Here is a 57,671-nt window from a genome sequence, read left to right on the forward strand (position 1 = left end):
CGTGTGTTGCGGGGTCGGTGCCGATGCGATCGCCTTGGCACGCACCGGGTTGACGGTGGACGCGGTGGATCTTGACCCGTTACGGGTTGCCATGTGCGTGGCCAACGCCGCCGCGCTCGGAGTGACCGACCGCGTGCGCGGGGTTACGGGCGATGCGATTGCGGTTCCGCTCCCGGACGCGAAGAGCGCATTCGCGGACCCGGCTCGCCGGGCGAGCGGTCGGCGGTTTCTCGATCCCGAAGACTACGCACCTTCCCTGGGCGCAATTCGCGGACGGTTCGGAGCGGACTTCCCGCTCGGGGTGAAAATCGCACCAGGAGTGGCGAAGTCCGACATCCCGGGCGCCGCAGAGGCCGAGTTCGTGTCACTGAGCGGCGAATTGAAAGAGTGTGTACTGTGGTTCGGACCGCTGCGCTGGGTGGCCCGCCGCGCGACCGTACTTCCCTCCGGCGAAACGCTGACCGGCGAAGGAGAATCGGCTTTGCCGCCGCTCGCGGAACGGGTGGGGAGCGTGCTGTATGACCCCGATCCGGCGGTCACGCGGGCCGGGCTGGTTGCTCAACTTGCGGAACGCCTCAGCGCTGAAGTAACCGACTTCGAGGTCCAACTACTCACCGCCGGCACGCACACCCCCACCGCCTTCGCGACCGCGTACCGGGTCGAGCACACGGCCCCCTTCCACCCAAAACATCTGCGCGACTACCTGCGCGAGCGGCAAGTCGGGCGGGTCACGATCATCAACCGCGGATCGCCCGCCGACCCGACAGAGGTGTTGAAGAAGTTGAAGCTCGCCGGCCCCGGTCATCGAGGGGTGTTGCTCACGCGAGTTAGGGGGTCGCACACTGCGGTCGTGTGTGAACGGCTCGGTTGAGATTGACGTGACCGACCGGCCCGGCCATATGCCCGATAAACCGGACTGGAACCCGCGGGGGTGTGCGATGGTTCGTGTAGGAGTCCTGATGAGCGCGCTGACGTTCGCGACCGTGGTGCTCGCCAACCCACCGGCGCCCGCGCCGGCCAACGACCTCGACAAGGTGCAGGGCTACTGGAAGCCGCTCCAGTGTGAGACCGAAGGCAAAGCCATGATGCCCACGGACATCATGAAGCAGGTGACTGCGGTGTTCGATAAGAGCGAGTATTTCCTGTACTTTAAGGACTCGAAGCTGGACAAAGACGGGAAGCCGATCATCTTCCGTCTAGCGCTGGCGAACATCACCCTCGACGCAGCTACCGCACCAAAGGCGATCACGTTCGAGTTCGCCGACGGGCCGCAAAAGGGCAAGAAGTGCCACGGCATCTACGAACTGGCTGGGAACCAGCTGAAAATGTGCTACGGACCGGTTGATAAGCCCAAACCGACCAAGTTCGAATCGCCCACCGGCAGCGGCTACTTCCTCGAAACCTGGGCGCGACAGGCGAAATGATCGCACAGCGAAGCAGTGTGCGAACCCCGAGGAATGCACCACCGGTCGGTGAAAGGTTCCTCGCGGGAGGCACGCCCCCGCTCGCCGGCCGCGTACAATCCACCTATCCGAACCCGCCGCGCTACGGGCGTGTCACGGGTATCATGATTACCCTCGAAGCAACACAGGCTGCCGCAGCCCTCATGGACGCTCACACGCTCGATCTCCTCGGCTTCGAGAAGGTTCGCGAACTGCTCGCCGGATACGCCGCATCCACACTCGGTCGCGACCTCGCGCGCCAGACCGAGCCGTCACTCGACCCCGGCACGATCCGCAAGGAAATCCAACTCACGACGGAGATGGTTGAGGCGCTCGGGCTGAATCAGGCGCCGCCCTTTGCGGGCCTGCACGATGTCCGATTGGTCGCGCGCCGGGCGCAAATCGGCACCATGCTCACCGCCGAGCAACTCATTGAGGTGGCCGAAGCACTCAACTGCACCGGCGCTATGTACCGTTACCGGATGCGCTTGGCGGAGCACCTTACGGGAATCATCGACCACCTCTCCGGGATCGAAGACCTCGGCACCGTCGGCAAGTCCATCGGGGGGTGCATCGACGGGCGCGGGCATGTTCTTGACATGGCCAGCCGCGACTTGGCCGCGGTGCGCCAGAAGCTCTTCGATCTCGACGAGAAGGTGAAGGCCGAGGTCCGGCGCCTGCTGCGCGACCCCGAGTTACGCAAGATCCTGAGCTACCCGAACGCGACCGTTCACGGGGACCACTACGTGCTACCGGTGTCGGTGAACCACCGGCACAAGGTCAACGGGGTGGTCCACCGCGTCAGCGGGACCGGCGAAACGGTCTTCATCGAGCCCGCCAGCATCGCCAACCTGAGCGCCGAGCGGGTGCAACTGAAGGCCGACGAGGACCGCGAGGTGAAGCGGGTGCTGCGGCGGCTCAGCAGCGAGGTCGGGAAGGTCTCGAAGCCGCTGATCTACTCGCTGGAAGTGATCGCGAAGCTGGACCTCATCACCGCAAGGGCTCGTTACGCTCGCGACTTCAACATGTGGCCGCCGGACGTGAACACAGAAGGAAAGCTGTGGCTCCGCCAAGCCCGTCACCCGCTGCTCGAAGCGATGTTCCGCAACGACCCGGTCGCTGAAGCACCGCCGCCCGGTTCCGGCAGTTCCGCACCGAGCCCCAAGCCCAAAACGCGCTCGGTGGTTCCGATCGATATCCGGCTCGGGATCGGGTTTAACCTGCTGGTGATTACCGGACCCAACACCGGCGGCAAAACGGTAACGCTGAAAACGACCGGGCTCTTGTGTCTGATGGCCCAGTGCGGGATGCACATCCCCGCGGGCGAAGGGAGTTTAGTCCCCGTCTTCCGCCACATCCTCGCAGACATCGGCGACGAGCAAAGTCTGGAACAGTCACTCAGCACGTTCTCTTCACACATCACGCGCATCAGCTCTATATTCCAGGTCGCAGACGAACACAGCCTTATCCTGCTGGACGAATTGGGCGCGGGTACGGACCCGACCGAAGGCGCGGCGCTCGGGCGCGCGATCCTCGACCAACTCGATTCGGTGCGGTGTCGCGCCATCGTGACGACGCACCTCGGCGACCTGAAGACCTACGCGTTTAACAACGACCGGGCCGAGAACGGGGCCGTCGAGTTCGACATTGAAACCATGCGCCCGACCTACCGGTTGCACATCGGGCAGTTCGGGATGAGTAACGCACTCAAGATCGCCCGGCGCCTCAAGTTGCCGAAGGATCTGTTGCGCAAGGCGCACAAGTACCTTAAGAAGCGCAAGGGGAAGGGCGGCGAACTGGCCCGGCTTCAAGAATTGCGGTTGGAGGCCGAGCAAGCGAAGGTCGACGCGCTGGCCGCCCGGCACGAGGCCGACCGGGAGAAAGAGCAACTGGCTCGCGAGCGTGCGGCGCTCGACAATCAGGCCGCCGAGCGGGCGGCTCTCAACGAGCTTCGTGCGACGCTGAAAACGGGAACCTTGGTGACGGTGCAGCGGTTCGGCTCGACTGGAAAGGTCGTGAAGGTGGACGCCAAGAAGCAAACGGTCACCGTGAGTGTGGGCATCGGGCAGTGGGAAGTCCCTTTTGAAGAAATCTTTCCGGCATAGCGCTTGCCACGCGGGCCGGTCGTGCTGACCCGCGTGACAAAGCACTTACTACGGAGCGTCTTCTGGCTGATTCGCCGGTTCTTGCGGGACGGGAACGGAGCCGAGCATCTCCGGCTTCACCTTTTCCAGATAGCTCACCAGTACGCCGAGCATCGCCCCTTCCACGACCACAACAGGCAAGTGGGCGAGCAACACGAGTTGAGCGAGCCGCTCCCACTCGTACTTTCCGCCCAGAAGCAGCGCCACGAAATTCAGCAGGACGGCGGCCGCAACGGCACCGCCCCCGAGCAGCACGCCGCGAGCGAACGCCGGCACACCCAACCGGCGTAGCGCCGGGTACAGGAGCCCCGCCGCAAGAGCGGGCACACCCACGATGCACGTGTTCAGCCCTAGCGTGGACCAACCGCCGTGCTGGAGTAACGCGAACTGCAAGCCCAGTCCGATCGATACCGCCAGCGGAGCGCGGCGCCCCAGCACCACACCCACCAGACCGTTTAAGATCAGGTGAACGCTCGTCGGCAGCACCGCGAGCTTGATGTGAACGCTCGACGCCACAAAGAACGCGGCCGTCAGCACCCCGATGCGTGGGATCTCGTCCTCACGCACCCGGTACAGCGCGATCGCTAGCAGAACCGCCATCCCGGCGAACCCGGACGCCAACCACACGTCGGAAAGCGCCCCATCGCCCAAGTGAACCGCGAACAGTGCTGTATACATGCGTGCGTTTCTGGAGCGCGGACCTCTGGTCCGCAAATGCGATCGTGTTCAGTTCGCGTGACCGAACCGCCGAGCGCACTCGGCACTCGAACGGTCAGCGGACCCGCGCCCCAGTGTGAGCTACTTCCCGCCCACCACCGCGACGCGGGCCGGCGACTTCTCCACGTCGTCCAGTTCGATACGCACGTCTTCGGTGCGCTTCGAGCGGTCGATCAGGACCGTCACCGTCTGTACGCCGGTCTTGAGATCGAGCACCGTCTCCGGCTTCGGTTCGACCGGGACGTTGCCGACGTAGACCGTCAGCCCGGCTACCGAGTTGAACTTGAGCTTCGCCGCGCCCGCAGTAGTCACGTCCAACTGGAACCGGACCACGCTCTGCGGCGCGGTGTCGGCCCACACGGTAAACTTCGGCAGTTCTGCGAGCGGTAAATCGCCCGACGTTTTCGAGTACCCCTGCGACCATGTGAACGGCGCGTCCGGCTCGGCCGCGGCGCTCACGCGGGCGCGACGGAACGCGTTCAGGTTCGTCGGGCTCGGGTCGATCACCTGCCACCGGCGTACCAGCCGCGCCTTGCTCGGTGCGTAGCTCCCGCCCACCTTTCCGAGTTCCGACAGGTACTTCACGAGGTCCGCGAAGTCCTGCTTCGTAAGCGGGTCCGTTAGCCCTTCGGGCATGAGCGACTTCGTGGACTTGCTTTGCTCCGCGACGTCCTTCACCGGGACCGTGATTTCCTTATCCTCCGCGGTGCGAAGAACGAGGAGCCCGTTCGCCTCGCGGATCTTGATCCCCTGAAGCACCTTGTCCTCGACGGTGACAACGCGGGTCACGTCGAACCCTTCCTTGATCGCCTTATGTGGCAGCAGGAGCGAGTCGACAAGGTAGTCGGGCTGCGCGCTGGCGCCGATCGACGTGAGGTCCGGACCGACCTGCCCGCCGGCGCCACCGTAAGCGTGGCACGCGACGCACTGAAGCTCCTTGCGCCGGAACACCACTTCGCCCCGCGCCGCGTCGCCGGTTTTGAGTGCTTCGGCGGTGAGCGCTTTCACCTCGGCATCGGTAGGCGGCTTGCGAGGTGCATCGAGCCCCCCGGCCTTCGTGAGCGCCGCAACGAGATCGTCCGCGGGCTGACCGTTGGCGCGAACGGCCTTCAGTCCGATCTTCGCGACATCGGCAGCGAACGTCTTCCCTGTGAGCGCCTTCGCCAGAGTGGCCGCTCCCCCCTTTCGGTTGACGAACGCCGCGAACAGGTCGGTCAACTCTTCGTCGGGTTGGGCGCCCGTGAGAAATTCGGCCGCTTTGGTGGCCGCGTCGTCGGGTTTGGTGGCGGTGTAAACGATGATCGCGTCGCGCCGGAACGCCGGCGGCGACTTCGGCGACATCAGCGCGTCAAGCGTGCTCTGGGCGAGCGACCCACCCATCGCGGCCAGCCCTTCGAGCGCGGCCCGACGGTCCTCGGTGGTGCCCTGCGCGTCGCTCGCCACCTTCGACAGTACCAGAGCGTGCTCTTCAGACTTCCACAATCCGGCGATACGCATCGCCGAGCGTCGTGCGGCTCCGGTGCCTTTCAGAAGGGGGTTCAGGGCGGCCGCCCCCTTCGGCGCGGTGATCTTGCGCGTGCGGATCGCGTCTTCAACCGCCTGGGTGAGTTCGGCCCGCTGGGCCTCGGGGGTGTCGGTTTCTCCGGCATGCGTGAGAACCTTTGTGATCTCACCAGCGCCACCGATCTGCGCGAGTAACAGGTACAGCCCGCGAACGTTCTCTTTCGGCACCTTTCCGCCGTCGATCAGCGCGAGAACGGGCTTCACGGTGTCCTTGTTGCCGATCGCGTTGAGAGCGAACGCGAGCTTCTTCGCGTCGCCGCCGAACGTGAGCTTGCCCGCCTGGAACTCGGGGAGCCAGTACGGTTCGAGTTCGCGCACCGTCAGCCAGAGGGCGTAGTCGAGAACGCGGTCCATTGGCTTATCAAGAACCGTCAGCGCGATGGGCGCAGACGCGAGGTGTCGGATGCCGGCGAGTGCGCGGACGGCCTCCATGCGGACTCGCGGATGGGGGTGGCTACACCCCGCAGCTATTATTGACACCTTCCGATCATCGCGGACGCCGGACTCTGCCAGTAGTCTTGTCGCGAGTCCCGCAACCTCCGGCTGCGGGCAGTGCAGCAGTCCGGTCAGCAAATCAAACGTGGCGTGAGTTGCCTCTCGCGCGTCGGGCGGCAGCGTGGCGACGGTCCCGAATGCTTCGTGGAGTCGGAGCACTTCGAGCAGGGGGCGGTAGTCGGTCGGATCAGGGTCGGCGGCCTTCTTTGCCCACTTCTCCAATTCCGGCAGTACCTTTTCGGCGCCGCGCTCCTTGAGCACGCGCTTCGCCTGCTGGCGGGTCCACTGCTCCGGCGCCTTCAACTGCTCCAGCAGTTCGGGAACAGTGGCGTCCACCAACTTCGGCGGCTTCACGAGATCGCGGCCCTTCGCGGTGACACGCCAGATGCGGCCGTGCGTCTTGTCGCGGCGCGGGTCGCGGAAGTCCACCTCGCCGTGCTGGATGATCGGGTTGTACCAGTCCGCGATGTATAGCGCGCCGTCCGGCCCCATCTTCACGTCGATCGGCCGGAACGCCGGATGGTTGCTCTTGATCACCTCCGTCATCTCGCGGCTGGCGAACGTGCTGCCGTCGTCCTGGAGCTTGAACCGGCAGACGCGGTGCCCGCGGAAGTCGTTCGTGATGAGGTCGCCCTGCCAGTCGTCCGGAAAGTGCCGCCCGCTGATGATCTCGAGCCCGCAGTGTTTGGGCGAGCCGGGGTTCAGCCCGTGCAGTACCCGTTGCGCGTGCGGCCCCTGCGAAGTGAGATAGTACCCGCCGGGAACGACGTGGTTGATGCCCTCACCGCCGGCCCCGTCGGTCGCGAACGACTGGCCGTATTTGTCGAACGCATGACCCCACGTGTTCACCCACCCGCGGGCGAACACGTCGAGTTCGGTTTTGTCGGGGTTGAACCGCCAGATCCCGCCGGCGTTGAGCCGCTTCACCCCCGTAGGGGTTTCGACGTGCGAGTGAATGTAGATCGACTGGTTGAAGTAGAGCCGGCAGTCCGGTCCCCACCGGAACGTGTGAATGATATGGTGCGTGTCCTCGGTGCCGAACCCGCTCAGCAGCACCCGCTTCTTGTCCGCTTGACCGCCCGGCTTGCTCGCACTCAGGTGAACGAGTTCGGTGCTGTTAGCGACATACACGCCGCCGTCACCGGGTTCGAGTCCCGTGGGGATGAGCAACCCGTCGGCGAACACGGTGGTCTTGTCCGCTCGGCCGGTGCCCTTCGTGTCTTCGAGCACGATGATCTTGTCGTTGGCCTTCTCGCCCGGCTTGATCTGCGGGTAGTGCTCGCTACTGGCGACCCAGAGCCGGCCCTGCGGGTCGAAGTTCATCTGAATCGGCTTGGCGAGCAGCGGGTCGGCCGCCCAGAGCGTCACCTCGAACCCCGGCGCGACGATGAACGTCTTGCGCTCCAGTTCGGGGTCCGGGTCAGGCACCGTGGCGTTGGTCTGCGCGAGCGCGACCGACGGCACAAGCGCGAGTAGCAGGCTGAGCGTGTATGTGCGCATAGTGGGAGGGGGTTGGTGTGCGATTCGGGAGCGGGCGCACCGAGCGTTTCGCCCGGGCGGTTGGGGCGGGTTCGTTACTTTAGCCCCTTGCGGAGCCGGGCGATTTCGTCCTCGGCCTTCTGGATGAAGGGATCGAACTCGGCCATCTCCTTCGCGTTCTTACCTTGCTCGTGCTTGCGGAACCCGAACAGGTAGGTCTCGTTCTGCGGGCGCCACTTGTTGAAGAACTGCTCGTTCTTCGCGACGATCGCCTGGCGAAGCAGCTCAAGCTCTTTCTCGCGCTCGCCGGTAGGGCCGGCGGCAGAATACCCTAGGCTCGCAATGAACGCTGTGGCGGTCATTCGATATCCGTCCTGGGTCAAATGCACGCCGTTCGTCGTGAGTGGTGGGTGCTGGCTTCGGAGCTTTTGATCGTCTTTGAGAAACCTTTCTTGGGTGAAAAAGATGACCTTCACAAATTCATTCAAGTCGGCGAACTGGTGCCCGTGCTTTTGCGCCAGGGTTTGGATGCTCTTGCCGTACAGGTCAATCATCTCGTTGCGCTTTTGCGGATTGGGCGCGCCCGCTTGCGTTTCAAGAGCGTTAACCGGAATGGGCGTGAACAGGACGATTCGCGCGTTGGCGGGTTTCAGCGCGTCGAGGAGCTTTTCCAGTCCCTTCTCGAACTTCGGCAGCCCCTCTTTACCCTCGAACGCTTCGTTCGAGCCGTAGCTCACGAAGATCACGGTGGGCTTCAGTGCCAGCGTTTGGTCAACGATTTGTTTGAAACACGCGTCCGGGTTGTTGAAGTCGAACCGCCCGCGGGACTCGCCGTGGACCGTGTCGCCGCTCCAGCCGAGGTTGCGGACGGTGATGTTCTTGTCGGCGTTCGCGGCAACGAGCGCCGCTTCCCAGTAGCCGTACCGCTGTTCGCGCTCGACGAGCGTGCCGCCGAGCCACACGATTCGGTCGCCGTCTTTTAACTTGAGCGCCTGTGCCGGCTGGGCGGCGGGTGCGGTGCCGAGAAGCACCGCGAACGCGGCGGAGAGGAGCATGAGGGGTTCCTCGCGGGTGGGATGTTACGTTAGCGTACACGAACCGGTCGCGGTTGACACGTCCGGCGGGTTGTGTATTAGTGTCGCCCTTACTTCCTTCAGCAGTGGGCACCGATGCGCAACGGGTTGCGGTGGGTACTGGGGTGCGTCGCCGCGGCACTCGTTCTGGGCGCCCCGGCGGCGGCGTACCGCGCCCAGTACATCCACGCCAAACGGTTCCGGGAGGTCGAACCCGGCCGGCTCTACCGCTCGGGGCAGATGACCGCCGCCGGGTTCCGGGAAGCCGTCGACCGGTACGGCATCAAAACGGTCGTCAACCTCCAGCACGAGGAACCGGACCCGCTGCTCCCCGACCACTGGCTCGGGAAGGGCCAAGTGCGCGAGAGCGAGCTGTGCGCGCAACTCGGTGTACGGTACCGGTTGCTCACGCCGGACATTCTGCCGCCGGGGAACCAGCTCGACTGGGAGCCGCCCGCCGTGAAGCAGTGGCGCGACCTGCTGGACGACGAGAGCAACTACCCCGTGCTGCTGCACTGCAAGGCCGGGCTGCACCGCACCGGCCGGCTCACCGCCATCTACCGCATGGAGTACCGCGGGTGGTCCCCGGGCGAGGCCCTGCGCGAGCTGCGCGCGAACGGGTACGGGTACGTGGCGGCCAGCGAGGGGGACGAGTTCGTGATCCAGTTCGTGCAGAACTACAAGCCCCGCTCGAAGGCCGAACGGCTCGCCTCCGGCGGCGCCGCCGGGGTGGCAGAAGGGGCCGTCGGGGGGCCGCGCCCGTGATGACCGCCATCGACCGGATGTTCCTCTGGACCTTCTTCCGGTCCTACATCATCGTGCTGATCAGCCTGGTCGGGCTGTTCATCGTGATCGACCTGTTCACCCACCTGGACGCCTTCGTCAACAAGCCGGGCGGGTTCGTCGCGTCGGCGCGGCACATTACCTACTACTACGGCAACCGCGTCCCCGAGTATTTCGACTTGTTCGGCAACTTCGTCACGCTGATCGCCGGCGCGTTCACCGTGGCCTGGATGCAGCGCAACAACGAACTGCTGCCGCTGCTCTCCGCGGGCGTGCCCACGCGGCGGGCGATCCGGCCGGTGCTCCTCGGGGCCGCAGTTACCCTGGCGCTGGGACCGCTGAACCAGGAGTTCCTGATCCCCGAAGTGGCGGACGCACTGACCACCCAGCGCGACGACCCCGACCAAGCGAAGGCCCAGGCCCTGATGGGCGCGTACGACAGCAGCGGCATTCACTTCGAGGGGCTGTCCGGGTTCCGCAAGGACAAGCGCGTCAAGAAGATGTGCGTCACGTTCCCGGAGCACTCGCGCAGCGGCATGGTGCATCTGACCGCGCAGGACGCGGTGTTCTTGCCCAAACAGGGCGACGACCCGCTGACCGGCGGGTGGCTGCTGACCGACGCCACGCCCGACACGTTCACGAGCGAGATCCCGTTGAACCTCACCGTTCTGGGGACCGGGCGGTTCTTCGTGAAAGTGCAAGACGCGGACTACGACGCCGTGTGCCGCGGCGGGGCCTGGTACATTTACGCCGCCACCAGTGATCTGCAAACGATGCTGGTCGATCCCGAACCGCGGCGCCGGGGAAAGCTCGCGGTGCTGTTCCACACGCGCGTCACCCGGCCCCTCATCGGCATGGTTATGGTCGTGTTCGGGCTGTCGGTGGTCCTGGGGAACCCGAACCGCCACGTCATCATTAGCTCGGGTTTGTGTCTGATCGTATCCGCGGCAACCTTCTTGTTCGTGATCGCGTGTAAGTACCTTGGGGACCAGGACGTGCTGCCGCCGCCGCTGGCGGCGTGGCTCCCGGTGATCCTGTTCGGCCCCCCGGCGCTGGTTGCGTTCGATGCCGTTCACACCTGACCGCGGACTTGTCGGCCCGCGCTGAGGGCGAAGGCAACCGTGCCGAGGCCCCCACCGCGGCCCCGCCAGACCAGTCCCCGCTTCTTCGTTTCGTGTTTGTCGCGCCGGCACCCGCGGGCTTCGCGCCAAGCGGGAAGCGGCGTCCCCTCGCGCGCTTCCGTTTGACAACAGCGCTAACACTTCGCGCCCGAAAAGTTGACACGCGGGAAATGGAAATAAGCTGCGTTTCATTTGATATCCCGCAATTTCGGTTCTAATTTTCGCCTTTTCCCGACTCCGCTCGGTTTCGGAACGCAAATCGCTTTTCCCGGTCACTCACCCCCTAAACAGACGCACCCGCTGCTCACGCGGCCGGGGCGTCACCGTCGGACACGTGTCCGACGGCTCACCCGTTCCGTTGACGGAGACTCGGCCCGTGAAGTTTGTGACTCGCCCCGCCCGCCCGAACCGGTTCGCTCCGAAGCTCGAACAGCTCCAACAGCGCGATGTCCCGGCCCTTCTGGTCCCCTCCTCGCTCAGCGGTTTCGTTTACGTCGATACCGACTGCGACGGCCGCTTCGACGCGGGCGAACAGCCGATCGCGAACGTCACCGTCACTCTGAGCGGCACGGAAGCCGAAACCGGCCTCGCGGTCAGCGCGACCACAAAGACCGGTTCCGACGGCAAGTACACGTTCGCGGACCTCAACCCCGGCACGTACACCATCCGCGAGACCCAGCCGAGCGGGTACGCCGATGGCGCGGACACCCAGGGCACGCCGGGCACCGGTACCACCACGAACGACGCGTTCAACAACATCGTTCTGAACTCCGGCGTCGACGGCACCGACAACAACTTCGGGGAGAAACTCGCCGCGCCGCCCGCGACCGGTTCGCTGTCCGGCACCGTGTACTGCGACGCCAACAAGAACGGCCGGTTGGACGCGGGCGAGGGCGGGATCGCCGGCGTGAAGGTCACCCTGAGCGGCCCGGCCGGCACCCGGACCGCGGTGACCGACGCGAGCGGCCGGTACGGGTTCGGCGACCTGATCGCGGGCACGTACACGGTCACCGAGTCGCAACCCGCCGGCTACAGCCAGGGCCAGAACACCCCCGGTACCCCCGCCAACGGGTCCGTGACCGGCGACGTGATCGGCGGCATCGCGGTCACCGGCACGGCCCTCACCGGGTACAACTTCGGCGAAATCAAGGTGCCCTCGTGCGACGACCACGGCGGCAACGATTGCGGTTCCGGCCATGACAAATGGTGCGATCACGACAAAGGCCCCAAGGACGACAAGGACTGCGACGACAAGAAGTTCGTGATCTGCGGCGTCGGGACGATCAAGTGGGACGTGAAGTGGGACGTGTGCCCGCCCCCCACCAAGCCCGTCACGCCGACCTGCCCGACACCGGTGAAGAACCACGACAAGTTCCTGTGTGACGACAAGTTCACGCTCCCCTGCCCGACGCCGGTGAAGCCGGCCCCGGTACCGGTCGCGTGCCCCGCGCCGTCCAAGCCGGTGACGTGCCCGACCCCGCCGACGAAGCCGACCACCCCGCCGGTGGTGTGCCCGGCCCCGGTGAAAGTCACCCCCATTTTCTCCGTCTGCCAGCCGACCTTCGGTATCAAGCCGATCCGCTGCTAAGCCCCTTGGGCCGGTCGCAGAGCCGAAGTCACCGCCGGACCGCGCCCGGGTAACACGCCCGTCGCGCGGCCGTTGCTCGGAACAGCCGCCGGCCCTCCCGTTCACCGAAACCGTCGGCCGGGTGGCCGGCGCATCAGTTGTTGCACCGTATTTTTCCCGCTCCGCACTTCCAAAAGTCCGAAACGCCCGTTGCGAAGGGGCCGGGACCCGCAGATTGCTCCGCCGAGCGAATTCGCATGAGCAAGCTGATCGCGGCTTAAGTTTCATTTTGGCAATGGTTTACGTTCTTGCACCGGCTTGAAGCGGGGACCGGTGCCCTCTCCTCTGATGACCTCGTTCGCGACTTCCAGCGTGGGATTCGTGGGTAGCGGCGGACCAGCGAATCGCCAGTCCATGACCCGTTCCGGTACCAGCGGGCGTCTCGTCGCTGTCCCATCGCTTCCCCACCGGCACACGCCCCGCCTTCGCACCGCGAGCAAGGAACGGCCGAGCTTCACGGCTGATTTCTGGCCCGGCGGACCGTGCCCGCTTCTTGCGGCCCGTGCTCCCTTGCCCGTGCATCCGCGCCCGCCGTTACGGCAGAACCGTCAGCGCCGCAAAGGTCACGTCCAAACGTGACGCGGCAGCGGAACCGCGAACAAAGAGACGCGGCCGACGGCCGAAGCAAGCCGCACATTAAACTGATGGCACCGCGCTCGCGCCGCCACTCGGCCGGAATTCGTGCTGTGGGTGCGCCTGTGATCCTGTGTTGTTGACGGGCCGTGACCGCCCGGGAGCGGTGTAACGTCTCCCACCCCCCGGTGGTCGCGGCTCGTCAAGAAAGCGGCCGTATTACCGGATGCGTGTACGAGTACGGCCTGCTCGCGCCGCGAGCCTCGTCGCTAGCCGGTTGTGCCGGTCGCCCGGGAGCGCTGATGCGAGCTGCGGACGGGAACAGCTGCGGTTCAATAGACCGATGGAACGCGCCCGCGGCGCGGCTCGCCGACCCGACTCCGGTGCCGCTCATGAAACCCAACACGCACTGCGGCTTTTGCGGGGCCGCGTTCGCCCCCGACCAGCCGTGGCCGCGGACCTGCGCCGGCTGCGCCCACACCTCTTACCGGAACCCGATCCCGGTCGCGGTGTGCCTGCTGCCGATCGACGACGGCCTCTTGTGCGTCCGCCGGGCGATCCCGCCGGAGGTGGGCGGGCTCGCGCTGCCCGGCGGGTACATCGACTTTGCGGAGACGTGGCAGCAGGCCGCCGCACGCGAGCTGTTCGAGGAGACCGGGGTGCGGGTCGATCCGGCCGAGATCGAGCACGTCCGCACGCTCAGTTCCGATCGCGGCGACGGGGTGCTGCTCGTGTTCGGCCGCGCCCAGCCCCGGCCAGCGGGCGCGCTGAAGGGCTTCACGCCGACGCCCGAAACTTCCGAGTTGGTCGTAATCCGTGAGGCCACGGACCTGGCGTTCCCGCTCCACACTCAGGTGGTGGCCGAGTTCTTCACCCGCTGAGAGCGGTTCGGCTGTGCTACGGTTGAGTGAACCGAACACGCACCCGCTACGGCACCGCTCTCATGGCAACTGCTCCGCCCGCCGAACCGCAACCGGCCGCCCCGCCCGCTGAGGCGCAACCGGATACCGCCCCACCGGCCGCCCCGACCCCACCGGAGCAGCCCCCGACAGCGACGCTGACCACACTTCAGTGGCTCCTGCTCGCGCTCCCGCTCGGACCGCTCGTGCTGCTGTTCCTGGTGTTGGATGCGTTCTACCCGGCTCGTACCGCCCTGCTGTGGACGGACCCGCTCGGCCAGAAGTTGCTGGGCGCGGAGTTCGCCCTGCTGCTGTTCGGCGCGCTCGTCTGCGTCGGCGGGTTCGCCGTCTCGAACCGGTTCGTCCCCGGGCCGCTGGGGCTCGCGGCGCGGGGGGCGATCGTGGCGCTGTGGTGCGTGGGGTTCTGTGTCCCCGCCGGGTTCCTGCTCGTACTCGGGCCGAGCGCCGTTGAGATCCAGCGGAACGTGATCCTGGTCCGGCATTGAACTTCGTGTGATCGGCTCAACGCGGGATGCACCGGCGCTCGATGGGAGGTAAAGTAATCCCCACCCCACGAGGCCGGAGTATGGGCAAAAAGAAGAAAGCCGTTGAGCCCTCATCCCTGTTCGATGAAGACCAACCGCAGCCGCCCGCACCCGAACCGGCGGCCGAAGAGTTACCCCCGCTCCCGCCCGGCGTGCCCGGACTGCCCGCCGACCTCGACCCGTCCTGGCACAAGGCCCTCGATCCCGAAACGCGGAAGCCGTACTGGGCCGATCTTGTTCGGTTCATCATCGAAGAACGCAAAACGCAGACCGTGTTTCCCCCGGCCCCGGACGTGTTCAACGCCTTCCGGTTCACCCCGCTCGATAAGGTGAAGGTTCTGATCCTCGGACAGGACCCCTACCACGGCCCGGGGCAAGCGCACGGACTGTGCTTCTCGGTCAAGCCCGGCGTCGCGACGCCGCCCTCGCTCCGCAACATCTACAAGGAACTGGAAACCGACCTCGGCATCCCGCCGGTCAAGCACGGCTATTTGGCCGAGTGGGCGCGGCGCGGCGTCCTGATGCTCAACGCCTGCATGACCGTGCGGAAGGGACAAGCCAACTCGCACAAGGACAAGGGGTGGGAGAAGTTCACCGACGCCGCAATTTCCGCCGTGAGTGCCCAGTCACGCCGGGTCGTGTTCGTGCTGTGGGGCTCATACGCACAGAAGAAAATCCCCCTCATCGACCAGAAGAAGCACGTGGTTGTGAAGTCGGCGCACCCCTCGCCGTTTTCGGAGCACCTGTTCTTCGGGACCAAACCGTTCTCGAAGGTCAATGAGGCGCTCGAGGCCGCGGGCGAGGAGCCGATCGACTGGCGGCTGCCGGAAAAGGCAGAAGAGTAAGAGTGTTCACCGCAGAGGGCACGAGAGGGCGCCGAGAGAAGACCCAGAGAGGTAAGATTTTGAGCCCGACTCTCCCGAATTTTGGTTTTCTCCGCGCTCTCTCGTGCCCTCTGCGGTGAACACTCTTACTCTTCTCACTCCGCGACCAGCGGGAAACGCACGCGGAAGGTGGTGCCGCGCAGCGGGGCCGATTCGATCTCCAGGTCCCCGCCGTGGTGCTCCAGGACCATCGCCACGAACGACAACCCGAGCCCCATGCCGGCGCTGTACCCCTCGTAGAGCGCGTTGTCGCGCTTGGTGCTGAAGTGCGTCTTCAGGCAGTTGCGGCGCACCTCGTCCGTCATCCCGATGCCGTTGTCGCGTACTTCGAGCACCGCGTGGTCCCCGTCCCGGCGTGCGGTCAGGTGGACCTCGCCCTTCCAGCCGGCCGCCGCCATGAGCTTCTGCCGGCGGGCCGCCGGGTCCGTCTCGCGCTTGGCCTCGTCGCGGAGGTAGTTCCGCATCTCGAACGTGGCGTCGCGGGCGTTGAACACCAGGTTCTCGACCGCCTGCTGGAGGTGCGAGAGGTCGCCGGTCACGAGCGCGGAACCCGGCGGCACGTCGGCCGCCACCGTGAGCTTCCACTTGTCGCGGCCCATCTCCGCCCAGGTGCGCTGCGTGTCGCGAAACAGGCTGAACGCGTCCACCTGGGTCACCTCCGCGTTGGCCGGGTCGCGCCGCACCGTGCGCAGGATCTGCTGCAACCGCTCTGTCACCGTCCCCAGGGTGGATTTCACCTCGTCGAGCATCTCGTGCTGCGGCCCGTCGGCCGCTTCCATGCACCGCGCGATCAGGTCGTTCGGCCGCACCAGCAGGTTTTTGATGTTGTGCGCGTAGCTGCCCGCCATGATGCCGATGCTGGCGTAGAGCTGCGACTTCATCTCCAGCGCCTCGCGCTCGGCCTCGGCGGCGCGGGTCTTGTGCTGGGCGGCGTTCAGCTCCTGCTCGAGCAGCTTGCGGCCCAGTTCCTCGCTCGCGCGCTCGAGCTCCTGCTGCCGGACGCGGACCTCCAGCAGGTTGCGCTCGATCAGCTCGCGCTCCACCTGCGCGGCGAGCAGCTCGCGCTCCCGGTGCTCGGCCTCGGCGGCCACGCGCCACTTTTCGAGCTCCCGGGCCTGCTCCCGTCGGACCGCGCGCACCACCAGGAACACCGCCAGCAGGGTGGTCGGCACGATCACCCCGGCGGCGATCGTCTGCCAGTGCCGGAACTCGTCCTGCTGCTGCTGCATCCGGTTGAACGAGTGCAGTTGGTACACGCACCGCACCGTCGCGCGGGCGCCGGGGCGGTCAAGCGGCGGCTCCACCTCGAGGGTGCGCAGTTGCGCCTTCGCGGACCCGCCGGGCCGCGGCTTCGGGGAGGTCCACGTGAGGGGTTCCGCTGGCGCGCCGTCGGCGTCGCTGACCCCCGCGAACTCGACTTCCAGCGCGTACACGTTGGGGAACAGCGGGAGCTGTGCCGTGTACATCCGGGTCGGCTCGACCATCGCCTCGAGGTGCTGCCGGATCTCGGCCCGCTTGTCGTGGACGCGGTCGGCGCGGTTGGGCAGGTCCGGGGAGTGGAGCAGATCGACGTACTCCTTCACCAGTTCGGCGAGTGTTTTGCGGAACACGCGGGTGTTATCGACCCACTCGCGCACGTCGGCGCGGTCGGACTCCTCGTTCCAGTTGGCGCGGGTCGCCAGCAGCCACGCCAGCAGCCCGACCAGCACCGCCCACAGCACCGCGAGCGGGGCCAGCCGGCCGGCGTAGCGCCACGGGGAAAACCGCGGCGCGTCGGCCGACTCCGGGTAAGGGGGGATCGCGCCCGTGCTCATTCGCTGCCCCCCAGGTCGCTCGGCCGCACGGTCTGCACGACGGGCCGCCTGCGGATGCGGTCCCAGCCCGTCCCGCGCCTGCGGGTCCACACCTCCAGTTCCGCGTCGGGGTACGCCACAACCCCTTCAACTCGCGGCGCCGGGCGGAGCACCACGATGTGCTCCCCGGACCCGCTGATCCGGTTCCCGGACGGGTCGAAGAACGCCGGCGAGAACCCGCGCAGCCGCTCGGCGAGTTGGTCGGCCCCGTCCACGATGCGGCCGGCGCCGTCCGGGTAGGCCCCGGCCGCGAACACGCGAATGAGGACCGAGAACAATCGGATGTCTTCAGTGGTGTGCTTCCCCACGCCCGGGCGCGGCGGCGGGGTGAGTTCGTAGCCCGCGGGCGGGGCCGGGCCGCCGGGCTCGTCGAAGTCGAGCGGGTCGGTGTGCGTGAACAGCACCAGCGGGATCGGCAGCGCCCGCACCGGCCACGCAAACTCCCCGTCCCGGAACAGCGCGTTCACCGGGATGCCGTCGCCGGTGACGGCCACCAGCCGGCGGGCCACGCCCGGGTTGCCCTGCGCCAGCGCGCTCAGCACCCGCCGGGCCGGGGCGGTGACCGTCGGCAGCACCAGCACCGAGCGCTCGCCCCGTTTGGGGAACCCGGGGTGGGCGAGGATGTCATCGACGATGCGCGCCTCGTACGGGTTAGGGCGGGCGAACCGCCCGGTGCTGAAGGGCACGAAGCTGGCCTCGACGCTCAGCCGCACCCGCCGCGAGGCCGCGCCGCGCTCCGCGATGGCCTCGCGGAACTGCTGGGCCAAGTCGAGCGAGTAGGGGTCGTCCTTCCACGCCACCGCGAACGCCTGCACCCGCTGCGGCCCGGCCGCCCGCTCCGCGAGCCACGGGAACGCCCACGTGTCGCCGGCCGCCGCCGCGAGCGCCCGCAACTCGGGCCACACCGCCGGCCCCGGGCGCAGGGTCGGGTCGGCGAACACGAAGTCCGTGACCGCGCCGGCCATCTGCTTGTTCGTGAAGCAGAACCGAAACGACCGGTCGTACAGGTCGATGAGCTTGGGCGGCTGATAATCGACCGCGTAGTTGTCTTCGTCCGGGTACACCGCGTCGGCGGTCGCGGTGGCGAGCAGGAGCAGCGGTTTCTGCCCGGGCCACGGGGCGCCGTTAAGGGCCTCGGCGAGTTCGCGCGCCCGGTCACTCGACCACCCGCCAATAACCGCCACCGGCGCCGGCGCCCGCGCGGCCAGCGCCTGCGCCCACGTCGTGTAGGGGGCGTCGTTGGTGATCTTGTACCAGCGGACGTAGACCTTGCCCGCGAACCCGTCGCGGGAGAGCACAATCTCGGGCACCGCGGTGGTGCGGGTCGGGAACGCCTGCCGGTCGTCCACCTTCAGCCCGGTCGGCAGCGTGCTCATTTCCGCACGCTTCATGCCCCAAACGAAGTTCTCCCACGTGTCGGTGGACGTGGGGACGTGGAGCCAGGCGATCTCGAGATCCCCGTCGGGCACCGGGCGCGGCTCCGCGGCCGAAACGCCGAACCACCCGGACCGCGCCAGCGCCCACGCACCGACCGCCCCGAGCACCAGCGCGCCCGCGACCAGCGGCCACCGTCGCATCGTACACCCTCCTGGCCCCGTTCCTCGAGCGCGGTTCCGCCCGAACTCCCTGCGCGTGCGCGAGTTCCTCCGGCCCGCCGGGGTTGAGCCCGCGGCGCCTGCGCCGAACACCGGCCGGATTCACGCCATGCACGGAACTTATCTTACGCAGGGTACCGCCCCACGCCCCCCGATCCAACGCCAACCGCCGTCCGGCGGGAATGGTGTTGGATCGGGGGGGGCGGCTCGGATGTCGCCGGTGCGGTGAGATTGGGACTCCCGCGCTCACTCTTTAAGGCACCGAGGGCACGCAACCCGAACCCTTCGTCGCTTCAGACGTGGCCAGAAAGCAATAGGATTTAGGCGAGTAATTGAGGTATCATCAGGCGCACTGATGCGATCCGGTTTCCTTCGGTTCAAAGACAATCGAGGAAACCTCACGCCGCAGACTACTTTCACCCGTCCGTTTGCAAATGATCCGCAATCGCGTTGCCATGTCAGATGAGAACGCAATCAGTTCTCTTGCCGGCCCGTACTCTCAGGGCGCGTCACGGGCGACCCTCATTCGTCTACTGCCTTAACGCGAAACGCTATCGCGCCGCACCCGGTTGCTGTGGGTGCGGCGTGATAGCGTGTGGGGAGAAAGAAACCAGATGCGCAGTGGAGTACTTGATTCGCGATTCGTGAGAAACCGTTCCTGCGCTCAGCAGCGATCGGCTTTGGCCCGCGTCGTCACTTTCGGGAGTTCCTTTCGCACCTCAGAAACTGCTTGTTTTCCCACAGAACCTTGGGGTTTTTCTCGCTTGAAGGAGCGGACCGACTCATCAGTTCGAGGCTGGTCACCCTCATTGTGCTTATGCGCCACGTCAACGCTCCTGCTACGGTGAAGAAATGCACCTGAAGCATAAGTGCATTTCATGTGCCGATTTAGCACATTTGGTCCGCTGCGCACGCGGGTGACCAACTGCTATTGATTTCGTAATTTTTGTTAATTTTCTTGTTGCGGCCGAAGATGGGCCGCTTACTATCTCGACTTTGTGAACTGAGCGGCAAAGTAGGTGGACACTCCTCCTGCCCGGTCGTAATTCACAGGTACCGCGGCGGACAAGTGGGCACTTCCTCCTTTTCCGCCAGGCGCCCTGGACGCGAACGCGAGTTCCCGTCCCCGACTCGCTAGCCCGATGCGCAGGCGCAACGCCCCGTTCGGTGTCCGCTCCCCGCGGGCGCCGCTTGCCGGTTGTTTGCGCCACATGCGGCGATGAGCCGTTTATTGCTCGGCACAAGTCCCCAGGTCGGAGGTCGATTGTGGATCACCCCCCGGCAGCACAGGCGGCCGTCACCGGCAAACGGTCACCGAACGATTCGTACATCGCCCGCGGCCTCGCCGGCGCGTCGGTCGGCCTCGGGTTCTTCTCGGCGTGCATCTTCTTTTGGACGCCGATGACCTCGATTCTCTCGTCGGTCGGGCTCACCCTCGGCCTGATCTCGCTCGCCCGCGGGGTGAGGGGCGGTCTCCGCGGTGAAAACTACGCGATGGTCGGCACACTTTTGTGCGCGACCAGCCTCAGTATCACGGTGACGCTCAACCAGGTTCTGCGGTATGTACAGTGGGACCAGCTCCCGCTGCTGCCGTGGTGAAGCGGGTCCCGGCCCGCGGTGTGTGGTGACGGTTCCCTTGGTCCGTGAAGGCCAGTACGCGGAAGGCGGTTCGCAATGCCCCAGATCTTTCCCAAGGCGCTGAACCCGATCGCCAAGATGCTCGTCCTGGGCCTGCCCCTGCTGGCCGGCGGCACGGGCGTCGGCGGGGCCGCGTTCTACCGGTCCCAGTACGCGACCGGGGTCGAAGAGATCCGGCCCCAGCCGGTCGCGTTCAGCCACGCGCACCACGTCGGCCAGCTCGGCATCCACTGCGTGTACTGTCACACGTCGGTCGAGAAGGCCGGGTTCGCCAACGTGCCGCCCACCAAGACCTGCATGAACTGCCACCAGCAGATCTGGCAGGGGGCGGACCTGCTCGCCCCGGTCCGCAACAGCTACAAGGAAGACAAGCCGATCGAGTGGCTGCGGGTCCACAACCTGCCGCACTACGCCTACTTCAACCACTCGATCCACGTCGCGAAGGGCGTCGGGTGCCAGTCGTGCCACGGCCGGCTGGACCAGCAGAACCTGACCAAGCAGGAGAGCACCCTGCTGATGGAGTGGTGCATCGCGTGCCACCGGACCCCGGAGAAGAACCTGCGGCCCAAGTCCGAAGTGTTCGCCATGACCTACGACGTGTCGAAGCCGGCGGTGTGGACCGCCGAGGACTTCCCGCCCAACAGCCCGGCGGCGGCCGAGCACGTCGGCAAGCCGCGTCCCACCACGCAGAAGGAAATGGGCCTGTTCCTGAAGGAGCAGTACCACGTGCGGGACGCCGTGACGCTCACCAACTGCTCGATGTGTCACCGCTAGGCGGTCGCGGGGCCGGCGCCCGCGACCGGCCGGCCGTGGTGGTGTGGACGCCGGGACCGGGGAGCCCCCGCCCGACGAGACGAGAACGGCGGCAACGCGCAAGACTCGACCTGAGGGTAGCATGAAACCCGACAGCACGGAAACGTCCGCCGGCCGCCCGGCCGCGCCGACGATGTGGCGCGGCCTGGACGAACTCGCGGCCTCGCCGGAGTTCCTGGCCGCGGCGATGAACGAGTTCCCCGAGGGGGCGACCGAACTCGCCGACGAGCCGAGCCGGCGCCGGTTCATGGCGCTGATGGGCGCGTCCGTGGCCCTCGCCACCGGCGCCGGGTGCAACCTGCGCCCGGCGGCCCAGCGCAAGATCCTGCCGTACACCACGCAGCCGGACGAACTCACCCCCGGGCTGCCGCTGTACTTCGCCAGCGCGGCGCCGCTGGGCGGGTACGGCCAGGGCGTGCTGGTCCGCAGCAACGAAGGGCGGCCCACCAAGGTCGAAGGGAACCCGGAGCACCCGTCGAGCCTCGGCGGCGCGAGCATCCATGCGATCGCCTCGGTGCTCGACCTATACGACCCGGACCGCTCCCGCGGGGTCACCCGCCGCGGCGCACCTGCCGGATACGATGAGGCGCTCGCCGCGGTTCGCGCGAAGCTGTACCCGAACGGGACCGCGAACGCCGGCCTCCGGCTCCGCATCCTTACCGAAACGGTCACGTCGCCGACCCTGGGCCGGCTCGTTACCAGTCTGCTGAACACGTTCCCGGCGGCCCGCTGGGTCCAGTACGACGCGATCGGCAGCGAGAACGCCAAGGCCGGCAGCGTGAAGGCGTTCGGCACCCCGAACAGCACCGCCCTGGCCGCGACCTACGACTTCGTCAAGGCCGATGTCGTCCTGTCGCTCGACTGCGACTTCCTGTCCGACGGCCCCGGGCACGTCCGGTACAGCCGCGACTTCGCGGACCGCCGCAAGGTCCGCCAGGACGGGAAGAGCCTGAAGGATACCGCCGCCGGCAAGCGCACCCCTGAAGGTGTGCAGCCCGACGCCCTGAACCGGCTGTACGTCGTCGAGAGCATGCCGACCAACGCCGGGGCCGTGGCCGACCACCGGCTGCCCCTCAAGGCGTCGCAGCTCGAAGCGTTCGCCCGCGAGCTGGCGAAGGAACTCGGACTCGGCGCTCCCGCGGGTGCGCTGCCGGCCGACGCGAAGCTCGCGAAGGACTGGATCAAGCCGCTGGCCGCCGACCTGAAGGCCAAGGCCGGGAAGAGCGTGGTGCTGGTCGGCGAGCACGCGCCGGCCTCGGTCCACGCCCTGGTGTTCGCGATCAACCAGCACCTCGGCAACATCGGCCAGACGGTGAAGCTGGCCCCGACGCCGGCGGTGACCGTCGCGGGCAAAATGAGCGACTTGAAGACGCTCACCAAGGAGCTGGCCGATAAGGCGTTCGACGCCCTGATCGTCATCGGCGACGTGAACCCGGCCCACACGGCCCCGGCGGACATCGAGTTCGCCGCCGCGCTCAAGGCGGCCGGCGAAGACGCGGCGAAGCTGACCCTGCACCTCGGCCAGCGCCAGGACGAAACCGGCGTGCTGTGCCAGTGGCACATCAACGAGGCTCACTACCTCGAAGCCTGGGGCGACATCCGCGGCCACGACGGCACCGCCGCGATCCAGCAGCCGCTGATCGCCCCGCTGCACGGCGGCAAGAGCGCGATCGAGTTCTTCGGCGCGCTCGTCCCGAGCCCCTCCGACGGGGACGCGAAACTCGGCGCCCGCGTGTCGGCCGCGACGCAGGACCCGTATGAGGTGGTGCGGGCCACCTGGCGGGCGTGGTACGACGAGAAGAACAAGGGGGCCGCGCCGGGCGGCTTCGAAATCTTCTGGCAGCAGTCGGTGCGGTCCGGGGTGGTCGCGGGCTCGGCGCCCGCCCCCGTCACCGCCGCGCTGGCGGCCAACTGGGCGGCCGGGGCCGCTGCTCCTGCGGCGCCGGCCGGCGACTTCGAGCTGAACATCCGGGCGTGCCCGTCGCTGCACGACGGCCGGTTCGCCAACAACGGCTGGCTCCAAGAGTTGCCGAAGCCGCTCACGAAGATCTCGTGGGACAACGCCGCGTTCCTGAGCCCGAAGACCGCCGACAAGCTGGGCGTCTCGACCTCGTTCCGCTGGACCGCCGGTGAACACGGCCGGGCCGAGGTGAACGTCGTCGAGATCGAGGTGGGCGGGAAGAAGATCAAGGCCCCGGTGTGGGTCCTCCCCGGGCACGTGGACGACTCGGTCACAATCCACCTCGGGCACGGCCGCGACGGCGCCCGGGCGGGCAGCGTCGCCGGCGTCTACACCGACGCCGCGATCATGGGCTGGGGCAAAGAGGTGAACGTCGACGGCAAGCCCGTCGCCGGCTTCGACGCCTACCCGGTCCGCACCTCGGGCGCCCTCTGGACCGCCGCCGCCAAGGTCACGAAGACCGCCGCCACGTACCTCCTGGCCTGCACCCAGGGCCACTGGTCGATGGCGGAGAAGGACCCGGTCTCCGGCAAGGTGCTCGACCGCAAGCCGGTCCGCAAGGGCACGGTCGAGGAGTACAAGAAGAACCCGGCGTTCGCCAAGATCCCGCCGATGGCGGCCGGCGAGACCGAAGAGATCAACCTGAACCTGCCGCTCCCCAAGGCGAAGGCCCCCTCCAAGGACCCGGTGAAGGCGCACCACCCGCACGACGGGCGGCTGCACCCGCTGAACATGTACAAGCCGGCCGAGGGGTTGGCCCCGGACCTGAAGGACGCCCAGCGCCGCCGCTGGGGCATGGCGATCGACCTGAGCGCCTGCACCGGGTGCAGCGCGTGCGTGGTCGCGTGCGTCAGCGAGAACAACATCCCGGTGGTCGGCAAGAACCAGGTCACCAAGGGCCGGGAGATGCACTGGATCCGCATCGACCGGTACTACGAGACCACCAGCACGCCGGACATGAAGGACGCGTCCGCCAAGGACGCCGCGGCCATCCGCACGTACTTCCAGCCGGTCATGTGCGTGCAGTGCGAGAACGCCCCGTGCGAGATCGTGTGCCCGGTCGGCGCCACGGTCCACAGCAGCGACGGGCTCAACGACATGGCGTACAACCGCTGCGTCGGCACCCGGTACTGCTCGAACAACTGCCCGTACAAGGTGCGGCGGTTCAACTTCCTCACGTTCCAGGACTGGGCGACGGACACCCTGAAGCTCGGCCGCAACCCGGACGTGTCGGTGCGGAGCCGCGGGGTGATGGAGAAGTGCACGTTCTGCGTGCAGCGGATCCGCGGGGCCGAGATCGTCGCGGAGCGCGAGTTCCGGCAGATCCGGGACGGCGAGATCCTGACCGCGTGCCAGTCGGCGTGCCCGTCCGGGGCGATCGTGTTCGGCGACCTCAACGACGCCGACAGCGCCGTCTCGAAGTGGAAGAATGAGCCCGCCAACTACGGGCTGCTGGCCGAGATCAACACCCGTCCGCGGCTCACGCACATGGCCGCGATCCGTAACCCGAACCCCGCAATGCCGAAGGGGAACTGACGTGGCGACAGCGGAACATCCTCCCGCGCGCTCGACCGAGTTGCCGCTCGAGCCCGAGATGCACGCGCTCGTCAAGAGCGTGTACGACCAGAAGCCGCACGGGCTGGTCTCGGTCGGCAACGCGATCGGCAGCGTGGTCCTCGACGGCCAGCACCCGCGGGGCTGGTGGATCGGGTTCCTGGCCGGCTTCGCGCTGCTCCAGATCCTGGGCGTCGCGGTGGCGTGGCTCTTTTACTGGGGCACCGGGGTCTGGGGCCTGAACGTCCCGACCGCCTGGGGCTTCGCGATCGTCAACTTCGTGTGGTGGATCGGCATCGGCCACGCCGGCACGCTGATCTCCGCCGTGCTGCTCCTGCTGCACCAGAAGTGGCGCACGAGCATCAACCGGTTCTCCGAGGCGATGACCATCTTCGCGGTCATGTGCGCGGGCGTGTTCCCGCTGATCCACATGGGCCGCCCGTGGTTCGCCTACTGGATGTACCCGTTCCCGAACGTGGCCGGCGTGTACCCGCAGTTCCGCAGCCCGCTGGCGTGGGACGTGTACGCGGTCACCACGTACTTCACCGTGTCGCTGGTGTTCTGGTACCTGGGGCTGGTGCCGGACCTCGCGGCGCTCCGCGACGACGCCAAGAAGCGGTGGCAGCGGGTCGTGTACGGCCTCCTGGCCCTCGGCTGGCGCGGCTCGGCGATCCACTGGCGGCGGTACGAGAAGGTCTACCTGATCCTCGGCGGCATCAGCACGCCGCTGGTGCTCTCGGTGCATACGGTGGTGTCCTTCGACTTCGCCGTGTCGATCGTGCCGCTGTGGCACGCCACGATCTTCCCGCCGTTCTTCGTCGCCGGGGCCATCTACTCGGGCTTCGCGATGGTGGTGGCGATCGCCATCCCGGTCCGCAAGTGGTACAAGCTCGAGGACTTCTTCACCGACCACCACCTGGACATCTGCGGCAAGGTGATGCTGGCGACCGGGTTCCTGGTCACCTACGGCTACTTCGCCGAGATCTGGATGGCCTGGTACGGCCACAGCCTCTACGAGTGGGGCACGACGCTCGAGCGCGTGTTCGGCCGGTACGGCTGGTCGTACTGGTGCCTGATCGGGTTCAACTGCGTGATCCCGCTGACGCTGCTGTGGTCCAAGCGGGTCCGCCGCAGCGCGTTCTGGCTCGAGGTCAACTGCGTCTGCGTGCTCATCGGGATGTGGTTCGAGCGGTACGTGATCGTCATCACGCTGACCCGCGAGTACCTGCCGAGCGCGTGGGGCCAGTACGCCCCGACGGTCTGGGACTACGCGACCATGATCGGCTCCGTGGGCCTGTTCCTGTTCCTGTTCTTCTTGTTCCTCCGATACCTGCCGATGATCTCGATCACCGAGATGCGCGAGCTCCTGCCCAAGAAGCAGGGCGGCGGCGGCGGCCACTCGATCATGGAGAACGCGCCATGAGTACGACCGTCACCCCGGGCGCGGCCCACGACGCGGGTCACGCGCATCACCACCCGGACCCCACCGTGCCCGTGCTGTGGGGCGTCCTGGCCGAGTTCGAGACCGCCGACCAGATGTCGCACGCCACGGCGGCGGCGACCAAGGCGGGCTACACCCACGTGGACGCCTACAGCCCGTACCCGGTGGGCGAGGCCGCGGACGCGCTCAACTTCCCCAAGAGCGAGATGGGGCCGATCATGTTCATCGGTGGGCTCACCGGTGCGTGCGCGGGCTTCATCATGCAGTACTGGGCGAACACGTACGGCTACTCGCTGAACATCGCGGGCCGGCCCTACTTCTCGTGGCCGTCGTTCGTGCCGGTCACGTTCGAGATGATGGTGCTGACCACCGCGCTGTCGGGCTTCTTCGGCCTGATGGCGCTGTGCGGGCTGCCGCGGTTCAACCACCCGCTGTTCAACAGCGCGAAGTTCGACCGGGCCTCGCGGGACCGGTTCTTCGTGTGCATCGAGGCGACGGACCCGCAGTTCGACGCCGCCAAGGCCCGCGAGCTCTTTAACGGCCTCCACCCGCTGTCGGTCGAGGAGGTGATGGAATGAGCACCGTGCAACGCGGAACACGCGCCCGGCTGCTGGCCCTGGCCCTCCTGTCCGCCCTCCCGCTCGCGGGCGGGTGCCGGCAGAAGATGTCCGACCAGCCGTACTACCGGCCGCTGGAAGAGACCGAGTTCTTCCCGGACAAGCGGGCCAGCCGGCCCATCGAACGCAACACGATCCACCGCGGGCAGTACCTGGAGAGCGACCCGCTCGTGACCGGGCTGACCCAGGACGAGTGGAAGCGGGCCTACGAGTACAGCCGCCCCATCGCGAAGCTGGACGCGGTGACGGTGTCGGAAGAGGACCGCAAGACCCGCGCCTTCGGCGCGCCGCGGTTCGCCCCGGGCGACGCCACCAAGGTGTTCGTCGACGAGTACCCGTTCCAGATGACCCACGCGGACCTGAAGCGCGGCCAGGAGCGGTACACCATCTTCTGCGCGGTGTGCCACGGCCCCTACGGGAACGGGCAGGGCAAGATTTGGGAGCGCGGGTACCTCACGCCGACCTCGTTCCACACCAAAGAGGTGACGGCGGACGAGGTCAAGCTGAAGAACCCGGCCGAGAAGCTGGGGTACTCCCGCGGGTACAAACTGTGGGGCCACGAGGTCGCCATGCCGGACGCCCCGGTCGGCTACTACTTCGAGGTCATCACGAAGGGGTACGGCGGTATGCCGAGCTACTCCGCGCAGATCGACGCGACGGACCGGTGGCGGATCATCGCGTACGTCCGGCTGCTGCAACTGAGCCAGAGCGCCGACGCCGCGAAGCTGCCCCCCGAACTTAAGAAGCTGGTCGACGAGGCGGGAGGAAAGAAGTGAGCACGCACCCCGCTGCCCCCCACGGCACCGGACACGCCGCGCCGGCGCACACGGACCAGCCCAACTGGTCGGCCTACACCCGCACCGGGGTCATCCTCGCGGTCGTCGGTTGGGCCGTGTTCGCCATCGCCGGCTTCCTGAACCTCGGCGCCGCCGAAGGGGTCGAGGCGAAGCACGACGCGAAGGCGCGGTTCTTCGTCGCGTACCTGTCCGGCTACACCTACTGGCTCAGCCTGCCGATCGGCGCGCTGGCCCTGCTGATGATCCGCTACGTCGCGAAGACCTCGTGGGGTCTGCTGCTGACGCGGCCTCTGGAGGCCGCGACGCGGACGCTCCCGCTCCTCGTGCTGTTCTTCCTGCCGATCGCCGCGGCGGTCGCGTTCAAGAACCACGAGACGCACGAGGCCCCGCTGTCGCCGTACTGGTGGTCCAACCCGTTCCACGCGCACGACGACCACGGCGCGGACGCGGGCCACGACGACCACGCCCATGCCAAGGCGGACGAGCACGCCAAGGGCGACGACCACGCCCAAAAAGACGGCGGGCACGAGATCAACAAGAACCGCGAGAAGACCGAGGTGCTCGGTAAGCGGATGCTGCAAAAGGCCGTCGAGGTGCAGAAGGCGGCCGAGCGTAAGGAGCGAGAAGAGGGGATCTACGGGTTCACCTCCGTGCCCGGGTTCATGATCACCAGCGCCGTGTGCTTCACGGTGTGGGGCGTCCTGATCTTCTTCCTCAACCGCTGGGGCAAGGAGACCTCGGACGCGACCGACCCGAGCCGGGTGGACGCCGGGTTGGAGAAGCTCAAGAACATCTCCTCGATCGGGCTGGTGCTCTACGCGATCATCAACACGGCGGCGTGTACGATGTGGGTGATGTCGCTGGAGCCGGGCTGGTCGAGCACCATGTTCCCCGTGATCTTCACGGTGAACACGTTCCTCACCACGTTCGCGTTCTGCCTGGCGCTGTTCCTGCTGATCGCCGACCGCCCCCCGTTCAAGGGGTTCATGCGGCCGAAGTTCCAGCTCGACATGGCCACGCTGATGCTGGTGTTCACCCTGTTCTGGTCGTACACCTCGTTCAGCCAGTTCATGCTGATCTGGATCGGGAACCTGCCCGAGGAGATCCCGTTCTACCTGAAGCGGTCGAACGAGTCCGGGGACCGGTCGTTCTGGTGGTACGTGTCCGCCGCGCTGATCGCGCTGCACTTCGCGCTGCCGTTCCTGCTGCTGCTGTTCCGCGGCATCAAACTGCACCCGAAGCGGCTGCGGGTCGTGGCGCTGTACCTGCTGGTGATCTGTGGCATCGACGTGATCTGGTGGATCGCCCCGAGCGCCCCGCCGAGCAAGTTCCCGGCGTTCCTGATGGACGTTGGCGCGGTGCTGGGCGTGGGCGGGCTGTGGCTGCTGTACTTCGTGTACCAGCTCAAACAGCGGCCGATTTTCCCGGACAACCAGGCGTTCCTGCTGCCGGAGGGACACGAACATGGCCACTGATCCGCTGCACGGCGGCCCGACCCCGTCGCCGAACCCCGGGGCCGACCCCGTGAACGTACTCGCGCCGAAGGCCCCCGGTCAGCCGTCGCACGACGACCACGACACGAGCGGCCCGCCCGCGCCCGAGGTGATCGCCCGCGGGTACGAAGAGGACGTGTACGACGCGAAGACGGTGCTCAGCGTCCCGGCGCTGGTGGTGTTCTTCTTCGTCCTCGCGTTCGGCATCACGACCGCAGTGTTCCTGGTTCTGGCCCCGGCTCACTTGGACCCGGCGGCCCACCCGCAGGCCCAGGCCCGGAACAAGGCGCCGCTGAACGAACGGCTTGCCCGGACGGGGCGCGGCAAAGAGGTCGACCAGCCGCGGCTCGAGCCGCTGAAGCTGCGGGACGGGGAGTCCCGGGCCATCACGCGGCCCGAGTTGAGCGTGAAGGCGGGCAACTCGCCCGAACTGCACCCGGAAGACCTGGTCCCGAACAAGGACCGGTACCCGGAGCTGTTCGTGAACGGGAAAGACCGCATCGGCCTCGACAAGACGCTTTCGCTCGGCGACGAGGCCCTGAAGAAGCTGTTCAAGTCGTCCGCCCCGCCGCTGCCGGCGGACGCGTCGGCCACCGCGGTGACGGGTGCGAACGCGGGCCGCGGGTTCGGTAAGGCTGAAGCGGTGTCGCCGAAGCTGCCCGAAACCGCGACCCCGAAGAATGCCGCCCCCGCCCCGCCCAAGGACGCCAAGGGAGGCAAGTCGTGATTCGCGGTTCGCGATTCTCGCCCGTTGCCCTGCTCGCGGCCCTCGCGGTTGTGTGCGTGCTGCCGGTGCCGGCTGCGGCCGGTCCCGACGGCGTCGTGCCCGAACACGACCGCCCGCGGAGCAACAAGTACGAGGCGCGGATCGACGAAATGATCGGCGCCCAGGTGCCGCTCGAAGTCGCGTTCCGCGACGAGAGCGACAAACCGATCACCCTGCGCGAGTGCATCGGCGGCAAGCCCACAATTCTGGTGCCGGTGTACTACCGGTGCCCGATGCTGTGCAGTGAAGTGTTGAACGGGCTCGTGAAGGCGCTCCGCGACATGCGAAAGCAGCACAACTACTCCATCGGCCAGCAGTTCAACGTCGTCACGGTGAGCATGGACCCGAAGGAGCACGGCGGGCTGGCGACGGAGAAGAAGGCCGCTTACGTGGGCGAGTACGGCGACGAAGCGGCCGCGGCGGGCTGGCGGTTCCTGACCGGCACCAAGGACGCGGTCCAGGTGCTGCTCGACGGCGTCGGCTACCGGTTCGAGTTCGACAAGATGCTGAAAGAGTACAACCACCCCAGCGCGCTCATCATCCTGTCCCCGGAGGGGAAGGTGACGCGGTACTTCTACGGCATCGGCTATGACAAAGAGTACCCGGTCGAAGGCCCCGAGGTGGTCGGCCCGAACGGGAAGACGACCAAGCCGATGACCACGCTGCGGCTGTCGCTGGTCGAAGCCGCCGACGGCAAGGGCGGGTCGCTCGCCGACCGGGTGCTGATGCTGTGCTACCGGTACGACCGGCTGCACCAGGGGTACTCGCTGAACGTGCTCCGGGTGGTCCAACTCGGCGGCATCGTGACGCTGGTGCTGGTCGTCGGCGGGGTGTTCCTGGCACTGAACCGCGAGAAGCTGCTCGGCGTGTTCCTCCGCGACGCGCTGCCGTACGCGCTGGGCCTGATTATTGTGCCGTTCTTCGGGCTGGTCGCGCTGATCCTCGCGTCGCCCGACGCGGCCATGACGCTGTCACCGAAACTGTTGGTGCCGTACTACGTCGTTGCGGGCGGCGCGCTGTACGCCTGGCACCGCTCGCGGGCGCGGCTCGCCGCAGCCGCCGCGGCGGGCGGCCCGAATCCCACACTGCCCCCCGAGGGGACCGCATGAACCTGTTGCCGTTAGTTCCCGAGCGGGCCTCCACGCTGGCGGACCAGTTCGAGTTCCTGTTCTGGTACATGTCCATCACGATGGGCCTGGTGGGGCTCGGCGTGTACGCGGTGCTGGCGTACTTCTGCGTCCGGTACCGCCGCGGCCAGGGTAACGGCTCGACGCCGCGCATCCTCGGCTCCACCCGGCTCGAGCTGACCTGGACCATCATCCCGCTGTTCGTGTTCCTCTCGTTCTACGCGTGGGGCGTGATGGTCTACAACCACCACACCCACGCCCCGGCCGACGCCGAAGAGGTCTTCATCATCGGCAAGCAGTGGATGTGGAAGGCCCAGTACCCGAACGGCCAGCGGGTCATCATCGGCGGCAACCCCGCCAACATGACCCAGGCCGAGCGGAACTCGATCGGCAAGCTGGTGCTGCCGGTCAACCGCCCTGTTAAGCTGACCCTCACGTCCGAGGACGTGATCCACGACTTCGGGGTGCCCGCGTTCCGCTCCAAGGTGGACGTGCTCCCGGGCCGCTACACCAGCGTCTGGTACCAGCCGACCAAGCTCGGCGAGTACCACATTTACTGCGACCAGTACTGCGGCACGTGGCACTCGCTGATGGTCGGGAAGATCGCGGTGGTGCAGGAGGACGAGTACCGGAAGTTCTTGCAGGGCTACGAGCCTTTGCAGGGCTCCGACAACCCGGTGGACGGGTCGCTCGCCCAGCAGGGCCAGCAGCTCTTCCTGAAGCTCCAGTGCATCAACTGCCACAGCGCCGACGCCAAGGCCCGCGCGCCGGTGCTGGAGGGGCTGTACGGCAGCACCGTCCCGCTCGCCGGGGGCGGCAAAGAGGTCGCCGACGACCACTACATCATCGAGTCGATCCGCCGCCCGCGCCTGAAGCAGGTCGAGGGGTGGGAGAAGATTATGCCGGCGTACGACGAGACCCAGGTCTCGGCCGACGAGATGAACGCCCTGGTGGCCTACATCCGCAAGCTGGGCCGGGGCCAGACGCCGAAGAACAACCAGCAGTTCCCGCCGCCCGTCGGGGCCCCGACCACGCCGACCGAACGCGGAACGACCTCGCCGGAGAAGAAGTAAATGAGCACCGTCGTAACGCACCGCGGGCCGGCCGCGGCCCCGGTCCCGCCGGAGCCGGCGGAGCAGCCGGTCAACTACCTGAACGTGTCCCACACCATCTGGTCGTGGCTGTTCACCGTCGACCACAAGCGGATCGGGATCCTGTACCTGATCTCGATCTCGGTGTTCTTCGCGCTCGGCGGGTTCTTCGCGGCCCTGATCCGCGCGAACCTGGTCACCCCGACCGGGGCGATCATGACCGAGGACGCCTACAACCGGGCGTTCACCGCCCACGGCGTGCTGATGCTGTTCTTCTTCCTCATCCCGGCGGTGCCGGCGGTGATGGGGAACTTCTTCATCCCGCTCATGGTCGGGGCGAAGGACCTGGCGTTCCCGAAGCTGAACATCGCGAGCTGGTATGTGTTCATGATCGGGGCCACGTGCTCCGCGTGGGCCGTGCTCGCGGGCGGCATCGACACCGGGTGGACCCTGTACCCGCCGTACAGCACCCGCGCGGCGCAGTCGGTGGTCATCCCGGGCGTGATGGGCGCGTTCATCTCGGGCTTCAGCTCGATCATGACCGGGCTGAACGTCATGGTGACCGTCCATAAGATGCGCGCCCCTGGCCTGACGTGGGGCCGGCTGCCGCTGTTCGTATGGTCCCTGTACGCGACCAGCCTGATCCAGCTCCTCGCGACGCCCGTCGTGGCGATCTCGCTGGTGCTGCTCATGGTCGAGCGGGCCTGGGGCATCGGGATCTTCGACCCGAGCATCGGCGGCGACCCGCTGCTGTTCCAGCACCTGTTCTGGTTCTACAGCCACCCGGCCGTGTACATCATGATCCTGCCGGGGATGGGCGTGGTGAGCGAGATCCTCACCTGCTTCAGCCGCAAGAACATCTTCGGGTACCACGCGGTGGCGTGGTCCAGCATGGGCATCGCGGTGGTCGGCTTCCTGCTGTGGGCGCACCACATGTTCGTCGCGGGGATCAGCTTCTACGCGGCGCTGCTGTTCAGCCTGCTCAGCATGCTCGTGGCCGTGCCGTCGGCCATCAAGGTGTTCAACTGGGTGGCGACCCTGTACCGCGGGTCGATCACGTTCCACGCGCCGATGCTCCTGTCGCTCGGGTTCCTGGTGCTCTTCACCATCGGCGGGCTCACGGGCCTGTTCCTGGCGACGCTGGGCACCGACATCCACCTGCACGACACCTACTTCGTGGTGGCCCACTTCCACTTCGTGATGGTGGGCGGGATGGTGCTGGCGTACATGGCCGCGGTCCACTTCTGGTGGCCGAAGATGACCGGCCGGATGTACTCCGACTGGTGGAGCCGGGTCGCCTCGATCATTATCATCGTCGGGTTCTTCCTCACGTTCATCCCGCAGTTCGTGATGGGGTACCACGGGATGCCGCGGCGGTACCCGAACTACCCGGCCGAGTTCCAGTTCTACCACGTGATGTCCACCGCGGGCTCCAGCATCTTGGGCCTGGGGTACCTGCTGCCGGCGATCTACCTGCCGCTGTCGCTGTTCTTCGGCAAGAAGGCCGGCGCCAACCCGTGGAGCGCCACGGGTCTGGAGTGGCAGACCCAGAGCCCCCCGACGGTCCACAACTTCGACGCCACGCCGGTCGTGGTGTGCGGGCCGTACGAGTACGCGATCGGCGTCGACCAGATGGGGCGCGGGCTGCCGGAACCTCCCGGCTCGATCGACGATCCGGCGCACCGCAGCGGCGTCACCGGCCCCGAAGGCCCCATGAAGAAGGAGACCGAAGTTGTCGGCTAGCACCCACTCACCGGTGCTCAAGCACCACTTCGAGGATCTCGGCCAGCAGCACGCGTGCGAGCGGCTGGGGATCTGGATGTTCCTGACGACGGAGATCCTGTTCTTCGGCGGGCTGTTCGCGGCGTACACCATCTACCGGATGTACTATCCGGCGGAGTTCGTGTTCGCGAGCTCGTACCTGAACCGGACCTTCGCGACCGTGAACACCATGCTGCTGATCACCAGCAGCCTGACGATCACGCTGGCGATCCGTTCGGCCAAGCTGGGCGACCGCGCGGCGGTGATCCGCAACCTGCTCATCACCGCGGCGCTGGCGTCCGCGTTCATGGTGGTGAAGGGGTTCGAGTACAACAACGACTTCGAGGAGCGCTACGTCGCCGGGGCGCCGTTCCGGGCGGAGTACGACAAGGCTGCGACCAAGCTCGCTCCGCTGAGCGACGCGGACGCCGAGAAGTTCGTGAAGGAGAACCACGCGAACAAGCACCCCGAGATCCAGCACTGGGCGGCCCAACTGGCTCTTCACAACCGTGAGGGCGCGGGCCACTCGGCTCTGGACCCGGGCAAGGTGCAACTGTTCCTGTGCTTCTACTACATCATGACGGGCATCCACGGCATCCACATCATCGTCGGGATCGGGTGCATCCTGTGGGTGGCGTGGGAGGCGTGGCGCGGGACCGTGCCGCCGGAGAACTACAGCACCGTCGAGGTGGTGAGCCTCTACTGGCACTTGGTCGACGCGATCTGGCTGTTCCTGATGCCGCTGCTGTACTTGGCCGGCGCCGGGGCGCACCACTAACGCTCCGATGCCGATTGGGGGGACAAGGCTCTGCGCAGTCCCCCCCTCATAAGCCGCTCAACGGCGGGACCGCGCAGAGCCTTGTTCCGCCTCACAACACGCACGCGATCCCGACCGGGGTTCTTCAATGTCGCACCCGCACACGTCCGCCGACCCGAGCGACCCGCACGGCATCCGCGTCAGCGCGGACGGAACCGGACTCCTGCTGACCGTTTTCGCCGCCGTGGTGGCGCTCTCGCTCGCGAACATCGGCCTCTCGACCAGCATCGGGCCGGGCAAGTTCACGCTGCCGATGCAGTTGCTGATCGGCACCATCCAGGCCGGCCTGGTGGCGTACTACTTCATGCACCTCCGGCACGGCGACAAGGTGGTGATCCTCACCGCACTGTCGTCACTGTTCTGGATGGGGATCATGTTCGTGCTGTTCCTGGGCGACTACATGACCCGACAGTACGTTGTGACCGGCTGACGCCGGAAGGACCGGATTCCGATGACGGCTCGACACACGGGGCGGGGGCGGTTTCGGGTCGCGGCGGTTGCCGCGCTGCCCGTAGCGGCCCTCGCCCCGGTGCTTTTGATCGGCCTCACCAGCGGTTGCGGTAAGCAGCCCGAGTACCCGCCGAACTTCACGTTCCCCTCGCGTGCCGACCGGCTCGTGCTGAAACTGCCGGACAAACCCGCGGCGGCGGTCAACGACCCGAATAGTCGCAACGACGAGATCGCCGCACTCGACTCGCTGGGCGGCAAGACCGCGGACCCGGCCACAATTCCGGCTGAGGAGCGTGCGAAGGTCGAGGCCTTCCTGAAGATCACGTTCGGTACTCCGGCGGCTCCGACAGTTGCGGTAGAGGGAGAAACCGTGGCCCGCCTCAAGCTGACGGCCGCGCACCTCGCCGAAGGTGGCAAGCTTTTCCGCGCGAAGTGTCAGCAGTGTCACAACCTTGCGGGCGATGGTCGCGGCACGTCCAGCGCGACGATCCCCTTCCCCCGAGACTACCGCCAGGGCGTCTTCAAGTTCGTGACGAGCAGCGCGAGCGGAAAGCCCCGTCGCGCGGACCTCGTGCGCGTCATCGCGGACGGGCTCGTGGCCACGCCGATGCCGTCCTTCGCGCGGCTGCAAGAGGGGGAGCGTGACCTGCTGGCAGGGTACGTCGTGTACCTCGCGGTGCGCGGGCAGGTCGAGTTCGAGGGCCTCCGGGCCGCGGCGGAGGGTCGGGCGGACGACCACGCGGCGCGCACCCGGGCCGTTCTCCACGAGTGGGAGCAGGCCGAGGCGGCGCCGCTACTGCCCGCCGAGCCGGACGACGGCGAACCCGGCACCCCGAAGCATCAGGACGCGGTTCGGCGCGGGCTCGCGCTGTTCACCGCCAAGGCCGATAACTCGTGTGCGAGCTGTCACGGCGAGTTCGGGCGCAAACCGGTCCTGCGTTACGAGGTGTGGGGCACGGTCGCCAAGCCGGCGAACCTGACCGACACGACGCTGAAGGCCGGTTCCAGACCAGAGGACGTGTTCGCCCGGGTCCGGTTCGGGATTCCCGCCGTCGGCATGCCGGCCCACCCGGAATACTCCGACCGCCAAGTGTGGGATCTGGTGCGGCTCGTGCGGTCATTACCGTATCCGGGCCGGCTGCCCGAAGACGTGCGCGGCACCGTGTACCCGAAATAAGAACGGCGGCCCGGGTCGCCCCGACGGGCCGCCGGCTCACTGCGATTCCGAGCGTTTCACCGATGACTGACTCCATCCGTCCCGTTCCGCGGTGGCTGCATGTGTGGGCTGTGCTGGCGGTGCTCGCCACGCTCGTACTGCTCGCCATCGGGCAACTCGTCACCAGCTTCGGCGCGGGCATGGCCGACCCGGTCTGGCCCACCGAGCCGTGGTACGTGTTCCGCACCGCGACCGAGTCCGAAAAAGAGCGGTTCCGTAAGGACTACGCGTTCTTCCTGGAACACTCGCACCGGATCGCGGGCTGGAACATCGGCGGCATCGTGATCGTGCTGGCGGGCGGCTTGTGGCGGACCGAGCCCCGCGTTGTCGCCCGTTGGTGGGCGTTGGCCGGGGCGGCGGTGCTGATCGCGGGCTACAGCGAGTTCCACCGGGGGCTGCGAACGCAACACAACACGCCCGCGGCGGAAGTGACGATACCCGTCGGCGCGGCCGGAGTTGCGGTGTTCGGCGCGGTGAACATGATCGCGGTGGCGGTCTCCGGACTGCTCGCACGCACGCCAGCGGCCCTCGTGCGTTTGCTGGGGAGTTTGTCGCTCGTCGCGGTGATGATCCAAGGCCTGCTCGGCGGTTTCCGCGTGAAGCTCAACGAGTTGGTGGGCACCGATCTGGCCGCGTTTCACGGGATATTCGCGCAGGTGGTGCTGGGGCTGCTCACCGCGGTTGCGGTGCTCTCTGCACGGTACGGCGCCGGAACGGAGACGCGCCGGCTCGGGCGGTGGGCCGGGGTTTTAGCGGTCGTCGTGTTCGTGCAGGTCGCGTTCGGGGCGATGGTGCGACACTACCCCGTGCCGCTGTCGCAGCGGCTGCACTTCGCGACCGCGTTCCTCGCGACGGGGCTCGCGGTGTGGGTGCTGAGGGCTGTAGTGGTTGATCCGGCGGCTCTGATACGGGCACGCGGCGTAACGTGGGTTCTGGCGGCGCTCCTGGTGGTACAACTGTATCTCGGAATCGAGGCGTGGCTCGCCAAGTTCGGCGCGTACATGTTGCCGGAGCTGGTGCCGGTCACTCCCGAGGGCGGCGCGATTCGCACGTTCCACGCGCTCGTGGGCAGCGGCGTGTGGGCCGCGTCGCTGGCGCTGGCCCTGCGGCTCGGCGGCCGGCGAGCGGGCAAAATTGTACATTGAACACTCACGATTCCGGTGCCCCGGCGCATGCGCAAGCCCCGACGCACCGGACTCGGTCGGAACACACTTCCGCGGAGACGCGCGATGATGAAGGTGACGTTGACCGGCGAAGCCGACACGCTCAACCCGCTCGGCACCGGGGCGGGTGCGGGCGCCGCCGTCGCCGCGCCGAAGGCGCACGCCCCCTCGCGTCTCGCGGACTACCTCGAACTGACCAAGCCCAAGATCGCGGTGATGGCACTGTTCACCGTCGGCGCCGGGTACCTGCTGGCCGCGGGCGGCAGCGCCGGATGGAGCACGCTGCTCCACACGCTGATCGGTGCCGGGTTGGTCGCCGCCGGCGGCAGCGCGCTGAATCAACTCTTCGAGCGACGCATCGACGCCAAGATGCGCCGCACCCGCAAGCGTCCCCTGCCGTCGGGTCGATTGACTCCCGAGGAAGTGGCCGCGGTCGGCGCCGGGCTCGCGGGCGCGGGCCTGGCGTACCTCGCGGCGACCGCCGGCGCGGCGGCGACCGTCGCGGCGGCGCTCACGTTCATCGCCTACGCGTTCGTTTATACGCCGATGAAGACGTGGACCGTGTGGAACACGGTGGTGGGCGCGGTGCCCGGTGCGCTGCCCCCGGTGATCGGGTGGTACGCCGCACAGGGCTGGGGCGGGGCCGAGTGGGAAGGGGCGGCGGCGCTGTTCGCCATCCTGTTCCTGTGGCAACTCCCGCACTTCCTCGCGATCGCCTGGATGTACCGCGCGGACTACGCCGCCGGCGGACTGAAGATGCTCCCCGGGTCCGACCCGACGGGCAAACTGACGGCGTTCGCGATGGTGGTCACGGCCGCGGCGCTGCTCCCGCTGGCGGTGCTGGTCCCGCTCGCCGGGCTGGGCGGCTGGTTGTTCGGCGTGGGGGCGGTCCTGTTCGGCCTCTCGTTCCTCCGCCGGACCGTGGAGTTCGCCCTCGACCGCACCGACCGCAAGGCCCGTAAGGTGCTGCTCTCGTCGCTGTTCTACCTGCCGGGCGTGTTCGCGCTGCTCATGATCGATGTCCTCCTGGTGAAGTGAATATGACCCGTTGCACCGTGCCGCTCTTCGCACTGATTCTGGCGGGGTGCGGTTCGCTCTCGTCCCCCAGCCAGCCGGCCAAAGAGCCGGACCTCGAGTACCCGGTGGGCGAGTTCGTGCTCACCGAACGCAGCAGCGCCACCGTCACCGACCGCGACCTGCGCGGGAAGGTCTGGATCGGGTCGTTCATCTTCACCCGGTGCAACGGCCCCTGCCCGGCCGTCACCTCCTCGATGCAACGGCTCCAGACCGAACTCGCCGAAGAACTCAAGGGCGGGAAGCTGAAGCTCGTCACGTTCACAGTGGACCCCGCACGCGACGACCTGAAAGCGCTCAACGAGTACGCGGACGCGCGCAAAGCCGACCCCAAGAACTGGCTGTTTCTGACCGGCGACGAGAAAACCATCCACCGGCTACTCCAGGACCAGTTCAAGCAGGCGGTGGAGCGAAAGCTCGGTCCGGACGTGAAAGAGGGTGACGAGTTCGGCCACAGCACACGGCTCGTACTGGTGGACCGAGACGGCGTGATCCGGGCGATGTACGAAGGGCTCCCGAACGAAGAGTTCCCGGACGGGAAGCAGCGGTTTGAAGCCGGGCTCGGGCGACTGAAAGACCGGGTGCGTGAACTGTTGCGCTGAGAGCCCGTGGCGGTACGCCCGAAACGCGGGTTGTGCCACCTTCCACAACGAATCACCGCGGTTCCGGTCCTGAAGTTCGCCGGAGTCGAAGATGCTGCTGCTGCTCCTCACCGCCGTCCTCGGTGCCCCGCCAGACCAACCTGAATTTACCGTAAACGGAGCTGACTCCGATACCCCGACCGGAAAGCTCACCGCCATTTCGCTTACCCTCGGCGCGCAGGTTTCAACCGCGGACGGCCTGAAAACCGTGAAGGGCGTGGTCTCGCTACGGCAAGCCGGTCGTCCTCTTCCCCCTTTTCCGGACGGGGCGCACATCGTGACCGCGATTGGCGACCGCATCCCGGGTGCTTTTGCCGGTGGCGATACGAAGCAGCTCCGCTTCCGCCATGTGACCAGCACCGGTGATTGGGCCATCACGGCCGACATGGTTGCAGCCGTCTGGCTCCGCCCGCCGCCCGCAGACACGCCTCCCGACCCCGCCAAGTACGCCTGGCTCAACGGCCCCGCGCCGCGTGACGCGTTGCTGTACCGCAACGGCGATAAGGCCCGCGGTGCGATCACCGGGTTTACGGAACACGGCGTCAAGTTTACGGCGGATGCCGGCGCGCCCCGCGAAGTCCCGCTCGTCGATCTCACGGCGATCGGGTTCAACCCGCGTTTGGTGCGTGCCCGCAAGCCGAAAGGGCCGTTCGCGCACCTCGTTCTTACCGATGGAACGAGACTGATTGTGTCGGAGGTGGCGGTGAAGGGCAACGCCCTTGTGTGTACGGCGGTGTGCGGGCCGGCGTTCGAAGTGAAACTCGCTCAGGTTGTCGCGCTCGACGTGATGCAAGGGGTTGCAACTTACCTTTCGGACCTGAAGCCGACGAAAGCGGAAACGGTCGGCTTCTTGGATCCCGCGTGGGACTGGGCGGCCGATCGGTCGGTTCGCGGCCAACCGCTGCGACTCAAGCTCGGCGACGACGAGAACACGTTCGACAAAGGGCTCGGCACGCACCCGAAAACGGTACTCAATTACGACCTCGCGGGGAAATACACGCGGTTCGAATCGCTCGTTGGGCTCGACACGGTCACCGGCAAACGCGGGCGTGCCGACGTTCGCATTCGTGTGGACGGTAAAGAGGTGCCACTGCCGGAGCTGAAGGCACTCACGGCCGGGAACGCGGTTCCGGTGAAGGTGGACGTGCGTGGCGCGAAGGAACTGAGGCTCGTAATCGGCTTCGGTCCCGCCGGCGACGTACAAGCGGACGTGAACTGGGGGGCCGCGAGGCTCGTTGCGGAGTAACAGGCTTTCGAGCGCGTAGCGGGATTGAACCGAACTCCCCTCGGGCTTCGGTCTTCATCCTGTTGATCCTGTCAAATCGGTCTGCGTAAACACGTGCCTCGCATGGGCGGGAATGCTGCCAGGACCGTCGCTCATGCTGCTATCTTTTATGTGTTGAATCTCGCGTCCCCGGAAACGAAGCAAGCCGGCCCTTTTGGACCGGCTTGCTTCGTTTCCGGGGACGCGAGACCCTGGAGCAGAAAACGCCTTTGGCTTAGCGCTTCGAGAACTGGGTGCCGCGGCGGGCGCCACGCAGACCGTACTTCTTACGTTCCTTCATGCGGGCGTCGCGGGTGAGGTACCCCGAGTCGCGAAGCTTCTTCACCATCCCGCTGGCAACGTCAGCCGGTGACGGCGCGGCGGGGGCAGCCCCCGGGATCAGCGGCGCGGCGGTCGGTGCCGCCTCGGCTGTCGCGACAGGAGCCGCAGCCTTCGGCGCAATCGCCTTGGCCTTGGCCTGCTCCTTTTTCTGGTCGCGAAGCGTCTTGATGACCGTAACGGTCGCGCTCTTGAACGTTTCCCGTTGCTCGTCGGCCGGGCTGAACATGGTCTTCATCGCGCGGGCGAGGCCCTGCGAGACCGCCCCGGCTTGGCCGGTGATGCCGCCGCCCTTCGCCGTGACGAACACGTCCACGCGGCTCAGTTGGTCGGTGATCTTGAGCGGCCCGAGGACCGCGGCGCGGTCCTTGTCCTCGTGGAAGTACTCGTCGAACGGCTTGCCGTTGATGAGCACTTGGCCCTTGCCTTCGGTCACACGAACCCGGGCCACGGCGGTCTTGCGCCGGCCGGTGGCGATGTAGTAGGTGCGGTGCGTTTTGTTGGCGGGCTTCGCCGGCTTCTTCTCGGCCATGAGTGGTGTTTGGTGTTTGGTGTTGAGTGTTCAGCGCCCGGGGTTCGTGCGGCTGGTGCGTCGGGGTCCGGGGACCGAAGCGCGAAGCACCAGGCAGGAAACGCCGACTTACTTCAGCTTGAGCTCTTGCGGGTTCTGCGCCTGGTGGGGGTGGGTGTTGCCCTTGAAAATCTTGAGCTTCGAGAGTTGCTTGTAGCCGAGCGGACCGCGTGGCATCATCCGCTTGACGGCGCGGAAGATGATCTCTTCCGGCTTCTTCTCGAGCATCTCCTTGGCGGAGGTGATCTTCTGGCCGCCCGCGTAGTGGGAGTAGTCCTGGTACTCTTTCTGGTTCCACTTGTCGCCGGTGAACTGGACCTTCTCCGCGTTGACGACGACGACGAAGTCGCCGGTATCGCAGTGCGGGGTAAAGGTGACCTTGTTCTTACCGCGGAGGATGTTCGAGATCGTGACCGCGAGGCGGCCGACCACGAGGTCCGTGGCGTCGATCAGAATCCAGTTTTGTTGAACCGTGGAAGCTTTTGCGAGGGTCGTGGACATTGTGATTTCAATCCGCTGCCGGCGGTCTGTTGCCGGGGTGCCAAAAACACACTACGCGACGCCGCCGGCGCCGGAAGATTATCATGGTACGCCTCAGAACGGGTGCGTCAAGGCCGTCACAACGGAAAGGTTCGACGGTCGCGCGCGAATCACATTGGTAGGACAACGGCGTACCGTTACGGTCCCGGAACGTCACGCACCACGAGGGTCGATTCATGGCCACCGAACTCGCACGCCCGCAAGAGTACCCGACGTTCGGGCTGCCGCCCGGCTCCGTTCGCGGGATCATCTCGGTGCTGATCTGCTCGTTCTTCTGGATCGTCCTGCTGTGGCCCGCGACCGCGCCGCTCACGGTGCCGCTGGCGCACTTCTTCCTGCTCACGCTCGTGTTCCTGGCGTTCGCCTCGCCCCCGCCCCACGACCCGGGCGCGTCCGCACTGTTGCCGTGGGTACTGCGGGTGCTGTTCGTGGGCGGGAGCGCGGTGGTCGTTGGGCTGGCACTGTGGCAGGACGCGGCGCTGACGGCGGCCCGTTTGACCCCCGGCCCGGCGCAGGTGGTGCAGTGGCCGCTCCTGCTCGGGTGCCTGGCGGGCGGGTTCGGTGCGGCCCTGGTGCTCCGCACCGTGCTCGGCCGGCACAACCCGCTGTTCCTCACGCTCCGCGCCTGGGTCGGCACGATCGCGATCCTGCTCCTGTTCGCGGAAACGATCCTCCAGTTCCTGGTGCTCCCCGGGATCAGTGAGAAGAACCCGGACGTTCTGAAAGTCTGGGAGGGCGTCATCATCGCCGCGGTGGCCGCCTACTTCGGCGCGCGAGCGTAGGCGGAGTTCGGAGCGCGGAATGAAAGACGACGGGAGCGACTTCGGAACAGAGGTGGGGTCAGCTTCTGTTTTCCGTTCCGCAATCCGAACTCCGAGTTCCGCATTACCCCGGCAGATTTGCGTCCCACCTGAATCTGTTCTAGGGTTCGGGCAGAAGTCACGCCCGGCCCGGGAGCACACGCCGGGTCCCGCGGCCCCGTCCCCGACACGGTGAGCGATGTCTGTACCCTCCTCGGTCGAAGAGCTGCTCCAACTGATCCGCAAGAGCGGCATGGTGGACGAGGCCAAGCTCACCGCGTACCTCCAGCGGCGCCAGGTCACCCGCGGGCTCCCCGCCGACTCGCGCGAGTTCGCCGACGAGCTGGTCCAGGACGGCATCATCACCTACTTCCAGTCCGAGCAGTTTATGCTCGGCAAGTGGCGCGGGTTTACCATCGGCAAGTTCAAGCTGCTGGAGCGCGTGGGCGTGGGCGGCATGGGGCAGGTGTTCCTGTGCGAGCACATGTTCATGCGCCGCCGGGTGGCGGTGAAGGTGCTCCCGCCGGCGAAGGCCGAGCAGCCGGCCGCCCTCGGGCGGTTCTACCGCGAGGCCCGCGCCGCCGGCAGCCTCGACCACCCGAACATCGTCCGCACCCACGACATCGACCAGGACGGCAACCTCCACTTCATCGTGATGGACTACGTGGACGGGCCGAACCTGCTCGACGTGGTCAAGCGGTTCGGACCGCTCGACCTGGGCCGCGCCGTCAGCTACGTGCGGCAGGTGGCGAACGGGCTGGAGTACGCGTTCCGCAACAAGCTGATCCACCGCGACATCAAGCCCGGCAACATCCTCATCGACCGCAAGGGCGTGGCCCGCATCCTCGACATGGGGCTGGCCCGGTTCCTGAACGACCACACCGACCAGCTCACCATCAAGTACGACGACAAGATCGTGCTCGGGACCGCCGACTACGTGGCCCCCGAGCAGGTGGCGAACAGCCACTCGGTGGACATCCGGGCCGACATCTACGGGCTGGGCGCGACGCTCTACTTCCTGCTCGCGGGGCACCCGCCCTTCCCGACCGGCACGGTGTCTCAGAAGCTCCTCTGGCACCGGACCAAGGACCCGACCCCGGTGCGGCAGATCCGGCCCGAGGTGCCCGAGGGGTTGGCCGTGATCGTCGGCAAGATGATGGCGAAGGACCCGAAGGCGCGGTTCCAGACCCCGGCGCAAGTGGTCGCCGAACTGGACGCGTACCTGCCCGCGTCCGTGCCGCTTCCGTCCCGGGACGAGATGCCGCTGCTGAGCCCCGCGGCGATGGAGGGCGCCAGCCCCGACGACGAGGGCGCGAGCGAGGCGGTGGCGGAAACCCCGCTCAACGCCTCCGCGACCCTCGGCTCGGCGAACCCGGTGAAGGCCGCCGCGGTACTGTCGGGCGGCACGGCAACGGTCGCGCCCCCGGCCCTGAACCCGTTCGGCACGCCGGCCGCGCCCTGGGGCGGCTCGGTGCGGCCGAAGCCGCCGTCCCGCCCGGCAATGGCCCCGCTCCCGCAACCGCCCCTGCCGCGCCCGGGCGACTCCGCCGGCCCCGACGGCATTCCGCCCGCGAAACGGTCCGGCCCGTTCGCGCCGTCGAACCCGTTCCGCGAGGACGCCGTTTCCGGCCCGGCCGCCCCGCCCCGCCCCTTCCCCTGGGTGCTTCTGGGGGCCGGCGCCATCACCGTTGCCGTACTGGCCGCGCTGCTCGCGCTGAAGCTGATGTGACGCGGCGCGCATCCCTCTCCACACATCGCGGCTACCGCTGAGTAGCCGCGATGTCGCGACGTGTCCGGCCTCGGGAAATCAGGGGCGGGGCGGCTTCGGTTTCTTCGGGCTGCACAAGTTCGCGCCGGTGTTCGTGTGCGGTCGGAGCCGGTTCGTGATACTTCCGTGTGCCAACACGGGGTGCATGGGACTGGCGCGGGCCGATTTCGCTGGCGGGGCCGATCCGGATCGGCGCAAGGTGCTGGTGCGGATCGCGGATGGGTCAGACAGGCACATGGGCAAGAGGTTGGCGGTGACGGCCGGGGTGGTGCTGTCGTTGTCCAGGCGCGCGATCGTGGCCCCTTCACCACAACGAGATCAGCGCCGCGGGGATAAGAATCCGCATCTATCGTAAACAAGTTGTAATTCACTTGCGCCAACAACTCTGATTCGTGACCGTACTTGAACACGCTTTGCAGCTATTGGATCACGTTCCGCAGCCGGACCGCACGTCTTCGCCATCCAGGCCCGTAGCGCCGCGAAATCGTCTTGGCCGAGTTCAGTGACCAATACGTCTGCCACGTGCGCGGCAACCGCTCAGCAGTGTCGAGCGCGGCCTTTTGTGGTTCAGGAATACGTTGTACAGTGCCTTGGCTGTGACAACGTGGAGGTATCACGGGGCTTCCGGCCAGCGTGGAGCGCGTCCTTCTGCTCGAGGTACCTGGGGAGTGCGCCGTCGGGACTGTTTCACAGGCCGAGGTCGTGCAGTTCCCGCGGATCTTCTACACCCAGCGGTTTGTAGAGTGCGGAAATAGCGGGAACTCCGGGTGCGGCTTGTTCGGCTTGTTGGCGAACCCGGGCGCAGTAGAATCGCTCTGAGACGTGACGGCCGTTCTTCAAAAACGGCTGTTGTGATGAAGGGCCGAGGCGTTGCAAACACCCTCGGCCGTTTCCGAGGATACCGGGCGTCAGATCGGGTGTCAAAGACAGGAAGTCTGGAAGCCAGAGAAGACGCAAGTAGCTGTTCTTAAAGATTTAGCCCTCGTAGCTCAGGGGATAGAGCACTGGTTTCCTAAACCGGGGGTCGCGCGTTCAAATCGCGCCGAGGGTATTCAGGATTTTCAAGGATTTCAGCGCTAATCGTCGCCACCGCTAACTGTGCCTACCCCTTTACCGCCACCTTGGACGTTTTTTGTTCGCCGTCCGCTCCTCCGGCTTCGCAGATGGCGCTTCGTTTCCCAGCCTTGCCGCGCCCTGGGTGTTGAGCCCGTGGGCGTAGGCCCCAGTCACGATCTCGATCCGGCCCCCTCTCCACGGCCGCAGCAGAAGCCCATCGAGAATCGCAATGATCGCAATCACCACGAGCAGGACGGATCCTCCCGGCGCCGACCACGCGATCAGCCTGAATCGATCAAATTATATTTAATTTAACAAATAAAATACAAAATAAACACGAACAAACGGGCCGCAATAAATTCCGAAGCATCACCGCAGGTACAACAGGCTACGAAGCGGTTCAGTCCAGTTCGTCGCGCGCCAAGAACCGCTCGACATCGGCCGGCGGCAGCCCGACGGTTCCTTTGACTCGTGGGGTGAAACCGATGGAGTTGATGACGCGGGTGCCGTTCGGGTCGGGGAACTCGATCACCGCCTTGTGCAGCAAGCCCAGCGGGTTCGGCCCGCCGTGCGGTAACTGGCTGTTGTTCACCACGATTACGAACGCCTCGCCGAACGGCAGCGCGAGCTCCGTCACGAACGGCTGAAGCGCCGCCTCGCCCGCCGGAAACATCGGGTTGTTGGTCTTGAGGTACTCTGCCAGGGACAGACCCGCCGACACAGCCGCCGCGGACACGTCGGCCACCCAGAACCGGCTGCGCACCGGCGTGGGCTCGTAGCCCAGGACCAAGAGGGACGCCGGCGGCGCGCCGTCGCGATGGAACTTCGAGCTGACCTGCTGGTCGAACCGCCCGAACCGTTCGGGCACGAAGTCCGCCGGGAACGCCGCGACCAGTTCCACCATCGCGCGACGCAGCTCGCGCGAACCGACCGGGCGCGGGAACCGCAGCAGTGCGAACCCCGGTTGGTCAAAAGAGGTGCGCCAGACCCGAGCGAACACGGCCGTCGCGACGGCCGCAACATCATCGGGGGCCAGCAACAGTGGCTCGATCACGCGACAAACCTCCGGCGCCGACACGCTTCGACATAGGCCCATTCGAGTTCGACCGGAATAAAGACGTTCCCCACCAGCCGCAGCGGCATCGTCGGCAGCGGGGTACCAACGGCGAGTGGGCTGACCCAGATGTCAATCTGCGTCCGCTTACCGCGCCGAACCGGACGGTATGCCGCCGCGTAAAGGAACGATTCCGCAGAGAGCATCAACTCCGAAGGTGCGCCGACGCGCTCGGCGATGTCGTTGTGAAGGTTCGCGCGCCGGTCCGTGACAACGTCCACGATGACAACAGCCGCCCCACCGGCGAGGTAATCAAGGCACTTGCCGACGAACGCTTCGCGCTTCGTCCCGCGGTCCTTGTTCCCCGGGCTGACCAGTTCGACCGCTCCGACGACGCGGCCGTCTCCGGTCGCCGAGGTGACCCGCAGTTCAAGAAGGTCTGGGAACGTGTATTCCGCGCTGCCGGACGCGGCCGGGGGAGCATAAGTAGCTCGGGTGGTAGCGGTAGCGACTCCACCGGCCGGTACTTCTGATCCGGCACCCGGGCCGCTCAGCAATTCTTCAACGCCCAGATCAATTTCCAACCCGCCACCGATCCGAACGCGGTCGAGCGCAACGTACCCTTCCGGTAGCCGCTCGTTGATCCGCCCGGCGAGTTCCGACAGCCAGCCGCTGTGAAGTGGCTCCCACGGAAGCCGATTATCGGGCGGGCGGAAGTGATCGTGCAGCGGCATCTGCGGTTCTCCCTGGGGCACCGCCATCTTACCACGGCCGCCCGTTTGGTCGCGGTCGGTGGGACGGGTAAAATGCCGCGTACCGCCCACGCACAAGGACGCACCATGAGCCACCGGCCGACCACGTTGAACGAACTCCGCGCGAGCGGCTGGCAGTCCAAGTCCGTCAAACACGAGTTGCGCGACAACTACCTCAAAGCGCTGAAAGGCGGCGAAACGCTGTTCCCGGGGATCGTGGGGTACGAAGACACGGTCGTCCCCGAGGTCAGCATCGCGGTGCTGGCCGGGCACGACATGCTGTTCCTCGGCGAGAAGGGGCAGGCGAAGTCGCGCCTCATGCGGTCGCTCGTGCGGTTCCTCGACGAGTACGTTCCCTACTTGGACCTGCCGGGCTGTCCGGTCCACGAGGACCCGTTCGCCCCGCTCACGCGGGCGGCGAAGGAGCACCTCCGGAACACGCCGGACGAGCAGGTCCGGATCGCGTGGTGGCACCGCGACGAGCGGTACGCCGAGCGGCTCGCCCCCGGCACCAAGTTCGCCGACGTCATCGGGGAGATCGACCCGGCGAAGCTGGCGGCCGGCACGAGCATGTCCGCCGAGGACGCGCTGCACTTCGGGCTGATCCCGCGGATGCACCGCGGCATCTTCGCGATGAACGAGATTCCGGAGCTGGACGAGCTGATTCAGGTCGGGCTGTTCAACATCCTCGAAGAGCGGGACGTTCAGATCCGCGGGTACCCGATCCAGTTCGACCTGGACGTGCTGATCCTGTTCAGCGCCAACCCGAGCACGTTCAACCGCTCCGGGAAGGTGATCCCGCAGCTCAAGGACCGCATCGGCTCGCTGATCCAGACGCACTACCCGCGCGAGCGGGCGCTGGGCATCGAGATCATGGAGCAGGAAGCGGGGCTCGACACCGGCGGGGCGTTCCCGGTGTTCGTGCCGTACTTCATGAAGGAGATCATCGAGCAGATCAGCGTTTCGGCGCGGAAGTCGAAGTACGTGGACCACGCGAGCGGGGTGAGCGCCCGGTTCAGCATCGCGAACTACCGCACGATGATCGCCAGCGCCCGGCACCGCGGGGTGCGGCTCGGCGAGGAGCCGGCGGTGCCGCGCATCTCCGATTTGGGCCACTTGCCCACGTCGTCGCTGGGCAAGCTGGAACTGGACCTGATGGGCTCGCACCAAATGGGCGAGCGGCAGGTGCTAGAAGCCATCATCGCCGACGCGATCCGCACCGTGTTCGAGGAGTACGTGGACAAGCACGGGTTGGACGAGATCTCCGACGTGTTCTCGAAGGGGGTGAAGATCGAGGTCGGCGACATGCTGCCATCAGCCGAGTACGCGAAGCGGTTGAAGCGTGTCCCCAAGGCCTGGGAGAAGGCGTTCGAGGTGAACTCCGGCGCGAGCGACGCGGTCCGGGCGAGTTGCGCGGAGTTCGTGCTGGCGGGATTGTACGCCAGCGACCGCATCAGCCGGGCCACCCGCCACGGCCGCATGACCTACGAGACGTGAACCGATGGAAGCTGTCATCCCGTATGAACAGCGACTGAAGGCCAACCCGCGCTGGGCGCTTCTGGAGGGCAGCATGCACTTCGAGAAGGAAAGTAAGGTCTACGCGTCACTGTTGCGGATCACAAAACGGCTCGACGACTTGGGCGTTCCATACGCCCTCGTTGGCGGCATGGCGATGTTCCTGCACGGCTACCGGCGGTTCACGGACGATGTTAACTTGCTAGTTACAGCGGATGGTTTGAAACGTATTCACGAAAGGCTCGAAGGGCTTGGTTACGTCCCGCCGTTCACTGGCAGTAAGCAACTCCGCGACACCGAGAACGGTGTACGGATCGAGTTCCTGGTAACGGGTGCTTACCCCGGTGACGGAAAGCCGAAACCTGTGTCTTTTCCTGATCCCGCTACCGTGTTCACAGTCATTGACGAAATCAAAGTGTTGAACGTCGTAACCTTGGTCCAGCTCAAACTCGCTTCAGGAACGGCCCCAGGACGGCTGAAAGACCTTGGCGACGTGCAGGAACTGATCCGTGTGCTTGAGCTGGGGGAGGAACTTGCGGAACAGCTCGATCCGTCCGTTCGCGAGCAGTACCTCAAGTTGTGGCGCGAGTTGCGGGAGCTGCCGAGCGAATAAGCTCCCGGCGCGTGCGGCCCATCACGCCTCCGAATCCTCGCGCATCCGGCGGAGAATCGGAAGCACCCGCTCCGCCAGCGCCGGCGGATAATCGGGTAACAACTCCGGCAGGTGTCGTTCGTCGATTCCGAATTGCCAGAGGTCACGAGCGCGATCCTCAAAGTCGCTTGCAGTGAGGGAGCGGGCTGTTCCCCACCATTGCAACAGTCGCGCCAGGTACTGTGACAGCTCTTCCGGGCTTGGCGTCATCGATGTTGGCTCGGTCCCAGCGCCGGGAAAACACTCAGCGACCACCTTTCGGAATTCCACATCGTCCGAAGTGCGTGCGACCCGATCCGCCAGTTCGATAGCCGCACGGTGCACCCGTGCGATGGAGCGCCGATAGTAAAACGCAGTGCTGGGAAGTTCTACGCTAACGCTCATTCCGGCGTTCTCGGCCGTCCAGAACGAGATCGACATCCGGCTGCCGTCCGCTTGGCTCCAATAGGGCGGATAGTTGAACGGGCTGAGGTGGCACCACCGAACCGCCGCCAGCGGACCGACCACCGGATCGTCCGTCAGGTCGGCGGTTACGATCGGCGACGGCGGGTGGCGATCGAACCGCGAACCGAGCGCTGCCTTCCAGACCGGCACGACGGCCTGCCGCGGGTGCGGGTCAGTTCGGAGCAGGAAGCCAGCAACCATCAGGGACGCCGAACCGAACCAGCCGTCGGTACAGGTCACGCGCCACACGTACCGTAGTTGCCGTTCCGAAGTGCGACGTGGGCGGTTGGGGTGGCCCGCGTAATCGATGCCGAGCGCGTGGCCGAGCCGTTCGTCGACGGTTGTGGGGGTCATGGAGCGATTGTACCCGTTGCGAAAACGAAGTTGCCACACGCGATTACTGGCGGTCGGTACAATGCGGTGTCGCCACTGCGCCGAGGAACGCGATGGACAGCCAAGAAGCACAGACCCCGGGCGGGATCGTTCACACCTACCAGCGGTACGACCCGGTGAACTTCCCGTCGCCGACCGCGCCCCCGCCCGACGTTGTGTCGCCGATGATGGAGCACATGCTCGAGTTCGGCGACCTGGACGACTTCACGGAAGAACAGCTCGCAAACGCCATCCGCCTCGATGCCTCGCAGATCGCCAACCTCGGCCCGAGCATCAACGCGCTTAAAGAGATGCTCCTGGAGCGCAAGCGAAAAATCCTCGCCACCTACGAAACGGGTGCCGCCCAGAAGGCCGCGGCAAAAGCGTTTCGTGACGCCGCGCAACAGGTCACGCCGCCCAAGAAGCTCGCGGGCGACTTCCGGCGGGCGGTGAAGGACGAACAGATCGCCGACCTCGAAACCTTGTACTTCCGGGAGGGTAACGACAGTTCCCCCTTCGCGAGGGCACTGGTGCCGCTCGTGGAGCGCTTGGGGGACAAGTACCAGGTTGACGAACTCGCGGGCAAGTACGCGTTCACCGGGCGCGAGAAGATGAGCGTCCCCACCGCGCTCGAGGTGAAAGAAGAGCTCGAAGCCATCGACGAGTTGCTCAAGCAACTCGACGAGGCCAAGAAGACGGCCCAACTCGCCATCATCGACATGGAGCAACTGGAGAAGTTCGCCGAACCCGGCGACATCGAAGGGCTTCAGGCGCTCCAGCAGCAGATCGAAGACTACATCAAAGAGCAGGCCGAGAAACAGGGGCTCGAGGGCGACGGGGCCGGCAAGTTCCGGCTCACCCCGAAAGCGCTCCGGCTGTTCCAGTCCAAGATCCTCACGCAGATCTTTTCCGACATGCAGGCGTCGCGCACCGGACGGCACCCGGACGCGGTGCAGGGCGAGGGCGCGGTCGAGTCGCCCAAAACCAAGCCGTACGAGTTCGGCGACTCGGTGTCGCAGATGGACATCCCCGCCAGCATGGTGAACGCCCTGTTGCGGGCCGGGCCGGGGCTGCCGGTCAGGATGAAGCCCGACGACATCCTGATCCACCGCACGCGCGTGAACCCGAAGGCCGCGACGTGCGTGCTGCTCGACATGAGCGGGTCCATGCGCTACGACGGGCAGTACGTGAACGTGAAGCGCATGGGCCTCGCGCTGGACGGTCTCATCCGCAGCGAGTACCCGGGCGATTTCCTCCAGTTCATCGAAATGTACACGTTCGCCAAGCCGCGGCACGTGTCCGAAATCGCCGGGCTGATGCCCAAGCCCGTCACGATCTTCAGCCCGGTGGTGCGGCTCAAGCAGGACATGAGCAACCCGAACGCCAGCGAGTTCCGCATCCCGCACCACTTCACCAACATCCAGCACGCGCTCCAGACGGCCCGGCGGTTCCTGACCAACCAGGACACCCCCAACAAGCAGGTGGTGCTCATCACGGACGGGCTGCCGACGGCCCACTTCGAGGGCAGCACGGTGTTCATGCTGTACCCGCCGGACCCGCGCACGGAGGAAGCGACGATGCGGGAGGCGCTGCTCTGCGCCCGCGATGGCATCACCATCAACATCTTTTTGCTTCAGAACTGGAACCAGTCGCACGAAGACGTTCAGTTCGCGTACCGGATGGCGCAGGCCACAAAGGGGCGGGTCGTTTTCACCGCCGGGCGCGAGTTGGACCGGTTCGTCGTGTGGGACTACATCAAACGCCGCAAGCAGATCGTTTCCGGCTGAAGTTCTCAGGCCGCCGGGGCCGATCGATCGTCGGTTGTACTCCCAGGAGTGACGTCATGCGCCGAATGCTCGCACTGACCGCGGGCCTCATGCTCGCCCCGCTGCCGGCGCGAGCCGACGATTACTTCATCACGGTTTTTACGGCCGAATCGGTCCCGTTCGAGTCGAAGAAGACGCACACGTTCGCCGCGCTCCAGAAGGTGAGCGACGGGGCCGTGACGCAGCACTCGATCAGTTGGCTCCCGGAGTCGCGCAAGGTCCGCGGGCTCACCCTCCGCCCCGAAGCGGGCGCGAACGTTTCGCTTGATGAGACGTTCAAGCTCTGTCGCGAACGGGGAATGCGGGTCTCGGCGTGGGGGCCGTACCGGGCCAAGCCGGAACTGTACGACCGCCTCGTTTGCCAGAAACAAAAGCTGGAATCCGGAACCGTGCGGTACAAGCCGACGGACAGCATGTACCCATCGAACGTGGCCTGTAACTGCTACCACGCCCTTTGGCAGCCGGTCGCGCCGCACCGCAAGTACGCCGGCCCGTTCAACTGCGGCGACGCCACCGGCCCGGTAACCGTACACCTCTTCAGCAAGTGGCTGATCGAGCCCTGTCACACCCACGACGAGTTGTTGGAGCTGACCGTGCCGAAGGGCGAATCGGTGACGCGCCGCGCGTTCGACGACAAACCCACACGCGCAGACGCGATCCGATCCGCGCGCGAGCGGTAGCGTCATACCGGGTCTTCGAGTTCGGCCATGAGCTCCCGGTCGGTCGGCTCGTCTCCTTATCCACACGCACAGCGCGATCGAACGTGGCCATCCGGCCCTCCTCGGTCATTTGGCGTACAGCTTCTTTACCTTCCGCGCGAGCAGCCAGTTGGTCAACCGCGGGAAGAACCGGTTGAATCGCAGCAGTCGCCGCGCTTCCGACCCGACCACCAGTTCGGCTTTGTTCGCCCGGACCGCCGCCAAAATTTTCTCCGCGAGGTACTCGGGCGTCATCCCGTCCGCGAACCGCAAATCGGCCCTGCCGTCGGTGCGGAGCCAGTTCTTGTCGAACCCGCTGTTGGTCAGCCCCGGCACGATGGTGATTACGTCTACCCCGAACCGGGCGAACTCGCCGCGCCACGCCTCCGACATTCCGACCAGCGCGAACTTGCTGGCGGAGTATTCCGACCACGCGGGCATCCCCTTCCGCCCGCACATCGAGGTGACATTGACCACCGCGGGTTCGTTCCCGCGCGTAAGGTGCGGCACCGCGAGCCGTGTCAGCTCGATCGGGCCGAAGAAGTTCACTTCCATCACCGTGCGGCAGATCGCTTCGGTCGAGTCGGCGAAGTGCCCCCAACTCCCAACGCCCGCGTTGTTCACCAGGATGTCGAGCCCGCCGAACGCCGCCACGGCGCGTTCTACCAGTCGCTGTCGGTCCTCGGCGCGGGTGATGTCGGTCGGCACCGGGATCACATCGCCGCCGGCTTTCCGGAGTTCGTCGGCGAGCGCGTTCAGTTTCTCGGCGCTGCGTGCCGCCAGAGCGACCCGGGCGCCGCTCGCGACTAACCCGGTCCCCAGCGCCCGACCGATGCCACCGCTGGCGCCCGTCAGGATCACCCGCCGCCCGCTCAGTTGCCGACTCATAGTGTCCCCTCGCGTCAGTACCAATTTACCGGGCCAACGCGCAGGGCGGGCTTAAACACGTCAGGGCAAACAGAAAGAAGTTTTTCTGCCATCGGCACAGCTTGCGCAGCCGGCACGTTCGTAATTCGCACCCGACTTTCCGACGATTAAACCGGGCACAACCGGTAGCCGGAGAATCGACCTGGGCTTCCCAACCGGCCCGCAAAACCGATACGATATCCCAACACTTTCGACAACGCACCAGGGACGGTGTCATGCGCTGGCTGCTCATCGGCTACATGTTCCTGTTCATCCACCGCCCCTTCGAGGTGTGGCCGTGGCTCGGCGACCTGCGGGTCGAGCGCATCTACATGCTGTTCACCCTCGGCGTGTGGGCCATCTACCCGGGCAAACGGTTCCTCCCGAACGTTCAGCACGTAACGTACCTCGCGTTCGGGACGGCGGTGCTGTTCGCGTGGGCCATGAGCCCTTGGTCCGAGTACGGGCAGCCGATCATTGAGGACTGGCTCAAGATCGTCGTGTTCTATGTGCTGCTCGTCACCACCATCCACGACGAAGAGGGCCTGAAGCACGTCGCAGTCGGGTTCCTCGTGGTGATGGCGGGGTACCTGTTGCACTCGTTCCGGGAGTACCTCGCGGGCCGGCACACGTACCGCATGGGCATCGCCCGCATGATCGGCGTGGACACCACACTCGGCGACCCGAACAGCTTCGGCGCGAGCATCATTTTCGCCCTGCCGATTGTGGTGGCGCTGTGGAAAGCGGGCACCGGCGGCAAACTCGGGCGGTGGCTCCTGCTCGGCTACGTCGGGCTGTCCTCGCTCTGCATCCTCCTCACGGGCTCCCGTGGGTCGCTGATCGGGTTGCTGGTGTGGTTCACCATCGTCATCTGGGGGACCAAGTACCGGCTCAAAGCATTGGTCCTGTTCACCCTGGTCGCCCCGGCGGCGTTCGTGGCGCTGCCGGAGTCGCTCCAGACGCGGTTCGAGACGATCATCAACCCGGAGGTCGGGCCGGCGAACGCGCGCGAGTCCGGGGAGGGCCGCTGGGTGGGATTGGTGACGGGCTTGCAGCAGTGGGCCAACAACCCGCTCACCGGTATCGGCCCGGGCGCGTGGCGCCCCGCGAACAACACCAAGATCGAGTCGCACAACCTGTACGGACAGCTCCTCGGTGAGACCGGCACGCTCGGCGGGGCCGCGTTCTTCGCCCTGATGGTGTGCTTCTGGATGAACCTGCGGGCGATCCGCCGCGTCCGTCGGGCGATGCCGGAGTGGCAAAACGACCTCGTTTTCACGCTGTCGTCCTCCATCGGGGTCGCGGTGTTCCTGCTGCTCTTCATGGGGAACTTCGGGCACAACCTGTTCCGGTTCACGTGGCTCTGGTACGGCGGCTTCCTCATCATCGCCCGGCACTGTGTGGCCCGTCGGCTCGCGACCTGGGAACCGGAACCGGAACCAGAACCGGAAGAGGAGCCAGAAGCCGAACTGCCTCCGGGCTGGGTGCTCCACGGACCGCACGGCTGACACCAAACCCGGCGTCTGCGCATTCGTCCGCCCCCACCGGCTACGCGGGCCGGGGAATCGCACACTCGGCGCCCACAACCGAGACCATCTTGCTCAACCGGGCGCGCCCGCCGGCGCAAACAGCTTTACACCCCCATGAATGAGGGGTGATTATTTGCGTGTCCGTCAAAGAGTAGCGACTTGGTAGGGCGTCGGTTGCCGCCGACGGATGGCGCCCCCAACGGCGCAGGCTCACCTGTTGCGGCGCTCGAGCAGGTATGCCGCCAGCGCGTCCGTCCACAGGCGCGGCGCGGGGACATCGTGTGCAAACAGCTTCGCGGTGGAAAGCACGCTGTAAGGCGGGCGACGGGCGGCGGCGCCGAACTCCGCGCTCGTGATCGGGGTAAGGCTCGGCGTCAGCCCCGACTGGCGGAAGATCTCGGCCGCGAACTCGTACCAAGTGCAATCGCCGCCGTTGACCACGTGGAAGAGGCCGCCCGCCCCGCGCCCGAGCAGCGCCACCGTCGCGTCTGCGATGTCGGCGGTGTAACTGGGCGTGCAGCGCTGGTCGGCCACGACGCGAAGCGGCTTGCCCTGGCCCGCGACGCGCAACATCGTCTCGACAAAGTTGCCGCCCTTCCCCCCGCTCCCCCACACGCCGTACAGTCCACAAGTGCGGATCACGAGGTTGTTCGCCGACGCCGCCAGTGCCGCGTGTTCGCCGCGGAGCTTGCTCTCGCCGTACGCGCTCACCGGCCCGGGGGGATCGGTTTCCGTGTAGGGAGCGGAGCGTACCGCGTCGGCTCCGAACACGTAGTCGGTGCTAAAGTGGACGAGTTTGGCCCAAATACCCGCACACGCGGTCGCGAGCGCCTCGACGCCCGTGTCGTTGACCGCGCGGGCGGCTTCGGGGGCGCTTTCGGCCTTGTCCACCAGGTTGTACGCCGCACAGTTCACGAACACGTCCGGCCGGACCGACTCGACCGCCGCACGGATGCTCTCGGGGCGCTCCAGATCGAGCTCCGCGCGCGACAGAGGAACGACCTCACCGAACACCGCGAGCCGCGGGCACAGGTCACGCCCGAGTTGCCCCGCGGCGCCGAGAACGGCGATTTTCATGAGAATAATCCCGGCTGGGAAGGAGGAGATAAACGATTCGATCCGCGGGCGGCCGCAGGAGAAACGGCAGGGCGTAAGGCCGTTGCTTGCCTTACGCCCTGCCGTTTCCCCTGCGGCCGCCCGCGGATCAAACGCTTCCGCCGCGTGTTACTTGCCCGGGGGCGTCGGGGTGGTCGGGGTGGTCGGCTTCGCGGCGACGTAGCTCGTGTCCGACGTGGTGATGGTGGTCGTCTGCTGCTGGTCCAGTTCCACCTTGGTGTCGGTGTTGCCGATCACCACCGTCAGCTTGCCGTCGAGCTTGATGTTGATCTCGGCCGACTCGATGCGCTGGGTCTTCGGGTCGTAGATGATGGTGCCCTTGCTGCCGGCCGGGACGCTCTCCAGCGTGCTGCCTTCCTTGATGCGGAAGAGGAGCCCGTCCGGGCTGTCCTTCGGGGCGGTGTACTTGATCACGGTCTCGAGCTCGAGCTTGTCCTTCTCCTTCTCGACGGCCGCGTACTTCAGCTTGTAGGTGAGGTCGTAGGTGCCGATCGGCCCGAGGTTCAGGGTCGTCTTCTTCTCCCAGGTGTCGCCGACCTTTTTCGCGCCGTCCGGGAACAGCTTGGCGGTCGGGTCCACCATCTCCTTGAGCGCGTCCTCGGTGAGCACCTTCTTGAGCAGCGCGTCCATCTGCTGGCTGCCGGAGCCGAGCTTCTTGATGAACTCTTCCTTGCCCTCGACCTTCTCGACCTTGTAGTTGTTGCCGAGCGTCGCGGTGAACTCGGTGTCCTTCAGGCCCTTGAAGAACTCGACCAGGCCCGGGTTGCTGGAGCTGCTGGTGTTCTCTTCCTTGGAGGAGTAGCTGATCGGGTTGCCCGAGATGTCGATGTTCATCTTCAGGCCTTCGATCTTCTGCTTTACGGTCCAGCGGGTGAACTGGTCCTTGCCCTCGGTCGCCTTCTCCTCTTTAACCGGGGTCCACTGGTACCAGAACGTGCTGTTCTGCTTCTGGGTCAGGTCCTGGTTCTGCACCTTGATGACCTGGGTGACCTTCGTTTCGACCTGTTGGTAGTACGGGGTGAGCTTGCCGTCCTTCCCCTTGAAGCCGATCTCGAACTTGCGCTCCTGCGCGCCGGCGAAGCTGACCGCCGCCACGCCCAGCAGGACGGCGACGACGAAACGGGTGCGGGCCACGATAGGTATCTCCTGTGAACCTGCAGAAGCTGCCAAAAGTCCTGGCGGGGCCGGGACGGGGTTGACGTTCCGGACTGTTCTACCCGCACCGAACCGGGAAACAAGACTTTTAGGCAAAACCGG

The 57,671-nt window shown here is 66.5% G+C and carries 47 protein-coding genes and 1 tRNA gene (1 of these 48 only partly in view); 35 read left to right on the plus strand and 13 right to left on the minus strand.

From position 1 onward, the window contains the following. The 3 genes from R5W23_RS24535 to R5W23_RS24545 form a co-directional block, all read left to right on the plus strand. Positions 1 to 871, plus strand: partial view of a class I SAM-dependent methyltransferase gene (locus tag R5W23_RS24535; protein ID WP_320688595.1) — the 3' portion only. It extends 137 nt beyond the left edge of the window; the window shows 871 of its 1,008 coding nt (coding positions 138–1,008); its start codon lies beyond the left edge, outside the window; its stop codon occupies positions 869 to 871. An 88-nt stretch (positions 872 to 959) separates the two neighbouring features. Then, entirely contained in the window at positions 960 to 1,424 is a 465-nt protein-coding gene (locus tag R5W23_RS24540; RefSeq protein WP_261187051.1) for a TIGR03067 domain-containing protein, read from the plus strand. Between the two features lie 143 nt (positions 1,425 to 1,567). Then, entirely contained in the window at positions 1,568 to 3,547 is a 1,980-nt protein-coding gene (locus R5W23_RS24545) for an endonuclease MutS2 (RefSeq protein WP_320688596.1), read from the plus strand. A gap of 48 nt (positions 3,548 to 3,595) precedes the next feature. Here R5W23_RS24545 and R5W23_RS24550 read toward each other — a convergent pair whose 3' ends face one another. The 3 genes from R5W23_RS24550 to R5W23_RS24560 form a co-directional block, all read right to left on the minus strand. Next, positions 3,596 to 4,264, minus strand: coding sequence for a CbiM family transporter (locus R5W23_RS24550; protein WP_320688597.1), 669 nt, complete (start codon positions 4,262 to 4,264; stop codon positions 3,596 to 3,598). 120 nt (positions 4,265 to 4,384) lie between these two features. Further along, entirely contained in the window at positions 4,385 to 7,861 is a 3,477-nt protein-coding gene (locus R5W23_RS24555) for a PVC-type heme-binding CxxCH protein (RefSeq protein WP_320688598.1), read from the minus strand. 74 nt (positions 7,862 to 7,935) lie between these two features. Next, the gene (locus R5W23_RS24560; protein WP_320688599.1) at positions 7,936 to 8,895 is read right to left on the minus strand and encodes an SGNH/GDSL hydrolase family protein; all 960 of its coding nucleotides are present in this window, start codon (positions 8,893 to 8,895) and stop codon (positions 7,936 to 7,938) included. Between the two features lie 114 nt (positions 8,896 to 9,009). On the opposite strand from R5W23_RS24560, the gene R5W23_RS24565 reads away from it, so the two are divergent. The 6 genes from R5W23_RS24565 to ung all read left to right on the plus strand — a co-directional run bounded on the left by R5W23_RS24565 (position 9,010) and on the right by ung (position 15,306). Beyond that, a complete protein-coding gene (locus R5W23_RS24565) occupies positions 9,010 to 9,678 on the plus strand; it encodes a fused DSP-PTPase phosphatase/NAD kinase-like protein (protein WP_261187046.1) in 669 nt (222 codons plus the stop codon). Next, positions 9,678 to 10,778 carry an LptF/LptG family permease gene (locus tag R5W23_RS24570; protein WP_320688600.1) on the plus strand — a complete coding sequence of 367 codons (1,101 nt, stop codon included), beginning with the start codon at positions 9,678 to 9,680 and terminating at the stop codon, positions 10,776 to 10,778. The genes R5W23_RS24565 and R5W23_RS24570 overlap by 1 nt, the downstream gene beginning before the upstream one ends. Before the next feature lie 415 nt (positions 10,779 to 11,193). Next, the gene (locus tag R5W23_RS24575; protein WP_320688601.1) at positions 11,194 to 12,405 is read left to right on the plus strand and encodes an SdrD B-like domain-containing protein; all 1,212 of its coding nucleotides are present in this window, start codon (positions 11,194 to 11,196) and stop codon (positions 12,403 to 12,405) included. Between the two features lie 1,004 nt (positions 12,406 to 13,409). Continuing rightward, positions 13,410 to 13,898, plus strand: coding sequence for an NUDIX domain-containing protein (locus R5W23_RS24580; RefSeq protein ID WP_320688602.1), 489 nt, complete (start codon positions 13,410 to 13,412; stop codon positions 13,896 to 13,898). 62 nt (positions 13,899 to 13,960) lie between these two features. Further along, a complete protein-coding gene (locus R5W23_RS24585; RefSeq protein ID WP_261187042.1) occupies positions 13,961 to 14,422 on the plus strand; it encodes a hypothetical protein in 462 nt (153 codons plus the stop codon). An 80-nt stretch (positions 14,423 to 14,502) separates the two neighbouring features. Further along, positions 14,503 to 15,306 carry a uracil-DNA glycosylase gene (gene ung / locus R5W23_RS24590; protein ID WP_320688603.1) on the plus strand — a complete coding sequence of 268 codons (804 nt, stop codon included), beginning with the start codon at positions 14,503 to 14,505 and terminating at the stop codon, positions 15,304 to 15,306. Between the two features lie 134 nt (positions 15,307 to 15,440). Here ung and R5W23_RS24595 read toward each other — a convergent pair whose 3' ends face one another. Then, the gene (locus tag R5W23_RS24595; protein ID WP_320688604.1) at positions 15,441 to 17,159 is read right to left on the minus strand and encodes a sensor histidine kinase; all 1,719 of its coding nucleotides are present in this window, start codon (positions 17,157 to 17,159) and stop codon (positions 15,441 to 15,443) included. After that, positions 17,156 to 18,775 (minus strand): hypothetical protein, encoded by a 1,620-nt coding sequence (locus R5W23_RS24600; protein ID WP_320688605.1) that lies wholly within the window; start codon positions 18,773 to 18,775, stop codon positions 17,156 to 17,158. The genes R5W23_RS24595 and R5W23_RS24600 overlap by 4 nt, the downstream gene beginning before the upstream one ends. 1,284 nt (positions 18,776 to 20,059) lie before the next feature. Between R5W23_RS24600 and R5W23_RS24605 the strand changes: the two genes are divergently transcribed. The 18 genes from R5W23_RS24605 (at position 20,060) to R5W23_RS24690 (ending at position 40,458) form a co-directional block, all read left to right on the plus strand. After that, a complete protein-coding gene (locus tag R5W23_RS24605; protein WP_261190019.1) occupies positions 20,060 to 20,392 on the plus strand; it encodes a hypothetical protein in 333 nt (110 codons plus the stop codon). 75 nt (positions 20,393 to 20,467) lie between these two features. After that, positions 20,468 to 21,205: a cytochrome c3 family protein gene (locus R5W23_RS24610; RefSeq protein ID WP_261190018.1), complete on the plus strand. Its 738-nt coding sequence runs from the start codon at positions 20,468 to 20,470 to the stop codon at positions 21,203 to 21,205. Between the two features lie 121 nt (positions 21,206 to 21,326). Continuing rightward, on the plus strand, positions 21,327 to 24,740 hold the full coding sequence (locus tag R5W23_RS24615) for a TAT-variant-translocated molybdopterin oxidoreductase (RefSeq protein ID WP_320688606.1): 3,414 nt from the start codon (positions 21,327 to 21,329) through the stop codon (positions 24,738 to 24,740). A 1-nt stretch (position 24,741) separates the two neighbouring features. Next, positions 24,742 to 26,181 carry an NrfD/PsrC family molybdoenzyme membrane anchor subunit gene (nrfD, locus tag R5W23_RS24620; protein ID WP_261190016.1) on the plus strand — a complete coding sequence of 480 codons (1,440 nt, stop codon included), beginning with the start codon at positions 24,742 to 24,744 and terminating at the stop codon, positions 26,179 to 26,181. Beyond that, positions 26,178 to 26,777, plus strand: coding sequence for a DUF3341 domain-containing protein (locus R5W23_RS24625; RefSeq protein ID WP_320688607.1), 600 nt, complete (start codon positions 26,178 to 26,180; stop codon positions 26,775 to 26,777). Before nrfD ends, R5W23_RS24625 begins: the two co-directional genes overlap by 4 nt. Next, on the plus strand, positions 26,774 to 27,592 hold the full coding sequence (locus R5W23_RS24630; RefSeq protein WP_320688608.1) for a c-type cytochrome: 819 nt from the start codon (positions 26,774 to 26,776) through the stop codon (positions 27,590 to 27,592). The genes R5W23_RS24625 and R5W23_RS24630 overlap by 4 nt, the downstream gene beginning before the upstream one ends. Further along, a complete protein-coding gene (locus tag R5W23_RS24635) occupies positions 27,589 to 29,088 on the plus strand; it encodes a hypothetical protein (RefSeq protein WP_320688609.1) in 1,500 nt (499 codons plus the stop codon). The genes R5W23_RS24630 and R5W23_RS24635 overlap by 4 nt, the downstream gene beginning before the upstream one ends. Further along, positions 29,078 to 29,833 carry a hypothetical protein gene (locus tag R5W23_RS24640; RefSeq protein ID WP_320688610.1) on the plus strand — a complete coding sequence of 252 codons (756 nt, stop codon included), beginning with the start codon at positions 29,078 to 29,080 and terminating at the stop codon, positions 29,831 to 29,833. Before R5W23_RS24635 ends, R5W23_RS24640 begins: the two co-directional genes overlap by 11 nt. Beyond that, a complete protein-coding gene (locus tag R5W23_RS24645; protein WP_320688611.1) occupies positions 29,830 to 30,981 on the plus strand; it encodes an SCO family protein in 1,152 nt (383 codons plus the stop codon). The genes R5W23_RS24640 and R5W23_RS24645 overlap by 4 nt, the downstream gene beginning before the upstream one ends. Then, entirely contained in the window at positions 30,978 to 32,072 is a 1,095-nt protein-coding gene (gene coxB / locus R5W23_RS24650) for a cytochrome c oxidase subunit II (protein ID WP_261190010.1), read from the plus strand. Before R5W23_RS24645 ends, coxB begins: the two co-directional genes overlap by 4 nt. Further along, on the plus strand, positions 32,073 to 33,833 hold the full coding sequence (locus R5W23_RS24655) for a cytochrome c oxidase subunit I (protein WP_261190009.1): 1,761 nt from the start codon (positions 32,073 to 32,075) through the stop codon (positions 33,831 to 33,833). It abuts the gene before it with no gap. Next, positions 33,823 to 34,629: a cytochrome c oxidase subunit 3 gene (locus tag R5W23_RS24660; RefSeq protein WP_320688612.1), complete on the plus strand. Its 807-nt coding sequence runs from the start codon at positions 33,823 to 33,825 to the stop codon at positions 34,627 to 34,629. Before R5W23_RS24655 ends, R5W23_RS24660 begins: the two co-directional genes overlap by 11 nt. Before the next feature lie 127 nt (positions 34,630 to 34,756). Further along, positions 34,757 to 35,098 carry a cytochrome C oxidase subunit IV family protein gene (locus R5W23_RS24665; protein WP_320688613.1) on the plus strand — a complete coding sequence of 114 codons (342 nt, stop codon included), beginning with the start codon at positions 34,757 to 34,759 and terminating at the stop codon, positions 35,096 to 35,098. Between the two features lie 21 nt (positions 35,099 to 35,119). Continuing rightward, positions 35,120 to 36,295, plus strand: coding sequence for a c-type cytochrome (locus R5W23_RS24670; RefSeq protein WP_320688614.1), 1,176 nt, complete (start codon positions 35,120 to 35,122; stop codon positions 36,293 to 36,295). A 62-nt stretch (positions 36,296 to 36,357) separates the two neighbouring features. Next, positions 36,358 to 37,479 carry a COX15/CtaA family protein gene (locus R5W23_RS24675; RefSeq protein WP_320688615.1) on the plus strand — a complete coding sequence of 374 codons (1,122 nt, stop codon included), beginning with the start codon at positions 36,358 to 36,360 and terminating at the stop codon, positions 37,477 to 37,479. Positions 37,480 to 37,563: 84 nt separating this feature from the next. Continuing rightward, positions 37,564 to 38,535 carry a heme o synthase gene (cyoE, locus tag R5W23_RS24680; protein ID WP_261190004.1) on the plus strand — a complete coding sequence of 324 codons (972 nt, stop codon included), beginning with the start codon at positions 37,564 to 37,566 and terminating at the stop codon, positions 38,533 to 38,535. Positions 38,536 to 38,537: 2 nt separating this feature from the next. Then, positions 38,538 to 39,173 carry an SCO family protein gene (locus tag R5W23_RS24685; RefSeq protein ID WP_320688616.1) on the plus strand — a complete coding sequence of 212 codons (636 nt, stop codon included), beginning with the start codon at positions 38,538 to 38,540 and terminating at the stop codon, positions 39,171 to 39,173. Positions 39,174 to 39,264: 91 nt separating this feature from the next. Then, complete coding sequence (locus tag R5W23_RS24690; protein ID WP_320688617.1) at positions 39,265 to 40,458, plus strand: NPCBM/NEW2 domain-containing protein; 1,194 nt, start codon at positions 39,265 to 39,267, stop codon at positions 40,456 to 40,458. 253 nt (positions 40,459 to 40,711) lie between these two features. Here the strand turns inward: R5W23_RS24690 and rpsI are convergent, their stop codons facing one another. Together rpsI and rplM are read right to left on the minus strand one after the other, a co-directional pair. Further along, a complete protein-coding gene (gene rpsI, locus R5W23_RS32800) occupies positions 40,712 to 41,347 on the minus strand; it encodes a 30S ribosomal protein S9 (protein ID WP_407936161.1) in 636 nt (211 codons plus the stop codon). A 108-nt stretch (positions 41,348 to 41,455) separates the two neighbouring features. Further along, positions 41,456 to 41,887, minus strand: a complete 432-nt coding sequence (rplM, locus tag R5W23_RS24705; protein WP_261190424.1) for a 50S ribosomal protein L13 — start codon at positions 41,885 to 41,887, stop codon at positions 41,456 to 41,458. A gap of 215 nt (positions 41,888 to 42,102) precedes the next feature. On the opposite strand from rplM, the gene R5W23_RS24710 reads away from it, so the two are divergent. From R5W23_RS24710 to R5W23_RS24720, 3 genes are all read left to right on the plus strand, one after another. Beyond that, complete coding sequence (locus R5W23_RS24710; protein ID WP_261190425.1) at positions 42,103 to 42,708, plus strand: hypothetical protein; 606 nt, start codon at positions 42,103 to 42,105, stop codon at positions 42,706 to 42,708. Positions 42,709 to 42,925: 217 nt separating this feature from the next. After that, the gene (locus tag R5W23_RS24715) at positions 42,926 to 44,455 is read left to right on the plus strand and encodes a serine/threonine protein kinase (protein WP_320688618.1); all 1,530 of its coding nucleotides are present in this window, start codon (positions 42,926 to 42,928) and stop codon (positions 44,453 to 44,455) included. Positions 44,456 to 45,472: 1,017 nt separating this feature from the next. Further along, positions 45,473 to 45,545, plus strand: a tRNA-Arg gene (locus R5W23_RS24720). Positions 45,546 to 45,950: 405 nt separating this feature from the next. On the opposite strand, the gene R5W23_RS24725 is transcribed toward R5W23_RS24720, so the two are convergent. Together R5W23_RS24725 and R5W23_RS24730 are read right to left on the minus strand one after the other, a co-directional pair. Beyond that, positions 45,951 to 46,604, minus strand: a complete 654-nt coding sequence (locus R5W23_RS24725) for a hypothetical protein (protein ID WP_320688619.1) — start codon at positions 46,602 to 46,604, stop codon at positions 45,951 to 45,953. After that, entirely contained in the window at positions 46,601 to 47,338 is a 738-nt protein-coding gene (locus R5W23_RS24730) for a DUF4058 domain-containing protein (RefSeq protein ID WP_320688620.1), read from the minus strand. The genes R5W23_RS24725 and R5W23_RS24730 overlap by 4 nt, the downstream gene beginning before the upstream one ends. A gap of 105 nt (positions 47,339 to 47,443) precedes the next feature. Here R5W23_RS24730 and R5W23_RS24735 point away from each other — a divergent pair, with 105 nt between their 5' ends. Further along, entirely contained in the window at positions 47,444 to 48,853 is a 1,410-nt protein-coding gene (locus R5W23_RS24735; protein WP_320688621.1) for a magnesium chelatase, read from the plus strand. Between the two features lie 4 nt (positions 48,854 to 48,857). Further along, positions 48,858 to 49,484 carry a nucleotidyltransferase family protein gene (locus tag R5W23_RS24740; RefSeq protein WP_320688622.1) on the plus strand — a complete coding sequence of 209 codons (627 nt, stop codon included), beginning with the start codon at positions 48,858 to 48,860 and terminating at the stop codon, positions 49,482 to 49,484. A 21-nt stretch (positions 49,485 to 49,505) separates the two neighbouring features. Here the strand turns inward: R5W23_RS24740 and R5W23_RS24745 are convergent, their stop codons facing one another. Then, positions 49,506 to 50,321, minus strand: coding sequence for a hypothetical protein (locus R5W23_RS24745; protein ID WP_320688623.1), 816 nt, complete (start codon positions 50,319 to 50,321; stop codon positions 49,506 to 49,508). A 92-nt stretch (positions 50,322 to 50,413) separates the two neighbouring features. Between R5W23_RS24745 and R5W23_RS24750 the strand changes: the two genes are divergently transcribed. Together R5W23_RS24750 and R5W23_RS24755 are read left to right on the plus strand one after the other, a co-directional pair. Continuing rightward, positions 50,414 to 52,126 carry a vWA domain-containing protein gene (locus R5W23_RS24750; protein WP_320688624.1) on the plus strand — a complete coding sequence of 571 codons (1,713 nt, stop codon included), beginning with the start codon at positions 50,414 to 50,416 and terminating at the stop codon, positions 52,124 to 52,126. Between the two features lie 56 nt (positions 52,127 to 52,182). After that, the gene (locus R5W23_RS24755) at positions 52,183 to 52,845 is read left to right on the plus strand and encodes a hypothetical protein (protein WP_320688625.1); all 663 of its coding nucleotides are present in this window, start codon (positions 52,183 to 52,185) and stop codon (positions 52,843 to 52,845) included. 105 nt (positions 52,846 to 52,950) lie between these two features. Here the strand turns inward: R5W23_RS24755 and R5W23_RS24760 are convergent, their stop codons facing one another. Then, a complete protein-coding gene (locus R5W23_RS24760) occupies positions 52,951 to 53,751 on the minus strand; it encodes an SDR family oxidoreductase (RefSeq protein WP_320688626.1) in 801 nt (266 codons plus the stop codon). 254 nt (positions 53,752 to 54,005) lie between these two features. Between R5W23_RS24760 and R5W23_RS24765 the strand changes: the two genes are divergently transcribed. Then, positions 54,006 to 55,277 (plus strand): O-antigen ligase family protein, encoded by a 1,272-nt coding sequence (locus R5W23_RS24765; RefSeq protein WP_320688627.1) that lies wholly within the window; start codon positions 54,006 to 54,008, stop codon positions 55,275 to 55,277. Positions 55,278 to 55,508: 231 nt separating this feature from the next. On the opposite strand, the gene rfbD is transcribed toward R5W23_RS24765, so the two are convergent. After that, entirely contained in the window at positions 55,509 to 56,375 is an 867-nt protein-coding gene (rfbD, locus tag R5W23_RS24770) for a dTDP-4-dehydrorhamnose reductase (RefSeq protein WP_320688628.1), read from the minus strand. 147 nt (positions 56,376 to 56,522) lie between these two features. Next, a complete protein-coding gene (locus tag R5W23_RS24775; RefSeq protein ID WP_320688629.1) occupies positions 56,523 to 57,548 on the minus strand; it encodes a DUF6263 family protein in 1,026 nt (341 codons plus the stop codon). Between the last annotated feature and the right edge of the window lie 123 nt (positions 57,549 to 57,671).

It is taken from the genome of Gemmata algarum, assembly GCF_034097035.1.
In the GTDB taxonomy this organism is placed as follows: domain Bacteria; phylum Planctomycetota; class Planctomycetia; order Gemmatales; family Gemmataceae; genus Gemmata; species Gemmata algarum.

What these genes read in the sequence shown, in the direction of transcription:
- R5W23_RS24750 (WP_320688624.1), top strand. Translation starts at nt 50,414, where the DNA reads ATGGACAGCCAAGAAGCACAGACCCCGGGCGGGATCGTTCACACCTAC.
- R5W23_RS24735 (WP_320688621.1), top strand. Translation starts at nt 47,444, where the DNA reads ATGAGCCACCGGCCGACCACGTTGAACGAACTCCGCGCGAGCGGCTGG.
- R5W23_RS24675 (WP_320688615.1), top strand. Translation starts at nt 36,358, where the DNA reads ATGACTGACTCCATCCGTCCCGTTCCGCGGTGGCTGCATGTGTGGGCT.
- rpsI (WP_407936161.1), bottom strand. Translation starts at nt 41,347, where the DNA reads ATGGCCGAGAAGAAGCCGGCGAAGCCCGCCAACAAAACGCACCGCACC.
- R5W23_RS24625 (WP_320688607.1), top strand. Translation starts at nt 26,178, where the DNA reads ATGAGTACGACCGTCACCCCGGGCGCGGCCCACGACGCGGGTCACGCG.
- R5W23_RS24760 (WP_320688626.1), bottom strand. Translation starts at nt 53,751, where the DNA reads ATGAGTCGGCAACTGAGCGGGCGGCGGGTGATCCTGACGGGCGCCAGC.
- R5W23_RS24740 (WP_320688622.1), top strand. Translation starts at nt 48,858, where the DNA reads ATGGAAGCTGTCATCCCGTATGAACAGCGACTGAAGGCCAACCCGCGC.
- R5W23_RS24580 (WP_320688602.1), top strand. Translation starts at nt 13,410, where the DNA reads ATGAAACCCAACACGCACTGCGGCTTTTGCGGGGCCGCGTTCGCCCCC.
- R5W23_RS24600 (WP_320688605.1), bottom strand. Translation starts at nt 18,775, where the DNA reads ATGCGACGGTGGCCGCTGGTCGCGGGCGCGCTGGTGCTCGGGGCGGTC.
- R5W23_RS24560 (WP_320688599.1), bottom strand. Translation starts at nt 8,895, where the DNA reads ATGCTCCTCTCCGCCGCGTTCGCGGTGCTTCTCGGCACCGCACCCGCC.
- R5W23_RS24655 (WP_261190009.1), top strand. Translation starts at nt 32,073, where the DNA reads ATGAGCACCGTCGTAACGCACCGCGGGCCGGCCGCGGCCCCGGTCCCG.
- cyoE (WP_261190004.1), top strand. Translation starts at nt 37,564, where the DNA reads ATGATGAAGGTGACGTTGACCGGCGAAGCCGACACGCTCAACCCGCTC.
- R5W23_RS24630 (WP_320688608.1), top strand. Translation starts at nt 26,774, where the DNA reads ATGAGCACCGTGCAACGCGGAACACGCGCCCGGCTGCTGGCCCTGGCC.
- R5W23_RS24595 (WP_320688604.1), bottom strand. Translation starts at nt 17,159, where the DNA reads ATGAGCACGGGCGCGATCCCCCCTTACCCGGAGTCGGCCGACGCGCCG.
- R5W23_RS24665 (WP_320688613.1), top strand. Translation starts at nt 34,757, where the DNA reads ATGTCGCACCCGCACACGTCCGCCGACCCGAGCGACCCGCACGGCATC.
- R5W23_RS24710 (WP_261190425.1), top strand. Translation starts at nt 42,103, where the DNA reads ATGGCCACCGAACTCGCACGCCCGCAAGAGTACCCGACGTTCGGGCTG.
- R5W23_RS24730 (WP_320688620.1), bottom strand. Translation starts at nt 47,338, where the DNA reads ATGCCGCTGCACGATCACTTCCGCCCGCCCGATAATCGGCTTCCGTGG.
- R5W23_RS24765 (WP_320688627.1), top strand. Translation starts at nt 54,006, where the DNA reads ATGCGCTGGCTGCTCATCGGCTACATGTTCCTGTTCATCCACCGCCCC.
- R5W23_RS24545 (WP_320688596.1), top strand. Translation starts at nt 1,568, where the DNA reads ATGATTACCCTCGAAGCAACACAGGCTGCCGCAGCCCTCATGGACGCT.
- R5W23_RS24610 (WP_261190018.1), top strand. Translation starts at nt 20,468, where the DNA reads ATGCCCCAGATCTTTCCCAAGGCGCTGAACCCGATCGCCAAGATGCTC.
- R5W23_RS24715 (WP_320688618.1), top strand. Translation starts at nt 42,926, where the DNA reads ATGTCTGTACCCTCCTCGGTCGAAGAGCTGCTCCAACTGATCCGCAAG.
- R5W23_RS24555 (WP_320688598.1), bottom strand. Translation starts at nt 7,861, where the DNA reads ATGCGCACATACACGCTCAGCCTGCTACTCGCGCTTGTGCCGTCGGTC.
- R5W23_RS24550 (WP_320688597.1), bottom strand. Translation starts at nt 4,264, where the DNA reads ATGTATACAGCACTGTTCGCGGTTCACTTGGGCGATGGGGCGCTTTCC.
- ung (WP_320688603.1), top strand. Translation starts at nt 14,503, where the DNA reads ATGGGCAAAAAGAAGAAAGCCGTTGAGCCCTCATCCCTGTTCGATGAA.
- R5W23_RS24690 (WP_320688617.1), top strand. Translation starts at nt 39,265, where the DNA reads ATGCTGCTGCTGCTCCTCACCGCCGTCCTCGGTGCCCCGCCAGACCAA.
- R5W23_RS24540 (WP_261187051.1), top strand. Translation starts at nt 960, where the DNA reads ATGAGCGCGCTGACGTTCGCGACCGTGGTGCTCGCCAACCCACCGGCG.
- R5W23_RS24755 (WP_320688625.1), top strand. Translation starts at nt 52,183, where the DNA reads ATGCGCCGAATGCTCGCACTGACCGCGGGCCTCATGCTCGCCCCGCTG.
- R5W23_RS24615 (WP_320688606.1), top strand. Translation starts at nt 21,327, where the DNA reads ATGAAACCCGACAGCACGGAAACGTCCGCCGGCCGCCCGGCCGCGCCG.
- R5W23_RS24585 (WP_261187042.1), top strand. Translation starts at nt 13,961, where the DNA reads ATGGCAACTGCTCCGCCCGCCGAACCGCAACCGGCCGCCCCGCCCGCT.
- R5W23_RS24640 (WP_320688610.1), top strand. Translation starts at nt 29,078, where the DNA reads ATGGCCACTGATCCGCTGCACGGCGGCCCGACCCCGTCGCCGAACCCC.
- coxB (WP_261190010.1), top strand. Translation starts at nt 30,978, where the DNA reads ATGAACCTGTTGCCGTTAGTTCCCGAGCGGGCCTCCACGCTGGCGGAC.
- R5W23_RS24745 (WP_320688623.1), bottom strand. Translation starts at nt 50,321, where the DNA reads ATGACCCCCACAACCGTCGACGAACGGCTCGGCCACGCGCTCGGCATC.
- R5W23_RS24685 (WP_320688616.1), top strand. Translation starts at nt 38,538, where the DNA reads ATGACCCGTTGCACCGTGCCGCTCTTCGCACTGATTCTGGCGGGGTGC.
- R5W23_RS24570 (WP_320688600.1), top strand. Translation starts at nt 9,678, where the DNA reads ATGACCGCCATCGACCGGATGTTCCTCTGGACCTTCTTCCGGTCCTAC.
- R5W23_RS24670 (WP_320688614.1), top strand. Translation starts at nt 35,120, where the DNA reads ATGACGGCTCGACACACGGGGCGGGGGCGGTTTCGGGTCGCGGCGGTT.
- rfbD (WP_320688628.1), bottom strand. Translation starts at nt 56,375, where the DNA reads ATGAAAATCGCCGTTCTCGGCGCCGCGGGGCAACTCGGGCGTGACCTG.
- rplM (WP_261190424.1), bottom strand. Translation starts at nt 41,887, where the DNA reads ATGTCCACGACCCTCGCAAAAGCTTCCACGGTTCAACAAAACTGGATT.
- R5W23_RS24565 (WP_261187046.1), top strand. Translation starts at nt 9,010, where the DNA reads ATGCGCAACGGGTTGCGGTGGGTACTGGGGTGCGTCGCCGCGGCACTC.